The 57671-nt window shown below is 46.7% G+C and carries 51 protein-coding genes, 2 tRNA genes and 1 pseudogene (2 of these 54 running past the window's edge); 21 read left to right on the top strand and 33 right to left on the bottom strand.

Translation table 11 applies throughout. From position 1 onward, the window contains the following. Both C2757_RS05840 and C2757_RS05845 read left to right on the top strand, forming a co-directional pair. On the top strand, nucleotides 1–626 hold the 3' portion of the coding sequence (locus C2757_RS05840) for a DnaJ C-terminal domain-containing protein (protein ID WP_215373454.1). The gene continues 355 nt to the left of window position 1, outside the view; 626 of the gene's 981 nt are visible here — the last part of the coding sequence; its start codon lies off the left edge, out of view; the stop codon is at nucleotides 624–626. A 4-nt stretch (nucleotides 627–630) separates the two neighbouring features. Next, a complete protein-coding gene (locus C2757_RS05845; RefSeq protein WP_215373456.1) occupies nucleotides 631–942 on the top strand; it encodes a chaperone modulator CbpM in 312 nt (103 codons plus the stop codon). Here the strand turns inward: C2757_RS05845 and C2757_RS05850 are convergent. The 4 genes from C2757_RS05850 to C2757_RS05865 all read right to left on the bottom strand — a co-directional run bounded on the left by C2757_RS05850 (nucleotide 939) and on the right by C2757_RS05865 (nucleotide 6829). Further along, a complete protein-coding gene (locus C2757_RS05850) occupies nucleotides 939–2855 on the bottom strand; it encodes an ATP-binding cassette domain-containing protein (RefSeq protein WP_215373458.1) in 1917 nt (638 codons plus the stop codon). The genes C2757_RS05845 and C2757_RS05850 overlap by 4 nt on opposite strands. A gap of 103 nt (nucleotides 2856–2958) precedes the next feature. Continuing rightward, complete coding sequence (locus C2757_RS05855) at nucleotides 2959–3600, bottom strand: OmpW family protein (protein ID WP_215373460.1); 642 nt, start codon at nucleotides 3598–3600, stop codon at nucleotides 2959–2961. A gap of 181 nt (nucleotides 3601–3781) precedes the next feature. Further along, on the bottom strand, nucleotides 3782–5155 hold the full coding sequence (gene hemN / locus C2757_RS05860; RefSeq protein ID WP_251366721.1) for an oxygen-independent coproporphyrinogen III oxidase: 1374 nt from the start codon (nucleotides 5153–5155) through the stop codon (nucleotides 3782–3784). A gap of 60 nt (nucleotides 5156–5215) precedes the next feature. After that, on the bottom strand, nucleotides 5216–6829 hold the full coding sequence (locus C2757_RS05865; protein WP_215373463.1) for an NAD(P)/FAD-dependent oxidoreductase: 1614 nt from the start codon (nucleotides 6827–6829) through the stop codon (nucleotides 5216–5218). A 123-nt stretch (nucleotides 6830–6952) separates the two neighbouring features. Between C2757_RS05865 and C2757_RS05870 the strand changes: the two genes are divergently transcribed. Genes C2757_RS05870 through C2757_RS05890 form a run of 5 tightly spaced genes read left to right on the top strand, consistent with a single transcriptional unit; the run spans nucleotide 6953 to nucleotide 8777 of the window. Next, nucleotides 6953–7501: a YaeQ family protein gene (locus C2757_RS05870; protein ID WP_215373465.1), complete on the top strand. Its 549-nt coding sequence runs from the start codon at nucleotides 6953–6955 to the stop codon at nucleotides 7499–7501. 14 nt (nucleotides 7502–7515) lie between these two features. Further along, nucleotides 7516–7941: a putative toxin-antitoxin system toxin component, PIN family gene (locus C2757_RS05875; RefSeq protein ID WP_215373467.1), complete on the top strand. Its 426-nt coding sequence runs from the start codon at nucleotides 7516–7518 to the stop codon at nucleotides 7939–7941. Further along, nucleotides 7938–8159 carry a hypothetical protein gene (locus tag C2757_RS05880; RefSeq protein ID WP_215373468.1) on the top strand — a complete coding sequence of 74 codons (222 nt, stop codon included), beginning with the start codon at nucleotides 7938–7940 and terminating at the stop codon, nucleotides 8157–8159. Before C2757_RS05875 ends, C2757_RS05880 begins: the two co-directional genes overlap by 4 nt. Before the next feature lie 14 nt (nucleotides 8160–8173). Beyond that, entirely contained in the window at nucleotides 8174–8368 is a 195-nt protein-coding gene (locus C2757_RS05885) for a SlyX family protein (protein WP_215373470.1), read from the top strand. A 58-nt stretch (nucleotides 8369–8426) separates the two neighbouring features. Beyond that, nucleotides 8427–8777, top strand: coding sequence for a phage holin family protein (locus C2757_RS05890; protein ID WP_215376975.1), 351 nt, complete (start codon nucleotides 8427–8429; stop codon nucleotides 8775–8777). 8 nt (nucleotides 8778–8785) lie between these two features. Here C2757_RS05890 and C2757_RS05895 read toward each other — a convergent pair whose 3' ends face one another. After that, on the bottom strand, nucleotides 8786–10588 hold the full coding sequence (locus C2757_RS05895; protein WP_215373472.1) for an AsmA family protein: 1803 nt from the start codon (nucleotides 10586–10588) through the stop codon (nucleotides 8786–8788). Between the two features lie 49 nt (nucleotides 10589–10637). Here C2757_RS05895 and C2757_RS05900 point away from each other — a divergent pair, with 49 nt between their 5' ends. Then, a complete protein-coding gene (locus C2757_RS05900; RefSeq protein WP_251366722.1) occupies nucleotides 10638–10982 on the top strand; it encodes a zinc ribbon domain-containing protein YjdM in 345 nt (114 codons plus the stop codon). Here the strand turns inward: C2757_RS05900 and C2757_RS05905 are convergent. After that, a complete protein-coding gene (locus tag C2757_RS05905; protein ID WP_215373474.1) occupies nucleotides 10979–11209 on the bottom strand; it encodes a YdcH family protein in 231 nt (76 codons plus the stop codon). The genes C2757_RS05900 and C2757_RS05905 overlap by 4 nt on opposite strands. A 215-nt stretch (nucleotides 11210–11424) precedes the next feature. Between C2757_RS05905 and C2757_RS05910 the strand changes: the two genes are divergently transcribed. Beyond that, nucleotides 11425–12219 carry a hypothetical protein gene (locus tag C2757_RS05910; RefSeq protein WP_215373476.1) on the top strand — a complete coding sequence of 265 codons (795 nt, stop codon included), beginning with the start codon at nucleotides 11425–11427 and terminating at the stop codon, nucleotides 12217–12219. An 18-nt stretch (nucleotides 12220–12237) separates the two neighbouring features. On the opposite strand, the gene C2757_RS05915 is transcribed toward C2757_RS05910, so the two are convergent. From C2757_RS05915 to C2757_RS05935, 5 genes are all read right to left on the bottom strand, one after another. Next, nucleotides 12238–12501, bottom strand: a complete 264-nt coding sequence (locus C2757_RS05915; protein ID WP_215373478.1) for a hypothetical protein — start codon at nucleotides 12499–12501, stop codon at nucleotides 12238–12240. A 30-nt stretch (nucleotides 12502–12531) separates the two neighbouring features. Further along, nucleotides 12532–12621 (bottom strand) — tRNA-Ser (locus C2757_RS05920). Between the two features lie 40 nt (nucleotides 12622–12661). Next, entirely contained in the window at nucleotides 12662–13972 is a 1311-nt protein-coding gene (gene serS / locus C2757_RS05925; RefSeq protein ID WP_215373480.1) for a serine--tRNA ligase, read from the bottom strand. Between the two features lie 40 nt (nucleotides 13973–14012). Further along, the gene (locus C2757_RS05930; protein ID WP_215373482.1) at nucleotides 14013–14696 is read right to left on the bottom strand and encodes an outer membrane lipoprotein carrier protein LolA; all 684 of its coding nucleotides are present in this window, start codon (nucleotides 14694–14696) and stop codon (nucleotides 14013–14015) included. Nucleotides 14697–14702: 6 nt separating this feature from the next. After that, on the bottom strand, nucleotides 14703–16979 hold the full coding sequence (locus C2757_RS05935; RefSeq protein WP_215376981.1) for a DNA translocase FtsK: 2277 nt from the start codon (nucleotides 16977–16979) through the stop codon (nucleotides 14703–14705). 75 nt (nucleotides 16980–17054) lie between these two features. Here C2757_RS05935 and trxB point away from each other — a divergent pair, with 75 nt between their 5' ends. Then, entirely contained in the window at nucleotides 17055–18011 is a 957-nt protein-coding gene (gene trxB, locus C2757_RS05940) for a thioredoxin-disulfide reductase (protein WP_215373483.1), read from the top strand. Nucleotides 18012–18098: 87 nt separating this feature from the next. Here the strand turns inward: trxB and C2757_RS05945 are convergent, their stop codons facing one another. Beyond that, the gene (locus C2757_RS05945) at nucleotides 18099–20159 is read right to left on the bottom strand and encodes a sodium-translocating pyrophosphatase (protein WP_215373485.1); all 2061 of its coding nucleotides are present in this window, start codon (nucleotides 20157–20159) and stop codon (nucleotides 18099–18101) included. Between the two features lie 172 nt (nucleotides 20160–20331). Here C2757_RS05945 and ppa point away from each other — a divergent pair, with 172 nt between their 5' ends. The 3 genes from ppa (at nucleotide 20332) to C2757_RS05960 (ending at nucleotide 22936) form a co-directional block, all read left to right on the top strand. Continuing rightward, entirely contained in the window at nucleotides 20332–20868 is a 537-nt protein-coding gene (gene ppa, locus C2757_RS05950) for an inorganic diphosphatase (protein WP_215373487.1), read from the top strand. A gap of 36 nt (nucleotides 20869–20904) precedes the next feature. Then, entirely contained in the window at nucleotides 20905–22524 is a 1620-nt protein-coding gene (locus C2757_RS05955; protein ID WP_215373489.1) for an NAD+ synthase, read from the top strand. 73 nt (nucleotides 22525–22597) lie between these two features. After that, complete coding sequence (locus tag C2757_RS05960) at nucleotides 22598–22936, top strand: P-II family nitrogen regulator (RefSeq protein WP_215373490.1); 339 nt, start codon at nucleotides 22598–22600, stop codon at nucleotides 22934–22936. 1 nt (nucleotide 22937) lies between these two features. On the opposite strand, the gene C2757_RS05965 is transcribed toward C2757_RS05960, so the two are convergent. Beyond that, on the bottom strand, nucleotides 22938–23900 hold the full coding sequence (locus C2757_RS05965; protein ID WP_215373492.1) for a RodZ family helix-turn-helix domain-containing protein: 963 nt from the start codon (nucleotides 23898–23900) through the stop codon (nucleotides 22938–22940). A 230-nt stretch (nucleotides 23901–24130) separates the two neighbouring features. Here C2757_RS05965 and ilvD point away from each other — a divergent pair, with 230 nt between their 5' ends. Further along, nucleotides 24131–25825, top strand: coding sequence for a dihydroxy-acid dehydratase (ilvD, locus tag C2757_RS05970; RefSeq protein ID WP_215373493.1), 1695 nt, complete (start codon nucleotides 24131–24133; stop codon nucleotides 25823–25825). Nucleotides 25826–25895: 70 nt separating this feature from the next. Here the strand turns inward: ilvD and C2757_RS05975 are convergent, their stop codons facing one another. The 9 genes from C2757_RS05975 to C2757_RS06015 all read right to left on the bottom strand — a co-directional run bounded on the left by C2757_RS05975 (nucleotide 25896) and on the right by C2757_RS06015 (nucleotide 35586). Next, a complete protein-coding gene (locus tag C2757_RS05975) occupies nucleotides 25896–26363 on the bottom strand; it encodes a copper chaperone PCu(A)C (RefSeq protein WP_215373495.1) in 468 nt (155 codons plus the stop codon). Between the two features lie 12 nt (nucleotides 26364–26375). After that, the gene (locus C2757_RS05980; protein ID WP_215373496.1) at nucleotides 26376–26864 is read right to left on the bottom strand and encodes a TlpA disulfide reductase family protein; all 489 of its coding nucleotides are present in this window, start codon (nucleotides 26862–26864) and stop codon (nucleotides 26376–26378) included. Beyond that, nucleotides 26861–28024: a sialidase family protein gene (locus tag C2757_RS05985; protein ID WP_215373498.1), complete on the bottom strand. Its 1164-nt coding sequence runs from the start codon at nucleotides 28022–28024 to the stop codon at nucleotides 26861–26863. Before C2757_RS05985 ends, C2757_RS05980 begins: the two co-directional genes overlap by 4 nt. Before the next feature lie 98 nt (nucleotides 28025–28122). Next, nucleotides 28123–30327, bottom strand: a complete 2205-nt coding sequence (locus C2757_RS05990) for a TonB-dependent receptor (RefSeq protein WP_215373499.1) — start codon at nucleotides 30325–30327, stop codon at nucleotides 28123–28125. 69 nt (nucleotides 30328–30396) lie between these two features. After that, nucleotides 30397–30768, bottom strand: a complete 372-nt coding sequence (locus C2757_RS05995; protein WP_215373501.1) for a DUF2946 family protein — start codon at nucleotides 30766–30768, stop codon at nucleotides 30397–30399. Between the two features lie 91 nt (nucleotides 30769–30859). Next, complete coding sequence (gene oxlT, locus C2757_RS06000; RefSeq protein ID WP_215373503.1) at nucleotides 30860–32122, bottom strand: oxalate/formate MFS antiporter; 1263 nt, start codon at nucleotides 32120–32122, stop codon at nucleotides 30860–30862. Between the two features lie 535 nt (nucleotides 32123–32657). Further along, nucleotides 32658–32733 (bottom strand) — tRNA-Thr (locus C2757_RS06005). A 19-nt stretch (nucleotides 32734–32752) separates the two neighbouring features. After that, entirely contained in the window at nucleotides 32753–33232 is a 480-nt protein-coding gene (locus tag C2757_RS06010; protein ID WP_215373504.1) for a DUF1854 domain-containing protein, read from the bottom strand. Then, nucleotides 33229–35586 (bottom strand): ABC transporter ATP-binding protein, encoded by a 2358-nt coding sequence (locus C2757_RS06015; protein ID WP_215373506.1) that lies wholly within the window; start codon nucleotides 35584–35586, stop codon nucleotides 33229–33231. Before C2757_RS06015 ends, C2757_RS06010 begins: the two co-directional genes overlap by 4 nt. 203 nt (nucleotides 35587–35789) lie before the next feature. On the opposite strand from C2757_RS06015, the pseudogene cphA (C2757_RS06020) reads away from it, so the two are divergent. Both cphA (C2757_RS06020) and cphA (C2757_RS06025) read left to right on the top strand, forming a co-directional pair. Further along, nucleotides 35790–37970: pseudogene (gene cphA, locus C2757_RS06020) on the top strand (cyanophycin synthetase); the annotation flags it as partial. A gap of 12 nt (nucleotides 37971–37982) precedes the next feature. Further along, nucleotides 37983–40553: a cyanophycin synthetase gene (cphA, locus tag C2757_RS06025; RefSeq protein ID WP_215373509.1), complete on the top strand. Its 2571-nt coding sequence runs from the start codon at nucleotides 37983–37985 to the stop codon at nucleotides 40551–40553. 20 nt (nucleotides 40554–40573) lie between these two features. Here cphA (C2757_RS06025) and C2757_RS06030 read toward each other — a convergent pair whose 3' ends face one another. The 6 genes from C2757_RS06030 to C2757_RS06055 all read right to left on the bottom strand — a co-directional run bounded on the left by C2757_RS06030 (nucleotide 40574) and on the right by C2757_RS06055 (nucleotide 48489). Further along, a complete protein-coding gene (locus C2757_RS06030; protein ID WP_215373511.1) occupies nucleotides 40574–41572 on the bottom strand; it encodes a class 1 fructose-bisphosphatase in 999 nt (332 codons plus the stop codon). A 64-nt stretch (nucleotides 41573–41636) separates the two neighbouring features. Next, the gene (gene pepN / locus C2757_RS06035) at nucleotides 41637–44246 is read right to left on the bottom strand and encodes an aminopeptidase N (protein ID WP_215373513.1); all 2610 of its coding nucleotides are present in this window, start codon (nucleotides 44244–44246) and stop codon (nucleotides 41637–41639) included. A 38-nt stretch (nucleotides 44247–44284) separates the two neighbouring features. After that, nucleotides 44285–44860, bottom strand: coding sequence for a TMEM165/GDT1 family protein (locus C2757_RS06040; RefSeq protein ID WP_215376984.1), 576 nt, complete (start codon nucleotides 44858–44860; stop codon nucleotides 44285–44287). 116 nt (nucleotides 44861–44976) lie between these two features. Then, the gene (ald, locus tag C2757_RS06045; protein WP_215373514.1) at nucleotides 44977–46095 is read right to left on the bottom strand and encodes an alanine dehydrogenase; all 1119 of its coding nucleotides are present in this window, start codon (nucleotides 46093–46095) and stop codon (nucleotides 44977–44979) included. Nucleotides 46096–46107: 12 nt separating this feature from the next. Further along, entirely contained in the window at nucleotides 46108–47490 is a 1383-nt protein-coding gene (locus C2757_RS06050; protein ID WP_215373516.1) for an amino acid permease, read from the bottom strand. A 225-nt stretch (nucleotides 47491–47715) separates the two neighbouring features. Further along, a complete protein-coding gene (locus C2757_RS06055; protein WP_215373517.1) occupies nucleotides 47716–48489 on the bottom strand; it encodes a ThiF family adenylyltransferase in 774 nt (257 codons plus the stop codon). Nucleotides 48490–48511: 22 nt separating this feature from the next. On the opposite strand from C2757_RS06055, the gene pdxH reads away from it, so the two are divergent. Next, entirely contained in the window at nucleotides 48512–49147 is a 636-nt protein-coding gene (gene pdxH / locus C2757_RS06060) for a pyridoxamine 5'-phosphate oxidase (RefSeq protein WP_215373519.1), read from the top strand. A gap of 4 nt (nucleotides 49148–49151) precedes the next feature. Here pdxH and msrA read toward each other — a convergent pair whose 3' ends face one another. Further along, entirely contained in the window at nucleotides 49152–49724 is a 573-nt protein-coding gene (msrA, locus tag C2757_RS06065) for a peptide-methionine (S)-S-oxide reductase MsrA (protein WP_215373521.1), read from the bottom strand. Between the two features lie 49 nt (nucleotides 49725–49773). Between msrA and C2757_RS06070 the strand changes: the two genes are divergently transcribed. The 3 genes from C2757_RS06070 (at nucleotide 49774) to C2757_RS06080 (ending at nucleotide 53512) form a co-directional block, all read left to right on the top strand. Beyond that, a complete protein-coding gene (locus C2757_RS06070) occupies nucleotides 49774–51171 on the top strand; it encodes a coniferyl aldehyde dehydrogenase (protein WP_215373523.1) in 1398 nt (465 codons plus the stop codon). Nucleotides 51172–51410: 239 nt separating this feature from the next. Next, nucleotides 51411–52937: a DEAD/DEAH box helicase gene (locus C2757_RS06075; protein ID WP_215373524.1), complete on the top strand. Its 1527-nt coding sequence runs from the start codon at nucleotides 51411–51413 to the stop codon at nucleotides 52935–52937. Between the two features lie 2 nt (nucleotides 52938–52939). Next, nucleotides 52940–53512 carry a chorismate lyase gene (locus C2757_RS06080; protein WP_215373526.1) on the top strand — a complete coding sequence of 191 codons (573 nt, stop codon included), beginning with the start codon at nucleotides 52940–52942 and terminating at the stop codon, nucleotides 53510–53512. Here C2757_RS06080 and C2757_RS06085 read toward each other — a convergent pair. Together C2757_RS06085 and hemC are read right to left on the bottom strand one after the other, a co-directional pair. Then, complete coding sequence (locus C2757_RS06085; protein WP_215373527.1) at nucleotides 53509–54333, bottom strand: uroporphyrinogen-III synthase; 825 nt, start codon at nucleotides 54331–54333, stop codon at nucleotides 53509–53511. The genes C2757_RS06080 and C2757_RS06085 overlap by 4 nt on opposite strands. A gap of 16 nt (nucleotides 54334–54349) precedes the next feature. Next, entirely contained in the window at nucleotides 54350–55327 is a 978-nt protein-coding gene (gene hemC / locus C2757_RS06090; RefSeq protein ID WP_215373529.1) for a hydroxymethylbilane synthase, read from the bottom strand. A gap of 43 nt (nucleotides 55328–55370) precedes the next feature. Between hemC and argH the strand changes: the two genes are divergently transcribed. After that, a complete protein-coding gene (gene argH / locus C2757_RS06095) occupies nucleotides 55371–56789 on the top strand; it encodes an argininosuccinate lyase (protein ID WP_215373531.1) in 1419 nt (472 codons plus the stop codon). On the opposite strand, the gene panD is transcribed toward argH, so the two are convergent. Together panD and C2757_RS06105 are read right to left on the bottom strand one after the other, a co-directional pair. Next, on the bottom strand, nucleotides 56786–57148 hold the full coding sequence (panD, locus tag C2757_RS06100) for an aspartate 1-decarboxylase (protein WP_215373532.1): 363 nt from the start codon (nucleotides 57146–57148) through the stop codon (nucleotides 56786–56788). The two genes, argH and panD, sit on opposite strands and share 4 nt — an antisense overlap. A gap of 16 nt (nucleotides 57149–57164) precedes the next feature. Beyond that, a protein-coding gene (locus C2757_RS06105) for an arginine/lysine/ornithine decarboxylase (protein ID WP_215373534.1) crosses the window boundary here: on the bottom strand, nucleotides 57165–57671 show its end. 1761 nt of this gene lie beyond the right edge of the window; the window shows 507 of its 2268 coding nt (coding positions 1762–2268); its start codon lies beyond the right edge, outside the window; the stop codon is at nucleotides 57165–57167.

Consider the following 57671-nt stretch of genomic DNA (forward strand, 5'->3'; position numbering starts at 1 on the left):
GTAGAGGTAATCACCGTCAAGGTGGTCGTGGCGGTCAATCACGCCAGGGAATGAACTTCAAGGGTCAAGATCATCACGCCAAAATTTTGGTTGATTTAGCTGATGCGTATAACGGCGCAAAGCGCACAATTGCTTTGCATATGCCAGCGCTTGATGCCAATGGTCATGTCAGCACCCAAGAGCGTAAATTAGATGTCAGCATTCCAAAAGGAATTAAAGCGGGACAAAATCTTCGCCTTGCTGGGCAAGGTGGACCTGGTGTCGGACAAGGCCCTGCAGGTGATCTCTATTTAGAAATCGACTTTCATCCAAATCCACTCTATCGCATTGATGGCAAAGATATTTTTATCGACATTCCATTGGCGCCATGGGAAGCGGCATTAGGTACGACTGTCCATGTTCCAACGCCCGCTGGATCTACTCTAGAACTCAAGATTCCGGCAGGTACGGTTGCTGGACGCAAGATGCGCCTCAAAGGCAAAGGCATTCCTAGCGCAGAACCTGGTGATTTGTATGTGGTTCCAACGATTGCTTTGCCACCAGCGAGCACGGATAGCCAAAAAGAAGCTTATGAGAACTTTAGTAAAGCTTTTGATTTCAACCCCAGATCCCACTTGAAGGGATGATGAAATGACACAGATGAATACCACCTGGATTGAAGCAAGTGTTGTTGAAAATGAAGTGCACATGAGTATCGTAGAACTCTCTCATGCCGCTCGCACCCCCCAAGAACTCATCATGTCTTGGGTTTCTGAAGGTGTTCTGAGCCCTCTTGGTTCTTCACCAGAAGACTGGCGCTTTAGTGGTGACTCTCTGAGAAGAGCCAAAACTGCGGCACACCTTACACATGATCTAGAGCTCAATGTTCCTGGTGTTGCTCTGGCGCTTGATCTCTTGGACGAAATCGCTCAACTGCGCTCTCGCTTACTGCGCGAGTCTTAAGACTCAGAGCGACTGAGTAGAAATTCCCAGCGTTGCAGATTTTTCTCTAGCGCTTCAGTAATTTCACTTAAACGGGCTTGCATACTCGCGGCTAGCTCCGGTTCGTTTTTATAAAGATCTGGGTTACTCATCGCAATACCGATATCAGCCTGCTCGGTTTCGAGTTGCTCGATCTGCAGCGGCAAAGATTCCAACTCTTGACGCTCCTTGCTATTGAGTTTTTGCACGCTAGTCTTAGCAACAGGCTTGATTTCTGCCTTCGGTTCAGACTTAGACTCGACCTTAGCCCCTGGTTTAGCAGCAGAGTTATTGGCACGAATTTTATCTGAGCGGGCTTTTTGGATCTTCCAATCCTCATAACCCCCTTCATACTCGCGCCAAAATCCATCACCCTCGTTCGCAATGATGCTGGTCACTACGTTATCCAAGAAGTAACGATCATGACTGACCAAGAAAACGGTGCCCTTATAGTCTTGGAGTAATTGCTCAAGCAAATCCAAGGTATCAATATCTAAATCATTAGTAGGCTCGTCTAGAACCAATACGTTTGCCGGTCTTGCAAACAAGCGTGCCAACAAAAGGCGATTGCGCTCGCCACCCGACAAAGTGCTCACCGGAGAATTAGTACGCCCGGGTGCGAATAAGAAATCACTTAAATAGCTCTTGACATGCTTTTTGTTACCGTTGATTTCAATCCATTCGCTACCAGGGCTAATATAGTCTTCAAGCGATGCATTGAGATCAAGACCCTCACGCATTTGATCAAAGTAAGCCACCTCAATCCGGGTGCCCATTGTTGCAGTCCCTGAGTCGGGGGCAATCGTTCCTAAAATCAATTTCAGTAAGGTTGTTTTACCAGCGCCATTTGGCCCAAGTAAGCCCACTTTATCGCCGCGTAGAATTGTTGCCGTGAAGTCTTGCACAATCGGTCTGTCATAGGACTTACTGACGTTTTGTAAATCAGCCACAATCTTGCCACTGCGATCACCCGCTGAAACTGCAAGCTTGACCTGTCCCATCGCGTCTCTGCGCTCAGCACGACTGCTTCGTAATTTTTCAAGACGGGCAATGCGCGCCACACTGCGAGTGCGGCGTGCCTCGACACCTTTACGAATCCAGACCTCTTCTTGAGCCAGCAATTTATCTGCCCTAGCATTAGCCAAAGATTCTGCATTAAGCTCTTGGTCCTTGAGCACCTCATACTGAGTGAAGTTACCTGGATAGCTTCGCAAAATACCGCGATCGAGCTCCACAATTTGAGTGCAGACATTATCCAAAAAAGCACGATCATGGGTAATCAGAATCACAGAGCCTTGATATTCCTTCAAAAGCTCTTCCAACCAAGCAATAGAATCCAGATCCAAATGGTTGGTTGGCTCATCCAGCAGTAAGACATCAGGCATTTCTACTAGAGCACGCGCCAAGGCAACTCGCTTCTTGGTTCCGCCCGATAAGGTGCTGATTTTGACGTCTGCCTCTAAATGCAACCGATCTAATGTTTCATGAACGCGTTGCTCCCAATTCCAACCACTCAAGGCCTCTAATTGCGATTGCACTTCATCGAGGCGATGGTGAGAGGCATCATCCCAATCACCTACGCTAAGCGCCTCATATTCTTCACGTAGGGCTTTAGCTTGAGCAACCCCTTTAGAAACAGCATCAAAGACTGTTTCTTCTGCCTCGAAAATAGGTTCTTGCGGAACATAAGCTATACGTAGACCTTGCTGGTACTGCAGAAGTCCGTCATCCATCTTCTCGATCCCGGCCAGAATCTTCAACAAAGAGGATTTGCCTGTGCCATTACGGCCAATTAAGCCGACACGCTCACCAGATTCGAGAGAAAAAGCAGTGTTTGCGAGGAGGTCTACGTGGCCGAAAGCCAGTTTTGCATCAGTGAGTACGATTAAAGCCATGGCGACATTATCGCCACTTCTCAAAAAGAAGATGGATTTTGACGAAGTCTAAAAAAAATAGGGCCCCTGAAGGGCCCTACTCCAAGTGCTAAGAACTGAATTCTTAGAACTTATAGGTCACACCAACTGCAGGCATCCAAGGGTTCAGAGTTAATTTGCCTGTTCCCAAAGTAGGAGCAGCACTATTTGCATTAGTCACAGTAGACATAGTTGCATATTTCAAGTCAACGTTTAAGCCCCAGTTTCTATCAAACATGTAGTCGGCACCAACCTGACCAACTGCGCCAAAGCTGGTATTTGAAACTGTTAGCCCATTACCCAGTTGTGGGAAATTGGATCGATTGCCGAAAATTGTGTAGTTCACACCGGCACCAACATAAGGCTTAAGAGCGCCCAATTCTGTGAAATGGTACTGAAGCAATAAAGACGGTGGCAACGCAGTAATTGATCCTGTTGTTCCAGGAACCGCATTAGAAACAATATTCACCTTTTGTGGGTAGGTAAGCACCAACTCTGCAGCGATATTTTTAGTAAAAAAGTAGCTCACATCAAACTCAGGCAGCCATTGGTTCTGCGCTTTTATATCGTAGGTTGAGGCATTGCCAGACTGGCCATTTTGCCAAATTGCGGAAACAGCACGCACGCGAACCATCCATGGATTTTCTTCAGCAGATTGTGCTTGTGAAGCCATTGGAGCTAAAGATGCTACGGTAGCCATTGCTACTACTAGTGATTTAAGACGCATGATGATCCCTCTTTCTGTTTTCAATTTCGATGAAACCATTTTCGAATTGACGCTATGAGGGCTATTTGATGTAAATCAAATGCAATGAGTCTCTGAGTTTTTTATTGGCTTAAAAGCAACGCTGTTTTAAGTTTCTTTTGATCCAGATCAAATAGGTACGGATTTACCCTGATGCGCTCGTTTAAAGAACCTTAGAGTAACTACCTTTTGCCTGAGATTCTCTAAGGTGGCGATCAAACGTCATGGCTACTCGTCTAGCCAAGAGCCTGCCTTTGATGGGAACCTGCATATCTTGTCCGTGCCATTCGAGTAAGCCAGCATCCTCTAGACCTTTGAGTTCCTCTAATTCTGTTTTGAAGTAATCAGAAAAATCAATATGGTGGGTCTGAGCAAATACTTGGGTGTTCAACCTAAATTGGCACATCAACTCACCGATTAATTCACGGCGTAATAAATCATCTGCATCTAAGCGCATTCCCCTAAGCATTGGCAAATGGCTGCGATCTAAAGAGTCGTAATACTCATCTAATGTGCGTACGTTTTGTGAGTAACAGTCATCTACCTTACCAATAGAAGAAATTCCAAAGGCTAGAAGATCACACTCTGCTTGGGTTGAGTAGCCTTGAAAGTTTCGATGCAACTTTCCCTTTTTTTGTGCAATCGCTAATTCATCATCAGGCTTAGCAAAGTGATCCATACCAATAAATACATAACCCGCCTCAACCAAGCGCGCAATTGTATTGGAAAGAATGTTTAACTTATCCGCTGCAAGAGGCAGATCAGATTCAGCAATACGGCGTTGTGGCTTAAAGATATGTGGCAAATGGGCATAGTTATAAACTGATAGCCGGTCTGGATTCATTTTCAAAACCGCATCGACTGTTTCTTTAAAGGTTTCTGGAGTTTGCTTAGGCAAGCCATAGATTAAATCCACGCTTCTAGACTTAAATCCATATTTTCTAGACCAGTCCATGACAGCTTGTGTCTCTTCGATCGTTTGCACCCGATGCACGGCCTCTTGTACCGCGAGATTAAAGTCCTGAACACCAAGGCTAATTCGGTTAAAGCCTAACTCTGCTAGCAGAGCAATATCGCTTTCTGTCACCCTTCTGGGGTCGATTTCGATTGAGTATTCACCACCAGGCAATAATTCAAAATACTCACGGGTGTGATGCATCAACTCAATCATCTCTTCATGGGATAGAAAGGTGGGAGTACCACCACCCCAGTGCAACTGAGTAATCGGAATCTTCTTCTGCGCACCCATGGCATTGCATACCATCGCCATTTCTTTGGCGAGGTACTTAATATATTTAGCGCTACGGCCATGATCTTTAGTGATGATCTTGTTACATCCGCAGTAATAGCAAATATTGGGGCAAAACGGCAAATGAAAATATAGTGACAAAGGTTCATTCATGGTTGCAACCCGCTGCAAGGCACCCAAATAATCCGCTTCCGAAAAATCTTGATGAAAACGGTCGGCACTCGGATAAGAGGTGTAGCGCGGCCCATTGATATCAAACTTTTGCAGCAGCTCTGGATGAAAAAGCACTTCTCTCTCTTCAGAGGGGCATAAGTTTGTTACTGGGTTCATAAATAATCGAAGGGCTGTCTACTTTGATAAGTAATCTAGTGCTAGTGCTTCTGCTACTTTAATCCCATCCACCCCAGCAGACAAGATTCCACCTGCGTACCCTGCCCCCTCGCCTGCGGGATACAGTCCTCTGATATTCAAACTTTGAAAATCAGTGCCGCGCGTAATGCGCAAAGGAGAAGAGGTTCTGGTCTCTACACCCGTTAAGACAGCATCCTTCATTGAAAAGCCTTTAATTTGCTTTTCAAATGCCGGAAGCGCTTCACGAATTGCCTCAATAGCATAGTCAGGCAAACTCAAGGCTAAGTCTGTTAGGCGCACACCGGGCTTGTAAGAAGGCAAGACACTACCAAACTCCGTTGAGGGCTTACCCTCTAGAAAATCTCCAACCAACTGCCCTGGGGCTTCATAGGTTCCGCCGCCAAGTTCAAAGGCTTTAGATTCGATTGCACGCTGAAACGCGATGCCTGCAAGTGGGCCGCCTGGATAATCATCAGGTGTAATACCCACCACAATTCCGGCATTGGCATTTCGTTCATTGCGAGAATATTGACTCATCCCATTGGTCACGACGCGATTAGGCTCTGAAGTTGCTGCCACCACTGTGCCACCGGGGCACATACAAAAACTGTAGACTGAGCGGCCGTTCTTAGCATGGTGAACCAATTTGTAATCTGCGGCACCAATTAATTCATTTCCAGCATGTGGGCCTAAGCGTGCCCTATCAATCAGCGATTGCGGATGCTCAATACGGAAACCTACTGAAAATGGTTTGGCTTCCATATAAACACCGGCATCATGCAAGGCCTGAAAAGTATCACGTGCACTGTGGCCCAGCGCAAGCAATACGTGGCTAGCAGGTAGATCGTCATGTCCTTCAATTTTGACACCCGCAATGTGTCCATTTTCAATATCAAAGCCAATCACTTTTTGTGAGAAGCGAATCTCACCACCAAGATCAATGATCTCTTGGCGCATTTTCTCAACCACACCCACCAAACGGAAGGTACCTATATGGGGTTTAGCAACATACAGAATTTCTGAGGGCGCTCCTGCCTTCACAAATTCCTGAATGACTTTGCGGCCGTAAAACTTGGGGTCTTTAATTTGACTGTAAAGCTTGCCATCTGAAAAGGTGCCCGCCCCACCCTCACCAAATTGCACATTGGATTCTGGATTGAGTACATTTTTGCGCCACAGACCCCAAGTGTCTTGAGTGCGCTCTCTTACCTTTTTGCCGCGCTCTAAAACAATGGGTTTGAAACCCATTTGCGCTAACAGAAGTGCAGCAAATATGCCGCAAGGGCCAAAGCCAATGACAACCGGTCGCAATGATTTACCGCTGGCAATAGACTCTGGAGCCTTAGCCTTAAAGTGATAACTCGTATCTGGTGATGGCCTTACATGAATATCTCCATCAAACTTTTTCAGGATGGCTTCTTCGTTTTTTACCGAGAGGTCTACCGTATAAATAAAAGATAGGGCTACATTTTTACGAGCGTCGTAACTGCGCTTAAATATATCGAACCGAATCAAATCTTGCGGAGACACATTGAGACGCTTCAGGATCGCTGCTTCCACAGCTTCTGGCGCATGGTCAATGGGTAGACGGAGTTCAGTAATACGAATCATGGGTTTTTACAATACTCGGTAATGAGGTGCTCTTAGCTCGCTATATTCAGTCTCTAGAAGTAAATAATACTGGTTAAATCCTCACTTCTAAGAGATGGTAGCCGGCACAGGCGATAATGCCTCATGGCTCTACGCGCAACTATCCACAAAGCCGACCTTCACGTCGCAGACTCAGACCGTCACTATTACGGCAGTCACTCCCTCACTATTGCTAAGCATCCATCCGAAACAGATGAGCGGATGATGGTCAGGATCATTGCTTTTGCACTGCAAGCCAATGAGGATTTGGTCTTTACAAAGGGTCTAAGCGATACCGATGAACCCGATCTTTGGATCAAAGACCTCACTGATGCCATCAAACTTTGGATAGAAATTGGGCAGCCTGACGAACGGCGTATTTTGAAGGCCTGCGGTAGATCTGATCAAGTCATTGTGTATTGCTATGGTGGACAAACTAGCAAGATTTGGTGGGATGGCATTGCTAATAAATTGACTCGCGCCCGCAATCTGCAAATTATCTCGATTCCTGCGACACAGGCAAATGATCTCAATAAGCTCGTTGAACGTAGTATGGTGATCCATGTCAATGTGCAAGATGGTGAAGCCTATGTCTCTTCCGACCAAGGTCAAGTGACCATTACACCCGAAGTGTGGCGTAGTAATCAAGAGTAAGTCATTCTATTTCGATGAAAGCGATTGTCTTTGATACCAATGTCTTGCTAGATATTTTTGTCTTTAATGACTTTCGAGCGATTCATCTGAAGCAAGCCCTACTCGATGGAGTACTGGATGCGCTTGCAACCCCCAAAACCTTAGAGGAATTTGCAGATGTGATCGCAAGACCCCTATTTGCCCTGGGACAAACAGATCAAGAGCAGCTTTTACTGCAATGGCAGTCATTAGCTCGCGTAATAGATGATGAAACTCTGATGCCCTCCCCGTGGCGCTGCCAAGACCCAGATGATCAAATCTTTCTGGATTTGGCTTATACAGCCAAGCCGTGTACTCTCTTCAGTAAAGACAATGAGGTCCTCAAGTTTGCGGCGAGCGCGGCAAAAGAGTCTGTCATGATTAGTGCTGATTACGGTGCAATGAGTAAGGAAAACGGATGACTAAACCAAAAATGGCTGATCCTGATGATGGCTTATTTAAACCTGGTAGTAAGCTTAAGCATATTAAGAGCGGTGGGTTTTATAAAGTTCTCCTGCTAGCGAATGTCGAAGCCTCACTAGAGCCAGCCTATGTTTATGAATCGCTGCAGTCTCATGATTTTTGGATTCGCCCAAAAGCAGAGATGGAAGATGGGCGATTCGAACTAATCTCCGAATAAAAGGAAGCCATCACATGACAGATGACCGCATTACCAATCTAGAAATTAAACTCAGTTTTACCGAGGACTTAATCGAAAAGTTGAACGAGACGATTTATAAGCAACAACAGCAAATCGAATTTTTATATCGCGAGCTTAAAGCCATTAAGGAGCAGGCCAGCAGTACTGGTGGCGGAAGCCTCAAAGACGATATTCCGCCCCATTATTGAGTGGCTGATAAGATAGCTTTAGTATTATTTTTATAACATTCTTCAAAAAAGGACGTTCATCATGGGTAACATCACGCTATTTCTAGTTCAGTGGGGATTAACCTCTTTATCTCTTTGGGTAGCCAGCTATATTTTCAGCGGTCTACGCTTTGCCGATGGTGGCTCGCTCTTGATTGCTGCCCTGGTCCTGGGATTTGCTAATGCCGTGGTAAAGCCATTGCTTATTCTCTTTACCTTGCCCCTAACGGTGCTCACGATGGGTCTGTTTTTGCTGGTGGTGAATGCCTTGGTGCTGATGCTGGTCTCTACTTTAGTGAGCGGCTTTACGATCTCTAGCTTCTGGACCGCACTGTTTGCCAGCATCTTTATTTCTTTATTCAGCCTCTTTGTTAGTGGGCTGGTGTTCTAAGAAATCTCTCAATTCGATCCTGGATAGATACTCGCCCAAGGGTGCATTGCCGTTTTACACGGCTGCCTCTTGGTTGTGAGTGATCGGGCATTCTCGGCGGCAATACTGATGCCGCCAGTCAAGATTCCCAGTCCGATTGCGACGGCACTATTTACAACGCCTGCTTTATTCACTCCAGCTCTCGGATTTTCTAAGCTACCCTCGATCTGTACCAGTCCACCCAAGTCGACACCGGTAGTAAGCCCTGTTTTATCTTGAGGGTGAATCTTGAGGTTAATTGCTTCACTTTGCAAATTGACGGTTCCCGATAAAACAATATCTAGCCTATCCGTTTCAACCCCAACGGAATCTTGAATATTGATGAAACCATTGCTGATCGGCAAATAGACCACAGCACACTCCAAAATCGCCTGCTTATTATTTTTGCGCATCGGGTTCACAGCATTCATGACTGTTACCGCAAAGTCGCCAGCGGTATTTAAGAGCTTCGAGTCCAGGCGGGCTTGTCCAACCGTCAGCTGAACAGCGCCATTGGCAGTGCTTGCCATTTGATGCAAGCTATTTCCTCTGCCTGATAGATTCAGGGCAACCTGAGCTTCCCCACCTGTCATCTTTGCACTGGGGTCTCTGCTCACAACAATCTGCTCCAGCGTGAAATTGTTGGCCATGCCCTTTAAGGTGAAATGAGGGCTAGCACTATGAAACTGCGAGAGAGAAATTTGAGCTTGGGCCTGCCCTCTGCCAAGTTCAAATTTCAAATCCTGAATATCAAGCCTCTCACCTTTAAAGGCGACGGTACCCGAGACATTCTTGAAAGGGGCTTGGTCGGGAACACCCAGCTCTGCAATGTTGATCTGAACCTTACCATCAGCGCTCGGTATTGCATCCAATGGCAATATTGCATCACTAAAGAAATATCGACTTTGGGTTGATGGCGATCTCAAAACTCGGGCAGATTTTTGACCAGAGGCAGCAGCCCCTGCAGCTAGTGGGACCAAATCAAATGATTTCGATGTCAACTGAATATCAAACTGAGGCAATCCTTTTGTAGGCTTATCAATTTTTCCGCCAATATCTAAAGATTTTCCATTGAGGGAAAGCGTTAAGTCTAGGTTCATGTGAACAGGACTTTGGCCCCAGTCAATAATGGCCTGACGCAGAGAGCTCATCTTGCCCTTTAAGCCCAGTTGGTAATCAGCGTATTGCGCATCGAGTAAGACCGCAGTCTTTCCACCCTCACCGATTAATGAGAGTTTGGGAATATTGATGACTTTTGGAGGACTGCTACCATTTTGATAACTAATCCTGGCATCAGTTATCTCAACTGTCTCAATAGCGACTAAATTACTCTGGTCAGAGGCGTTATTTGCTGAGTTACTTGCTGTGGGGCTACTGATTGGAGCGCTGCTTGATGAGCTCAAATCCCAATTATCTTGCCCTGCCTTATTGGTTTGCAAATGAGCATCTACGCCCACCAAAGTAATCTTGCTCACTTCAACTCGTTTTGAAAACAAGGGAAACAATTTCACATCGAGCTCGAGATGCTTTACGGATAGCATTTGATCGTCAGATGCCCAACTAGCATTGCTCAATGTCACTTGCTCTGCTTTAACGCCGATTGACGGAAAAATACTCAGGCTAACTGGTCCCGAGATTATTAAATCACGTCCAGTCTCCTCTTTAATCGTTGTGCTCAATAGTTTGGTTAACTTTGCAGGATCAATTGCCGAGGCCGCATACCAAGCTCCTAAGCCGCCCAAGACTAGAGCGGCGACAAAGATGATGAGGCAAAGTTTCAGGGTTTTATTCATGGCTTATTCATTCTATAGGCTTGCTGGGCTGTAGTCTAAAATGTTGCTGATGAATCCAGATCAAATGCCCAAATGCCCTGCCTGCCAGGAAGATATGACTTACCCAGATGGAGTCAATTTTGTTTGTGCGCAATGCGGTCATGAGTGGCCCATGGCAGCAGTAGTAGAAGAGGCCGAAGTAGGTCTCATTGTCAAAGATGCCAACGGCAATCTTTTGGCTGACGGTGACACTGTCACGCTCATTAAGGATCTCAAAGTAAAAGGTTCTTCTACTACCTTAAAAGTGGGTACCAAGATTAAGGGAATTCGCCTGGTCTCGGGAGATCATGAGGTAGATTGCAAAACAGAAGCAGGCAATATGCTACTAAAAGCCTGCTTCCTTAAAAAGGCTTAGCTACCTACCTTTTCCTGACTTGCCTTTTTCAATACCGTATAAATCTGGTCTTTTAAGAGCAATTTTTCTTTCTTCAAGGTTTCAATCTCTTCGTGAGTGCTTGCCTCAATGTGCGCTTCCATGCGTTGAATCTTCTGATCTAGATTGTTGTGCTTATCAAATAAATGAGAAAAGTGACGATCTGTAGTTTTTAACTTGGTAATCAATTCACGGAATTCTGGGAACATAGATCTTCTTTCAGTTAAATATGTGGAAAGGTAAAACTAGCATCTTCAGTTTATCCCTGCTCCACGAGGAGAACAATAGCTCTACCGATATTTAAAAATATCCCCTTGTAATAAGGGGGATAAACCCCATATAGCATGTAGTAATTCTGCAAAGAACTTGCAGTAATATCAGTAAGCAATTAAGCACAATGAAACCAAAAGAAGGGTAATAAACCATGGCTACAAAGAAAGTTCCAGCAAAAAAGAAAGTAGCTACTAAGGTGGTAAAAAAAGCCCCTGCAAAAAAAGTTGCTGCTAAGAAAGTAGTAAAAAAGGTAGTTGCTAAAAAAGCGCCTGCAAAAAAGCCGGTAGCTAAAAAGGCAGTTGCAAAGAAAGTGGCTAAAAAAGCTGTTAAGAAGACTTCTGTCAAATCTCCTAAAGTAGATCAATACGGTCTAGAGCAAGACGATGAGTTCTACGGTTTGTACTTTGCTAAGTCCACTAACAAGGGTTTGGTTGAAGTCAAGCCATGCACTTTCTCGCTGATGTACTGGTGGAAAGGTTTGCTTGGCTACCCTGACATGATTGAAATCTCTAAAGGTAGCAATACTGCGATGCTGCAGTTTGAATCTACATTTGGTGGTGGCGATTCTGGCGAAACCGAATTAACCGAACAAGATGTTCTCGATATTGATCACATCATTGAAGTAGATGAACAAGAGATGCTCATCTCACTCTACTCCTATGTGCCGATCCCTGTTCCTGAGAAATTGATTGGCGCATTAGGTTTAGCGATTCTCAATATCAACCCAGAAACCCGCTACGGTAGCCTTGAGCTCTGCTCTACTGAAAATGAAGAAGGTGAAACAGAGCACTTCTTACGCTATCGCGCAGCAACCTACTTGCGTGGTATTAAGTCTGGGAAAGTAGAAGCGATCGAAAGCATGGTCACCAATGGTTCTGAGTTCTTTGGTCTTGCTTTAGATGCAATGTGTGTCAATAAGTCTATTAAGAAGTGGTTGCTGAGCTAATCAATCAGCTGATTCAACTTATCTACACAAGTAGATATACGTCATAGGAAAGCGGTCATTGACCGTTTTCCTATTTTCCGCAATCACTGCGGTGCGCTTGCCTAGCTTTTGACATTCTGCGATCGCCACATCTTGAGCCTCGTCCTGTTTAGCCCCCTTGGGTGCATGCACACCAATCGCGCCATCGGATTGCTTGTATACCCCGAATTCACTTTCAGGGGTTGAGCAAGCCATCGTGACTACTGCAACACCAGCAATACTCAATACACGGAGTAAGTTCATCAAGAATGCCTTAAAAAAAGAAATTGACTTTGGCGGAGAGGGAGGGATTCGAACCCTCGGTACCTTTGACAGTACGCCTGATTTCGAGTCAGGTACATTCGACCACTCTGCCACCTCTCCGAACTGAAGGGCAATTATAGCTTTGGGGTCGCTTGAAAGCTTAGAGGGACTTTAATACTTCTAGGCCGCCTAGATAGGGTTGCAATGCTTTCGGAATGGCAATGCTGCCATCCACTTGTTGCTTGTTCTCAATTAAGGCTACTAGTGCTCTACCTACCGCTAGACCAGATCCATTTAGGGTGTGAACTAACTCTGGCTTGCCTTGGCCTGCTTTAAATCTGGCTTGCATCCGTCTTGCTTGAAAGTCACCCATGCTTGAGCAAGAGCTAATTTCCCGATAAGCATTTTGAGATGGCACCCATACTTCTAAGTCATAAGTCTTGGTGCTACCAAAGCCCATATCGCCCGTGCAGAGCAATACTTTTCTGTATGGCAGCTCGAGTAACTCTAAGATTCTTTCTGCATGACCTGTTAACTCTTCCAAAGCTTGCATGGAGTCTTCTGGTTTGGCGATTTGCACCAACTCTACTTTGTCAAACTGGTGCTGACGAATCATCCCGCGCACATCACGTCCATAGCTACCTGCTTCAGAGCGGAAGCATGGAGTATGAGCGACAAATTTCAATGGCAGATCATCTGCATTGACGATTTCATCACGAACTAAATTGGTTACTGGAACTTCTGCTGTTGGAATGAGATAGAAATTTTCAGTTCTGGCTTCGCCGCCCTCGCCTTCCCCGCCCATCTGACGGGGGACTTTGAAAAGATCTTCTTCAAACTTGGGCAACTGACCGGTACCACGCATCGATGCAGCATTGACCATATAAGGGGCATAAACCTCTTGATAGCCATGGTGCGTTGCATGTGTATCAATCATGAATTGCGCTAAAGCACGATGCAATCTCGCAATGGGTCCTTTCAGAACCACAAAGCGGGAACCGCTAATCTTAGCGGCTACTTCAAAATCCAAACCTAATGGACCTCCAAGGTCCACGTGATCTTTAATTTCAAAATCAAACATAGGTTTTTCGCCCCAACGCTTGATCTCTTGATTTTCTGTTTCATCTTTACCGGTGGGTACAGACTCATCTGGCAAGTTTGGGATACCCATCAAGAAATCAGATATCTCGGCTTGCAAAATGGCGAGTCTCGCTGCGCCAGATTCCATATCAAGGTTGATCTGACTGGCTTCCGCCATTTCCGCTGAGGCATCGTCGCCCTTGCCTTTTTTCATACCAATCGCTTTCGACAATTGATTGCGTTTAGCTTGCAATTCCTCGGTACGAGTCTGTAAAGATTTGCGCTCGGACTCTAGGGTATTGAACTTCTCGACATCGAGTTGAAATTTGCGAGTTGCTAAGCGCGCCGCGACTGCAGCGATATCTTTACGGAGTAATTGCGGATCAATCATTTAATGCTCTATAGATGAGGAGTACTTTGTTATTGAGGCTCTAGTTTAAGCGTAAGACTTCGGCACCCGCTGGTGGCGTGAAAGTAAAGCGATTTGTAGGCAAAGCCACATTTAATTGGATTTTATCTAGGGTAACTAAGACCACGCTCCCTAGCCCATCCATTAACTCCAGGGCTCTTGGTAAGCCATTGGTCATACCGATCGAGATCTTGGTGTAGGGCAAGTCATTGCCACCTTTTGCATTTGTATCTTTTTTCGGCACCAAGCTAACCCACTTCATGCCTAAGCGCTCTTCACCTTCAATCAAATCAAAATGTTGATCTAAGGAAGTTTCACCAAATAAGATGGCTGCAGGGGTTGAAGCTAGCGCTTGGCCTGCTGGACGAAAGGTCGCTTGATTTAAATCCTTGTCCCACAAAATGAGTTGATTGCCATTAGCAATCAGCTTTTGCTCATAGGGCTTTTGGGTGTCCCATACAAAACGGCCTGGACGCTGAAATACAAAATGGCCCTGAGTCTGGCGAATCACTTTCAAACCCTTATCTTGGGGCTCATTTGCTTTGGGTGCGCGTAACTGCTGCTGCACAAAGTCACCCTCTGCAGTTTTAGAGTTACGTACAAATTGGCGCAATTGATCAGCAGCACTTTCGCTTTGAGCAAGCGCTGTACCCGAAAAAAAGATACTTGCAATTGTCAGAATTGCTGCAATGAGAAATCTAGACATGGGCTCTTACTCTGAAGGACGATGCAAAATCTCGCGATTTCCGCCATTGCCCATCTTCGATACGAGCCCTGCTTTTTCCATATCCTCCAGCAAGCGCGCTGCACGGTTGTAACCAATCCGCAAATGGCGCTGCACTAAAGAGATGGATGGGCGTTTGTTTTCAAGAACGATCGCTACTGCTTGATCGTAAAGTGGATCAGCTTCGCCACCACTCTCACCAGTCAGGGCATCTACATTAGATTCATCAGCACCTTCGAGAACGCCATCAATGTAATTGGCTTCGCCCTTCTCTTTGAGCCACTCAACCACACGATGCACTTCATCATCAGATACGAAAGCGCCATGGACGCGCACTGGCAAACCTGTACCTGGGGCCATGTAGAGCATATCGCCCATACCCAGTAATGCTTCTGCGCCCTGCTGATCCAAAATCGTACGACTATCAATCTTGCTGCTGACCTGGAATGAAATTCGGGTAGGTACGTTGGCTTTAATCAAGCCAGTGATGACATCTACGCTAGGACGTTGGGTTGCCAACACCAAATGAATACCTGCAGCTCGGGCTTTTTGTGCAATTCGTGCAATGAGTTCTTCTATCTTCTTGCCAGAGACCATCATCAAATCAGCTAGCTCATCAATCACGATCACGATCACTGGTGCTTTATAAATTGGCTCAGGATCCTCAGGGGTCAAGCTAAATGGATTGGTGAGCTTCTCACCTTTTTCTTCTGCTTCCAGAATCTTCTTATTAAAGCCAGCTAGATTGCGTACGCCAAACTTACTCATGAGTTTGTAACGACGCTCCATCTCATTAACCGCCCAGTTCAGCGCGTTATACGCCTGCTTCATATCGGTTACTACTGGGCAAAGCAGATGAGGAATCTTGTCGTAAATTGCCATCTCCAACATCTTCGGATCAATCATGATCAAACGCACTTCATCAGGCTTCGCTTTAAATAGCAGCGACAGAATCATCGCGTTGATACCAACAGACTTACCAGCACCAGTCGTACCCGCTACCAAACAGTGCGGCATCTTAGCTAAGTCGGCCACCATAGGGCTGCCTGAAATATCTTTACCCAAAGCTAGTGTCAGTAGTGAGTGATTGTCGTTATAGACTTGTGAAGTGAGAATCTCAGACAAGTAAACCGATTGACGCGTTGGATTAGGCAGCTCCAAAGCCATACAAGTTTTACCAGGAATGGTTTCCACAACGCGCATGCTCACCACACCGAGTGAACGAGCAAGATCGCGTGAGAGATTGACAATCTGACTGCCCTTTACACCGATCGCGGGATCAATCTCATACCGCGTAACTACTGGTCCAGGGTAAGCGGCAATTACTGTTACCTGAACATTGAACTCGGCTAGCTTGCGTTCAATTAAGCGGGACGTAAATTCCAGTACATCGGCAGAAATTGTTTCTTTTGCTTCCGGTACGGGATCTAGCAGTGCCAATGGGGGTAATTCTGAATCGGGGATATCCACGAATAATGGCTGTTGCTTCTCGCGTTCAACGCGCGCACTCTTCGGAATCTCTGCTGGCGCACGCACAATTTGTACTGGCGCAGCCACTTCAACACGACCACGAAACTCTTCAACAAATTCTTCACGCTCTTCTGCAGCTACCTCGCCGAGTTTGCGATCTTCTTCGCTATCGCGTCGCTCACGGATGCGATAAAAACTCACCTCCAGAAAGCGCCCTACCTTCTCTGCTACATCGAGCCAGGAAAAATGGAGGAACAGAGACAAGCCAGCACAAAGACCAAAGAGCAGAACTAGGGTTGCTCCAGTAAAGCCCAGGGACATTTGCAAAGGATCACCTATCAGCTCACCCAAAATGCCACCAGGCGGCCTTGGGAGATCCCATGAAAGAGAATGCAAGCGAATGGACTCAAGACCCATACTGCAAATTAAAGTTAGTCCAAAGCCCAACCAACGCACTAGCAGGGACTCTGGCTTGGCATCGGGATCCGGTGGTAGTGGAATACTCCAAAGCTCACGCCAGCCATTGAGAACGCGGCGACCAAAGAGAACCACCCACCAAAAAGCGGATATTCCGAAGATATAGAGCATGAGATCGGCTAAATAGGCACCAAAACGACCGCCCAAGTTGCGAGGAGCCTCAAAACTGGCATGAGACCAAGCTGGGTCCCCTTTTGAATATGTCAGCAAAATGGCAAATAAGCCCAGACATAGGCCCAAGGAAATGAACCAGCGAGCCTCTAGGAGTAGGCGGGGCATCCGCCCTTGCCCGTCCGCATTAGGGGGCTGGGGACTCATCGGAGCCTTGGACTTCGGATATACGGTTCTTGCCATGTTCTACCGATTGTAAACAAGCAAATCTATAATTTGGTTATGACTACAAATACCCCAAAACACTCCAAAGTTCTGATCCTCGGATCTGGCCCTGCTGGCTATACCGCTGCAGTCTATGCCGCCCGAGCCAATTTAAAGCCTACCCTCATTACTGGCTTGGCTCAAGGGGGTCAATTAATGACCACTACCGACGTCGAAAACTGGCCTGCAGATGCTGATGGCGTCCAAGGGCCGGAGCTGATGGAGCGCTTTTTGAAGCATGCCGAGCGCTTTAATACTGAAATTATTTTTGACCATATTCATACGGCAGCCCTTACAGAAAAGCCGATTCGCTTGGTTGGTGACTCGGGAACCTATACCTGCGATGCATTGATTATTTGCACTGGTGCCTCTGCCCAATACATTGGCTTACCAAGTGAAGAAGCATTCATGGGTCGCGGTGTTTCTGGTTGCGCAACGTGTGATGGCTTCTTCTATCGCAATCAAGATGTGTGCGTAGTCGGTGGTGGCAACACTGCCGTGGAAGAAGCGCTCTACCTCACTGGCATTGCTAAGAAAGTGACTGTGATTCATCGTCGCGATAAATTCCGTGCTGAACCGATTCTGAATGATCGCTTAATGGCTAAAGTTGCCGAAGGCAAAGTTGAACTCAAACTCAATACAACACTGGATGAAGTGCTTGGCGATGACAAAGGTGTCACTGGTGTACGCATCAAGAAGCAAGATGGCAGTACCGAAGACATTGCAGTCACTGGCGCTTTCATCGCGATTGGCCACAAGCCAAACACTGAACTCTTTGTTGGCCAACTAGACATGAATAATGGCTACATTAAGACTCACTCAGGTCTAGAGGGTAATGCTACTGCTACCAATATCCCTGGCGTCTTTGCTGCTGGCGATGTCCAAGACCACATCTACCGCCAAGCCATTACGAGTGCAGGCACTGGCTGTATGGCTGCATTAGATGCGCAACGCTATTTAGAAACCTTGGATTAAGTTCCTCGCATTAAATTATTGGGTAATAAAAAACGCCTAGCAATGCTAGGCGTTTTGTTTGTTACTTAAGTGACCTTACTTACTGCGTTAGCGCCCCATGATTGGCAACAATGGCACGATCAGTAATGCCACGATGTTGATGATCTTGATGAGTGGATTCACAGCAGGTCCTGCGGTGTCTTTGTAGGGGTCGCCTACAGTGTCACCAGTCACAGCAGCTTTATGGGCCTCAGAACCTTTACCGCCGAAGTTTCCTTCTTCGATATATTTCTTCGCGTTATCCCAGGCGCCACCACCAGTACACATCGAGATAGCAACAAACAAACCAGTCACGATCGTACCCATGAGTAAACCACCTAAAGCAGCAGGTCCCAATAAGAGTCCAACAATGATTGGGGCAACAACTGGCAATAGAGAAGGAATAATCATTTCTTTAATGGCAGCTGAGGTCAGCATATCGACAGCTTTGCCGTACTCTGGCTTTGCGGTGCCCTCCATGATTCCAGGAATATCCCGGAATTGGCGACGCACTTCTTCTACCACCGCACCAGCACAGCGACCTACCGCTTCCATCGCCATCGCACCAAACAAGTAAGGAATCATGCCGCCAATGAAGAGGCCAATGATCACCATATGGTTAGAAAGATCAAAGGAAACTTGTTGGCCAATGGCCTCTAGTGCATGCGTATAGTCAGCAAATAGTACTAATGAGGCTAAGCCTGCTGAACCAATTGCATAGCCCTTGGTAACAGCTTTAGTGGTGTTGCCTACTGCATCCAATGGGTCAGTAATATCACGCACTGCTTGTGGCAAACCCGCCATCTCAGCAATACCACCAGCGTTATCGGTAATCGGTCCATATGCATCTAGAGCAACGACGATACCCGCCATTGACAACATCGCAGTTGCTGCAATTGCGATGCCGTACAAACCGGCTAGCCAATACGCTGCAAAAATCGCTGCACAAACAAATAGCACTGGATAAGCAGTGGACTTCATGGAGATACCGAGACCTGCAATGATGTTGGTGCCATGACCTTTGGTTGAAGCTTCTGCAATATGCTGTACTGGCTTGAACTGGGTACCGGTGTAGTACTCAGTAATCCAAACTAAGCCTGCTGTAAGTAATAGACCAACCACGGTTGAACCAAACAAACGCCATTGGCTGCCTGGAATACCCAATGCATCATCAGGCATGATGAAGTTGGTCACGAAGTAGAAGGCGATTAATGACAAACCGCCAGCAATGATCAAGCCCTTATACAAAGCAGGCATCACATTCTTCATACCGGGTGTAGCTTTTACAAATGAGCAGCCAATGATTGAAGCAATAATCGATACGCCACCGAGCACCAATGGATAAATGATGGCTGCTACTGGAGCACCAGCCACCATCAGAGAACCGAGCACCATTGTTGCAATCAGTGTCACAGCATAGGTCTCAAATAAGTCCGCAGCCATACCTGCGCAGTCGCCAACGTTATCGCCTACGTTATCTGCAATCACTGCAGGATTGCGAGGATCATCCTCTGGAATACCTGCCTCAACCTTACCAACCAAGTCAGCACCAACGTCGGCACCTTTGGTAAAAATGCCGCCGCCCAAACGCGCGAAGATGGAAATCAGGGATGAACCAAATGCCAAACCAATCAGGGGATGCAAGACAGAAGACAGGTCTTGTCCTGCACCAATCGATACCAGGAACATGAAAAAGAGACCAACGCCCAAGAGGCCAAGGCCAACTACGAGCATGCCAGTAATGGCGCCGCCCTTAAAAGCCACATTGAGAGCCTCATTCATGCCCTTGGTTGCTGCTTCTGCAGTACGCACGTTTGCACGTACTGAAACGTTCATGCCAATAAATCCGCAAGCACCAGAGAGAACTGCCCCCACCACAAAACCAATAGCAGTTGCAAAATCTAAGAAGAGTGCCATCAGAATGGTCAGCACCACTCCAACCACGGCAATCGTTTTGTATTGCCGCGATAAATAAGCGGCTGCACCCTGCTGAATCGCCTCTGCAATCTCTTGCATTTTGGCGTTACCGGTACTTTGCTTCAAAATCCAGCTGCGCATCACAAAACCGTAAACCACGGCCAGGACACCGCACGCCAAGGCAAAATACAAGCCTAAAGTGATATTACTCATGCTTGAACTCCCTAAAGTTAATCTTTATTGTTTTGTCTATCTAGCGCTTAGGTCGACCAGGTTTTGGAAAGCTTTAAACTAGGGTCTTTAAGCTGTATCAGTATGTAGCAGAATCACCCCTGCGGCCCTTCGCTGGAATCAGGGTATTTACTAATCACTATTCGGAGTATTTATGAGTCTCGACAACGTCAAGCCAGGCAAAAAGATCCCTGAGAGCTTCAATGTCATTATTGAAATCCCAATGAATGCAGATCCTATCAAGTATGAAGTGGATAAGGAAAGTGGCGCAATTTTCGTTGACCGATTTATGGGTACTGCAATGCACTATCCATGTAACTATGGTTACATCAATAAAACGATTGCTGGTGATGGCGACCCTGTTGACGTACTCGTGATTACTCCATTCCCTCTCATTCCTGGTGTTGTCGTCAGTTGCCGTGCGATTGGCATCTTGAAAATGGAAGATGAAGCTGGTCAAGACGCTAAATTATTAGCCGTTCCAGAAGATAAGATTTTGCCGATCTATACCCACTGGCAAAAACCAGAAGATATGAATCCATTACGCCTAAATCAAATCCAACACTTTTTCGAGCACTATAAAGATCTCGAAAAAGGGAAATGGGTAAAAGTAAAAGGTTGGGGTGGTGTTGCTGATGCCCATCAAGAAATTCTTGAGGGTATTGAGCGTTATAACAAAGAGCACGCTTAATTGTTTTCAATATCAGCATAGGCTTTGTGATTCGGAGTGAGCGCACAAAAAATTGCCCTAGCCCAAATGAACCCATTACTGGGTGATCTGGCTGGCAATGCGCAACTGATTCACAAGGCCGCTCTGGCTGCCCTTCAACAAGGCGTCAATCTGGTAGTCACTCCCGAGCTTTCGCTCACCGGCTACCCCCCAGAAGACCTATTGCTGCGCCCTGCATTTATTGAAGCGGCGCATGCGCAGCTCGATTTCTTGATGAAAGAGCTGGCTCAATATCCTGGGCTCACTGTTGTTGTAGGTCACCCTAAAAGAACTGCTGCTGGCCTCCAAAACTTTGCTTCTGTTTTACAAGATGGCAAAGTGATTGCAGGCTATGCCAAACAAGAATTACCCAATCATGAAGTCTTTGATGAAGTGCGCTACTTTGTGCCAGGCAATGAAGCCTGTGTATTTACTTGCGATGGCATTCAGTATGGCTTGATCTTGTGTGAAGATGCCTGGCATGCTGGCCCCGCCAAACAAGCCTATGCTGCAGGCGCTCAAGTATTGCTAGTCCCCAATGCCTCCCCTTATCACCTCAAAAAAGAATCTTTACGCATTGAAGTGCTACGCGGACACATTGCTCAAACCCATATGCCCTTGGTTTATGTCAATGCGGTGGGCGGTCAAGATGAATTGGTTTTTGATGGTGGGTCATTTGCATTAAATAGTCAAGGTGCTGTTGTCATGTCTATGCCCCAGTTTGAGGCTGGTCTAGGTATCGTTAGCATCAACTCTGCAGGCGAGCTGGAAGAAGGTCTCATTTGTCCGCCGCAAAGTGTTGAAGCTCAGGCCTATCAAGCTCTAGTGCTGGGCGTACGTGACTACGTTCATAAGAACCGCTTCCCAGGTGTGATTATTGGTTTATCGGGCGGCGTAGATTCAGCTTTGGTATTAGCAATTGCAGCAGATGCCTTAGGTGCTGACAAAGTACGTGCAGTGATGATGGCCTCACGCTATACCGCAGATATTTCTTGGATAGATGCTCGTGAGCTCGCCAAAAATCTAGGCGTTCAATACGATGAGATACCCATCAGTGGTCCAGTTGATGCTCTAGAAGAATCCCTGGCCTCACAATTTAAGGGACTCAAAGCGGACGCCACTGAAGAAAATATTCAAGCGCGCGTGCGTGGCACCCTCCTTATGGCGCTATCGAATAAAACAGGTCGCCTGGTTCTCACAACCGGCAATAAAAGTGAAATGGCGGTTGGCTATTGCACCTTGTACGGAGATATGGCGGGTGGCTTTGCAGTCATCAAGGATATTGCTAAAACCTTGGTATATCGCCTATGCGCCTTCCGCAACAGCATCAGTCCAGTAATTCCCGAGCGTATTTTGACCCGCGCCCCTTCTGCTGAATTACGCCCTGATCAAACTGACCAAGACAGCCTGCCCTCTTATGAGGTGCTGGACGGCATTGTGGAGCGCTATATGGAGCAGAACCAGTCCATTGAGCAAATCATTGGGGCTGGCTTTGATGCTGAGAGCGTAGAAAAGGTAACACGCCTCATTAAATTAAATGAATATAAGCGTCGCCAAGCCCCTCCGGGGGTGCGTGTTACCACCAGAGCATTTGGACGCGACTGGCGCTACCCCATTACTTCATCATTTAGAGCCTAAAAACCCAACAACGTATCTCTTTCTTGGAGATATTTGGCAGTTCTAGGTATGATTGCTGCATTAGGGGGAACAAATGAAATTAATTACATCAATCATCAAACCATTCAAGCTCGATGAAGTTCGCGAAGCATTGGCTGAGGTCGGTGTTACCGGCCTAACTGTCACAGAAGTGAAAGGCTTTGGCCGTCAAAAGGGCCATACCGAACTCTATCGTGGCGCTGAGTACGTGGTCGACTTTTTGCCTAAAGTAAAGGTAGAGGCTGTGGTTCCGTCTGATCGTCTTGAAGCTGCACTGGAAGCGATCACCAAAGCTGCGCATACTGGCAAGATTGGTGATGGAAAGATTTTTGTGACCGCCGTTGAACATGTCATTCGGATTCGCACAGGCGAAACCAACGAATCCGCTGTTTGATTTAGCGCGTCTGGGATTCTGCTGGAACCACCAGTTGACTGAGTTCAGCTGGCTCTAGAATAATCGTCCTACCAGCAGAATTAGCAGTGCGTACCTTAAAGCCCTGGAAGTAAATATCCACTTGATTTAGGCCTTGTGTCAGCACCTTAAACGGTGGCTTGCCATAAACACTGACCCCGACTCCAGCCTCCAAAGCCTTACTTTGGGTCTTACCTGTGGCATCAATCACACATACATTTTGTGCAGTCTTAGCCTGTACGTAAACCATATCGCCGGGTTTTCTAGGAGAATCAGGCGTATAGCTGATAGCTGCGGAATCTGCAGAAGGGCAATCTATAGATACTAATGCGGTAGCGGGCGCCAAGGATTGCGTTGCTGATGAAGGTGCTGGAGCTGGGATCGTAGCAGCAGACTTTTCTTCCTCTACAGGTGTGTTTACTACCGGGGCGTCTTGTACAACTTCTTCAACTATCACTAACTCTTCTTTGGGTGGCTCAGGAAAAAACACTGGGCGTAAGTTAACCGCTGCAAATACTCCTACGGCAACAACAATAGCCATTGCTATTAATGGCTTTTTTTTGGAATAGTGGTAGCTATTTTTTTCATTAGCTCCAATAGACACTGCAGGCTTTGGAGCATTGACTGCTATAACTTTTTCCGATTCAGGCTGGATTTCTGGCGCAGAAATGACTTCCTCAGCAGCTCGCTCTCTTGCTGGGGCGCTATTACCGAAATCAAAGGCTTCTGATTCTGCTAACTTGAGTAGGTTGGCAACTTTTTTGGCAGCGGTAACTTTAACTTGGGGACTGTAAAAACTCGTTATCTGGCCATTTTCAATTTGCTCAATCTGACGCACAGAGAGACATGCCATGCCAGACAAATCTTTCATAGTTAAGCCAAGACTCTCTCTGGCGGTAGTGAAAACTTCTTTGCGAATTTCGGGAAGTTTTGCGGTCTTGTTCACGGCTGGGATGCCTATCAAAAAAAGAATAAGTGATTGATCTTAATACAAAATCAATACAATTCCATTACAAAATTGATTGTCCATCATGTGAACAATGAAACTCAAAAAAAATATATAGTTGATTTGTACTACACTGCAACGAATTAGTACAAGAGTGCAAAATCTCAAGTTTCAGCCTAGCCACGGCACAATAGAGCCTTTCAATATCAACCTTTTCTGGAGTAATAAGCATGAAACGCCTTAATGAACGCTCGCGCATGGTCACCGAAGGGGTTGCTCGCGCACCTAACCGTTCGATGTATTACGCAATGAGATACGAAGAAAAGGATTTCTCAAAGCCTATGGTTGGCGTAGCCAATGGCCACTCGACTATTACACCTTGCAACAGTGGCTTACAAAAATTGGCCGATGCAGCAGTTGAAGCCCTGGAAGGTGCGGGTGCAAAAGCGCAAATGTTTGGCACCCCTACTGTCTCTGATGGCATTGGTATGGGTACCGAGGGCATGAAATATTCTCTCGTCTCACGCGAAGTGATTGCTGACAGTATTGAAGTGTGTGTCAATGGTCTTTGGCAAGATGGTGTGGTGGTAATTGGTGGTTGCGACAAAAATATGCCAGGTGGCATGATGGCGATTGCACGCACCAATGTGCCAGCAATCTATGTCTATGGCGGAACAATTAAGCCGGGTCATTACAAAGGTAAAGACCTCAACATTGTTTCTGCGTTTGAGGCAGTAGGTGAGTTTACCTCTGGCAGATTGAGTGAAGAGGATCTCAAAGGTGTTGAGCAGCATGCTTGTCCAGGTAGTGGCTCTTGTGGTGGCATGTATACCGCCAATACCATGAGCTCTTCCTTTGAGGCGCTTGGCATGAGCCTACCCTACTCTTCCACCATGGCAAACGTGGATGCTGAAAAAGTTGCCAGCGCAGCTGACTCTGCACGGGTTTTAGTGGAAGCCATTAAAAATAATTTACGACCACGCGACATCATTACCAAGAAATCCATTGAGAATGCTGTCAGCGTGATCATGGCAGTAGGCGGCTCAACGAATGCGGTCTTGCATTTCCTGGCCATCACGAGTGCCGCTGAAATTGATTGGACCATTGATGACTTTGAGCGCATTCGTCAACGAGTACCAGTCATCGTCGATATGAAGCCATCAGGCACTTATCTTGCAACTGACTTGCACCAAGCTGGTGGCATCCCCCAAGTGATGAAGATTTTGTTAGATGGTGGACTGCTGCATGGCGATTGCATGACCATTACCGGTAAAACGATCGCTGAAGTATTGAAAGACGTGCCATCTATCCCACGTGCAGATCAAAAAGTAATTCGTACTTTAGATAATCCTTTGTACAAACAAGGTCACTTAGCAATCTTGAAGGGCAATATTTCTCCAGAAGGTTGCGTCGCCAAGATTACCGGCCTCAAGAACCCTTCGATTACCGGCCCCGCCCGAGTGTTTGATTCTGAAGATGATGCAATGGCTGCCATCATGGCGCAAAAAATCAAAGATGGTGACATCGTAGTGATTCGCTATGAGGGCCCTAAAGGTGGTCCTGGCATGCGCGAGATGCTTGCCCCAACCTCTGCCCTGGTTGGCCAAGGTTTAGGCGAGTCTGTAGGCCTCATAACCGATGGTCGCTTCTCTGGTGGCACCTGGGGCATGGTAGTCGGCCACGTTGCTCCTGAAGCTTATGTTGGCGGCACAATCGCTCTCATCAATGAAGGCGACTCCGTCACAATCGATGCGCACAAATTGCTCATTCAGCTCAATGTAGATGAAGCAGAAATTGCGAAGCGCAGAGCAGCTTGGAAGCAACCTAAGCCACGCTATACCCGTGGTCTCTTGGCAAAGTATGCAAGCCTAGCAAGTAGCGCTAGCAAAGGTGCTGTAACTGATCTGAATTTAGATCTAACTTAATCATCTCGTCTGCAAAGCAAAAGCCCCTAGGTAATTACTAGGGGCTTTTTATTTCAAGAGTGAATATTGCTTAGTGACTCATCGATCCTGAATTAGCTACTGGATTTACTGGAATCTTTAATTCCATATCGCCCGCCTTAGCAAACTTGAGTTTTACCGGAATGGTTTGACCTGTTACAAAAGGCCCCTTTAAATTCATAAACATGAGGTGGTAGCCGCCTGGTTTTAATTCCACAATGCCACCAGCCGGCACCGGAATATCTTTTACCTGACGCATTTTCATAACATTACCGTCCATGGCCATTTCATGTAATTGCACTTCGCCTGCAGCTGGGGAGCTAGCGCCTAAGAGTTGATCGGCATTACCTTTGTTATCAATCTTCAAAAAACCGACTGCCGCCTGCTGCCCAGGGGCAGTTGCGCGAGTGTAAGCATTTTCAATTTTGATGTTGGTAAATGCAGGATTCTGCGCTAACGCGGAACCACCAAAGGCAATACCCATTACGGCATATATTGTTACTAACACTGTTGATTTCATATCTACACCCTCCTATTTATTTAATGGTACGCCTGCATTCAAGAAGCTTTTTAACTTCTGAAAATCGATTAAACCAGTTTGTCTAGTAGCTTTTCCTTTTTGATCAATGAAGATTGTAGTTGGCGTCTCGCCATACCACTTCGGATCAATTTCATAACGTAAGCGCTCATCAAAGGAGCCAGCAATGTAGTAGTTATTGGCCTTATCCAAACCCGCTTTTGCCAGCATCTTTTGCATACTCTCAATTGATACATCATCCACTTGGATGAAAATCACCTTTGCGTTAGGCTGCCCTTTTAAAAAGCTGCCCCAGAGTGGCATCTCTTTGACGCATGCTGGGCAAGTTACACCCCAAAAATGAATGGCAATGGGTGAACCGTTGGCAGATTTCACCAGCGTTGACCAATCACCCATTTGGTAGGACTTTAGACCAGGCTTATCTGCATATGCAAGACTCATCAATCCAGCTGCAAGGACAAAAGCTAGTAAATATTTTTTCATTGTTTTTGACCAACTTGATGTAACTGGTAACCATCTGCTCTAGTAAGCCAGGATAAGAAAACGGTGTCCTGCTGGCTTACCAATAAAGGATGATCACTATACCCACTGGTTTTGGCGATCATCTTTGGTGCTAACCATGTTTTACCATCATCTGAAGACTGCTTGAGGTATACCGAAGAATCATTTCCATCAAACTCTTTCCATACCATCCACACTTGCTGACCTAATGCCAAGAGATAGGGTCTGGAAACATTAGCGCCCTCTGCCCCAATGCGGACTGGCTTTGAGTAACTTAATCCTTGGTTGTTGGAATTCGCATAGAAAACTCCAGATCGCTTACTACCTTGGGTATACCAAGCCACATGAAATGTTCCAGATTCAGAAACCGCAATCGATGGACCATGGTGCGGGCAGGCATCCGTTTTCCAGCCATCATCGGAGACCCTACGAATAGCTTGAGCACCTTTAGCGGAAATTACCTGAGTTGCCTGATCCCGAATGCCTCCAGGAAAAATTGCCCGATAGGCAATGACAGGTTGTCTCTGCCTATCTAAACTAGCTCCAATACGACAACACTCACAACTATTCTCATTCGCAAATTGCTCTGGCTGAAAAGTGTTACCGCCATCATTTGAGAACGAATAGGCAATAGATCCGCCTAAGCGTTTAGCACCACCCTGCTTTGCGGCAGCAACGAGCCGCTTATCAATCCAGGCAATGAAAATAGAGTGATCAGGTCTGATTAAGACTGAGGGAAAGCGTTGGCTTGAGCTATCTTGCACTAAGGATGAGGGGGTGCTGAAAGTATTACCGCCATCGGTAGATCTAACAGTATTAATTTGCGCATTCCAATGAGAGTCTTTGAAGAATGCATAAGCCAAAAAGACATTTCCTTGATGATCAGCAGCAATTTGTGGACGCGCATCAGCGCCAGTATCTAAGGACTTACCATGCTCTGCGATCTTGACCGCTGGTGTAAAGGTTTTACCTAAATCATGAGAGCGAGCTACTGAGACTACGCCATTTGCAGTCCATGAAAGCAGCAACTCACCGTTAGGCAATAAAAATGGCGTAGCAGCATTTGCACACTCGAGCCCTGAACCAACACAGCCAGCAGCCCCACTTGTCGATCCAGCCATCATATGGGATGTATGATCCATTTGCGACGAAGCCAAAGGTGCAATACCAGCAAGCACCAAAGCAAAAAGTGTAGCTGTCAGTATTCTGATCGAGGGGATCTGGAGTCGCAGGTTCATCATCAAAATACTACACGAGCCCCAACGGTAATAGTCTGTGGTTGGCCAATGATGTAGCTTGTCTGACTAGTGGCAGCCGCATAAGAAATATAGTTGCGATTCAAGAGATTTACCGCACTCAAAAATACCGTTGTTCCAGGCGTTACCTCATGATTAATCCGAGCACCAACAGTGGCATACGCAGGGACTGGCAATTGATGCTGAGTATCCATCCAAGAATTCCCTACATATCGAACATTCGCGTTTAGAGAAGTCTTATTAAATGGCACGTAGGTAATGCCTGCACTACCCATATTTTGTGGAACTCCGCCGATCTGACTATTAAGCGGATTGGTTACGCTACTGACCCCCGCCCCTGTCCACGTCAAGATAGTATTGGTATGGGTATAAGTTGCATCCATTGCCCACTTGGTATCGAAATCATAGCGACCCTGAAACTCTAAACCCCGACTTTGAAGTGATTGATTGTTTCCATAGATGCTACCTGCGGTACAAGTTGAACAGTAAGCCTGAATTTGGGCCTGTGTTGCAGTGGCAGCATAAATGGCATTACTAAGATTTGCATTAAAGCCCGTAACCTGAACAAAGCCAGAGTTCCACCGGTAGTCAGTGCCGATTTCATAGCCGGTCATATTTTCTGGTGTTAGATTGGGGTTTGCGGCATTAAAAGACGTTACCGTTCCATAACTTCGTATTTGATTGTTTAAGCCTGGTGCATGAAATCCCTGATATGCAGCTGCACGAAAATCCAACTCTTTAGTTGCGTTATATAGCAAACCTAAATTTGGGCTAAATTTATAGACTGTCTGGTTAGGGGCGTTTGTATAGGTAGGATTCGCTCCGTTTGCACCCGCAACGTAATAAGTGGGTATTTGACTATTCCATTGATCAAGTCGAGCCGATAGAGTGGTTTGCAAAGGAATATCAACTGCCTTTGACTTCAATTGCCCCATTAATCCGTAAAACTGCTGCGAGCCCTGTGCATAAGCTACGCCTGTATTGGCACCAGTTGTTGAGAGTTGGTTAGTTAAGTTTGAAGCAGCAACCTGTCTGCCATCAACACTAGCTATAAATTGATCTATTGCAAAATCTTTAATATTTTTGCTGTATTGAGCTGAGGCCCCAATAGTGCTATACGGATTGTTATAGTTAGCACTGATATATGGGGTACCCACTGTAACGACGCTATTAGCGCCGTAGCTTGGGTTTTGACTCACGTTTTGCTGCCATAAACTTGTCCACTCGTAGTAAGCATTGGCTTGCAACTTTTCATCTGCATTTAACTTACTCACTACACCAGCAGAGAAGGTTGTCTCTTCGCTTGTTTTACTTGCAATGTTATATCCGCCTTGTGGCAAATTTTGCATAGTGTGATAGCCAAGATTAAAAAATGCTGCTGTATCTGCACTGAATTTAAGGTCGCCTTGCATTCGAACATTAGAACTATTGGCTGCTTCGGGCCCCATACCAGGCTGCAGGGGTGCTGCCTGTGCTTTCGTGGCACCTTGCAATGTTTTGCCTTGAGGATAGACAGTGGCAGGAGAAATCGTTGCTTGCTGTACATACCCATCGGTATTAAAGGCATCTGCTGAAATGCGGAGCTTCAGCACTTCATTGACGGCAAACTCTTTAGATGCGGCGATATTGCTCGTATTCCAGGTGCCGTAACTTCCAGAGATCTCACCCTTGTTATCCGAGATCCCCTTTGTAGTGATATTGATAACACCCCCCATACCCATATTGCCGTAGAGATTAGAGACCCCACCACGAATTAACTCAACATCTTCAACTGCAGAAAGTGGCACTAAGTTCCATTGAACAGTTCCATACATTGCATCATTTGCAGGAACGCCATCAATCAAAACTAAGGTTCTTGCATTACCTAGACCACGGACATTAAGACTCTGACCCGTAGGGTCTTTCAAGTAATAGGGTTGATCATTTAAAAAAACACTAGATTGATTTTTTAAGATCTGGTCTACCGTTTGATTTGGTGAATTTGCAATATCTTCAGATGTGATCACTGAAGTATTTTGAGTCATATCCCTTAACTCAGTGCCCGAACGACTTGCACTAACAACAACATCACCAATTTTCTGGCCATAATCGGAGGGGAGCGCAATTTGTGCTTGCACTCCAGTACTCAGCAGGATTGAACTGAAGAATAAGCCAATAGATACGCTAATTTTCTTTTTCTGCAACAACATTTACTTCTCCACACAACATGACGGCAACTGGGTTGCCAACTCCATAGCTAGGCTATGGCCCAAATAGATTTAGGCTTGTGTGGGAGGTGCTGCTGAAGGAGGCGTTACCCAAACTACAAGGAGTTTGGGTGATTGATAGAAGAGCTTGGGAAGTAAGGCAAAAGAGATTGGTGCTTCAAATGTGAGTATGGTGTTAAAAGCTGGAGTGATACTACTTTGTGCCACACAATAAGGACATGGTTGAATTTGATCTGCAACTTCTTGTTCATCACCCTGCACGTCAATTTGCATCTTGCCGCCATTAGCAGAGCAAATCTCCATTGAAAAACCTTGGCCATGCTTCGCGAGCGATACCGCTTGAGATGCAGCCGGCGCAAGTGCACTCATCGCAATGGCTGCGGCTGCAATCCAGTGAACGAAGCGGTTTTTGTGGAAATTCATGATGGAGGAATTTTATCCGATTCCCCTGCTGCCTTGCTCTAGGCAAATAAAAAGGGGTCCGAAGACCCCTTTTCTAGGCTTTTGACCTTGATTACATTGAAGCAGAACGCTCGATGAGTTTGCGACGCATTGGGCGCAATACAAACCAAGCCAAGATTGCCGCTGTACCGTTCAAGATACTAGCAACCCAGAAAACCGCTTCCCAACCACCGGTAGTAGCAACCAATACGCTAGACAAAGGTACTAGCAATGAAGCAGTTCCTTTTGCTGTATAGAGTAGGCCTGCATTACCTGCGGCATAGGTTGAACCGAATGTATCCGCATTGGTTGATGGGAACAAGCTATAGATCTCACCCCATGCAAAGAACACTAAACCAGTTAACAGAACAAACATCACTGGATCACGACCGAGGTAGTACAAACCCAGAATACCCAAGCACTCGAATGTGAAGCACAGAGTCATCGTTTGTTCACGACCAATTTTGTCAGATACCCATCCAAAGAAAGGACGGGTCAAACCGTTCAATACTCGGTCGACTGTCAATGCGAATGTCAACGCAGGCAATGCTAATCCCATCAAGCTCACTGTTACACCAGCGATTTGGAAGTCCTTAGCAATTGGGCCTAATTGTGCAGTTGCCATCAAGCCACCAGCAGCAACCATCACAAACATAAGGTACATGATCCAGAACACAGGTTGCTTAACCATCTCCATTGGACGGAAGTCTTTACGAGTCTGAACAACAGCAGCCTTAACAGTAGTGATTGCGCTCTTAATAGGTTTGGAGAGCAACAAGCTCAAGACCACCACGATGGCGCCCTGCCAAATACCAAAGTACCAGAAAGCCTCTTGATAGCCTTGATTTGCAATCATGTTAGCAATTGGAATGACAGTCAATGCAGAACCCGCACCGAAACCAGCTGCAGTCATACCAGCTGCTAAACCACGACGATCTGGGAACCACTTAAGCGCGTTACCTACGCAAGTACCATACACAGCACCAGCACCAACACCACTCACAGCAGCGGCTGTATAGAGCATTGCCAAGGTATCTGCATGGGAATTCATGATCCAGCCAATACCGCACAAGATACCGCCAAAGAAAACAACTGGGCGTGGCCCAAATTTATCAACGAGGTATCCCTCGATTGGAACTAACCAAGTTTCGGTCAACACGAAAATGGTGAATGCCACTTGAATCGCTGCACGTCCCCATCCAAACTTCGCATCGATTGGGTTTACGAATAAAGTCCAACCATATTGCAAGTTTGCAATCATCGACATACAGATAATGCCGATTAGTAGCTGAAACCAACGACCTCCTAAAGGTCCTGCAGTTTTCTCGCCGCTCATACTCAATCTCCTAATTTTGCTTTTATCTTTTATAAATACTTATCAGACCGATAAATCGGTATCAGATTGTTAAGGATTTATGTCAGTGAAGTCTTGACAGTAATCAAGAAACTCTTAAAACCCCACTAGTGATTACCCTTGCTATAACCTTCTGATTTCTGTGGGTTTATTCAACATTCAAGAGTTTTGATTGCATGGTTTGGAGATTAATTTTCAGAAAAAGAAAAAGCCACCCGAAGGTGGCTTTGTCATGTTGTCATTTTTTAAATTACATGCCGCGATAAGCGCCGTCAAAATCATAGTGACGAGCAGCCTGCTCTTGGCTAGTTTTGCTTTCAGAAAAAAGCTGATTAATCATATTCAATAAAACAGTCATTTGAATCTCCTTAAGGGTTAGTACCTAGATTATAACCCTAATACTTCTTACGATACAAAAAGTGATTCCGTATTATGAAAATATCAACCCAATTCCAAATGCCTCTTTTTAGGCCCTAAATAGGCCAAAAACGGTATTTAGACTGTTTATTAGGGGGGTTGGTGCCGCTTGCCGGAATCGAACTGGCGACCTTTTCATTACGAATGAACTGCTCTACCAACTGAGCTAAAGCGGCTTTTGCTTTTTCGTAAATTCTAGCGGAAGCGGTCTAAGAGTTTCTTGCTGACTTTATCGAGTTGGGTCGAGTCTTTGATCAGAAATTGCAGACCATTGGAATCTGCAATGAGTAAAGTATTGCCAGCTATTCTGCGAATATCTTCCTCGCCTTTGAGGCGAATACGTGTTGGCCCACGATCGGTCTCAATATCCCAAATGCTTGGGGTTGCGAATGTAGAGACCTTGCTAATCTTTTCAATCACCGGCATAAATTCACGGGCGGCTAATTCTTCTTCGATTAATTGAAGCTCTGGTTTTGCAATGGCTGCAACTTCTGAATACCAAAATACTTCTTTGCCTGACTGATCCATGATCGCAACACCCGCTGTAGGCGCAGTAATCGGGAATGCTCTGACCGGATAAACACCAACATGCTGATTACCATCTGCGTCAATAAACACGAGTCGCCCTAAGGAATCTCGAATGAGTTGGTTTGCAGCTTGATACGCTTGCGTCATACCCCGCCCCCAATATTCTTTGCAATTACTTCGAGTCTTTCTTCTCGCTTTTCTTCTTGCTGCTCTTTTGGTGATTCTTCGAGACTCTCTCCAATCGCCCCGCCCTCAACCAGCTCAGCAGCATGGCGTAGTTGTGCTTGGTACAGGGTGTAGTAAGCGCCCTGCGCCTCCATTAATTGCTCGTGTGAGCCAATCTCCACAATCTCACCCTTGTCCAGAACCACCAGGCGATCAGCCTTTCTGAGGGTAGATAGACGGTGTGCAATCGCTATAGTGGTACGGCCTTTTACTAGATTATCCAAAGCCCGCTGAATTTCTTTTTCAGTTGTGGTGTCAACAGATGAGGTTGCTTCATCCAAGATCAAGATACTTGGGTTAATCAGCAGCGCACGCGCAATCGAAATCCGTTGACGCTCACCACCGGATAATGATTGACCACGCTCTCCGACTAAGGAGTCATAGCCTAACGGTAGTCTGAGAATAAATTCATGGGCATGTGCTGCACGTGCTGCTTCAATAATTTCTTCACGACTAGCATCAGGCTTACCATAGGCAATATTCTCAGCAATCGTGCCAAAGAACAAGAAAGGCTCTTGCAGAACTAAGCCAATACATTTGCGATAGTCAGCAATCCCAATACTACGAATGTCACGACCATCTAAAGAGATCGAGCCCGAGCTCACGTCGTAGAAACGGCAAATTAAGTTCACTAAAGTGCTCTTGCCTGAACCGCTATGCCCTACTAGACCAATCATCTCGCCTGGGGCAATATCGAGATCTATCCCTTTTGATACTGCCCTGTTGCCATAGCGGAAACCGACACCACGCAAGGAGATGCGGCCTTCAACCTTACCTAATGGTGCAGGATTGATGGGCTCAGGAACGCTGGATACATGGTCAAGAATGTCGAAGATGCGTTTGGCACCAGCAGCTGCTTTTTGTGTATGCGAAACAATACGACTCATTGAATCTAAGCGAATATAGAAACGTCCGATATACGCTAAGAAGGCGATCAATACGCCCACAGTCACTTTTTGATGGGCAACCTGCCAAATACCAAAGCCCCAGACGACTAACAAACCCGTCTCTGTGAGCAATGTCACTGTTGGAGAGAACAATCCCCAAACACGATTCACCCGATCATTAATCTGCAGATTATGTTTGTTCGAGTCAACAAAACGTTTGAGCTCGCGATCTTCTTGTGCGAACGCTTTAACTACACGAATTCCTGGAATGGTATCAGCCAAGATATTGGTCACTTCAGACCAAATACGATCGATCTTTTCAAAACCAAAACGTAAACGATCACGCACTACATGGATCATCCAAACGATAAAGGGCAATGGCGCCAGCGTCACTAAAGCCAATAGAGGATCAATCGAGACCAAGATGGCAGCAGTCATCGTGATCATCAAGACATCGGTAGCAAAGTCTAGGGCATACAAGGATAGGAAAACACAAATGCGATCAGTCTCTGCGCCAATGCGGGCAATCAAGTCGCCTGTGCGCTTGCCACCAAAATATTCTAAGGAGAGTTTGAGTAAATGTTCAAACGTGGTGTTACGCAAATCAGCGCCGATGCGTTCGCTGACTAATGCCAATAAGTAGGTCTTCCACCAGCCTAAGCCCCACGCAACAATGGAAGCGCCGAACAAGGCCAACAAATACATACTCGCCAAATGAAAATCAATTGGGTTACCACGCTCATACGGAATCAAGACATGGTCCATCAAAGGCATCGTGAGGTATGGCGGGATGAGTGTTGCTCCAGTCGATAGCAAGGTCAACACAAAACCCAATGCGAGTTGTTTCTTATAGGGACGAGCAAAACGCCACAACTTAAATAAAGTCCAAGTCGATGGTGGTGCGTCTTCCTCGGGATCGCAGGTCGGACAAACATCAGAATTGGCTGGCTTAGGACTCAAGCAGATTGGGCAAACTTGCTTGTCGTATTCAGTTACTTCGGCTTGGTGCTGCTCCTCACCTTTCATCAACTGCTTGTAGCTAGATTGCAGGCGCAGGACTTGGGGATTTACCGCTAAAGTGAAATACCAAGTTCGTAGCAGTTGATCGGCAGTTTCTAGCCTTAAATGACCTACCCCGGCATGATCACCATGAATCAGATGAGCTCCAGAAGTGATTGGCCAGGATTCAAATTGCTGGCCATCGGTCCAAAACAGGCCCGACTCACTCAGTAAGAGCAGGCTTTTTTCAAAGCGCAGATCGGCATCTAAATCGAGCTCAACCCATGCCAGCAGGGCATCCAGGCTAGGGATAGAGGCGTTTTTACCCTCCAAAATAGCCAGCCAATCGCTTGGCAAAGCAGGGGCAAAAGGTAGGATTTCTGGCTTCATTGACCTTAAAAGTATAGTGGAGCTAGATTTTTAAGATTTATAGTTCTTGTCAACTTTAGGGGCAAGAAGATCGTTAGATTCTTTACCAAGGCTTTTTTATGTATTTTTGCTATTTTTGTGAGCTTTAACTAAAACTAGAAATCGAGAGACTGTCTGACGCATCATCGCCAAACTCTGGCGCCTGCCCTCGCAATACCCCACACATGCCCCAATTACTAGATAAATCCATTGAGATCCTGAGCGTTAAGCATCTCCGTGGCCCCAATATGTGGACTTACCATCCCGTAATCGAGGTTTGGGTAGATATTGGCGACTTAGAGGACTATCCCTCAAACCTGATTCCTGGCTTTTATGAGCGTTTAGTAAAGGCGGTGCCTAGCCTGGTTGAGCATCGTTGCAGCTATGGCGAAACCGGTGGATTTCTGAAAAGGGTTGAAGAAGGCACATGGCCCGCTCATATCCTAGAGCACCTTACTCTTGAATTACAAAACTTAGCCGGTATTCCCGGGGGGTTTGGTAAAGCCCGCGATGGTGATCGTCGGGGTGTTTACAAAGTGATGGTGAGCGCCATCAATGAAGAAGTCACACTCACTGCCCTCAAATATGCGCGCGATCTCTATCTCGCTTTAGCGCAAGACAATAAAGATTGTGTGGCTGAGGTCCAAAACATTATTGAGAGCTTGCGAGATCTCGGTGATGATCTTTTGCTTGGCCCCAGCACCGCATGCATTGTGAACGCTGCTGAAGAACGTGGCATTCCTTCGATTCGTTTATCTGAAGGCAACTTAGTACAACTCGGCTATGGTGCCAAACAACGCCGCATCTGGACAGCTGAGACTGATCAGACTAGCGCGATTGCAGAAACTATTTCTCGCGATAAAGATTTAACCAAGAGTTTACTGCGCAGTGCCGGCGTACCTACCCCAGAAGGTCGCACTGTCACAAGCCCTGACGACGCTTGGGAAGCTGCTCAAGATATTGGCTTACCAGTAGTTGTGAAACCCATTGATGGTAATCACGGTCGCGGTGTCTTTATTAATCTTTACACCCAACAAGAAATTGAAGCTGCTTATGCGGTAGCGATTGATGAAGGCAGTGAAGTGCTGGTTGAAAGACACATTGTTGGTGATGAACATCGCTTACTCGTTGTGGGCAATAAAGTAGTTGCTGCTGCCAAAGGTGAAACTGTTTGGGTTACTGGTGATGGCAAACATACTGTTCGTGAGCTCATTCAGATTCAAATTAATTCTGATCCACGCCGTGGCACTGCCGAAGAGCATCCACTGAATCCAGTGCGGATTGATTCTGCAGTTGAATTAGAGCTGGCGCGCCAAAAATTGACTGGCGATAGCATCCCTGCCCTAGATCACAAAGTACTGATACAAAGTAATGGCAACGTGGCCTTTGATGTGACCGACTTGATTCATCCAGACGTTGCCAGCCAAGTAGCTTTGGCCGCTCGCGTCGTTGGGTTAGAGATAGCTGGTGTCGATTTGGTAGCGCAAGACATCAGTCGCCCTCTCGCAGAACAAAATGCTGCCATCGTTGAAGTCAATGCAGGACCTGGTCTGCTGATGCACCTAAAACCGGCTAGTGGTAAACCGCAACCGGTTGGTAAAGAAATTGCCAATCACCTTTTCCCTCCAGGGACAAACTTCCGAATTCCTGTAGTCGGCGTTTGTGGTGAGCATGGCAAAACTCCTGTTGCTGAGATGATTGCGCACTTCTTGCGCTTAACCAACGTGTATGTTGGTCTGTCTTGTAGCAAAGGTTTATATTTTGGCAATCGAGCTATTCCGAATACCAACGCATCCAATTGGGAAAATGCCCGTCGCACTTTATTGAATCGTGCAGTGGAAGCCGTTGTGATTGAAAATAATCACCTCTCGATGCTCATTGAAGGTCTAGCTTATGACCGCTGCCAAGTTGGCGTAGTACTGAACGTTGACCCTAAAGCCAATTTCCCGCAATACGCTATTTACGATGAAGAGCAAGTCTTTAGCATTGTCCGTACCCAAATTGATGTCGTTCTGCCCACAGGTGTGGGAGTCCTCAATGCGGATGATCCGCTGTGTGTGCAAATGGCTGAACTTTGCGATGGGCAAGTTATTTACTTTAGTGAGAATCCAAATTCTGAGGTAGTAAAGACCCATTTGCAAAATGGCGGCCGAGTAGTCATGGTTGGCAAGCAGCAAATTACGCTCAAGTCAGGCAAGCTTGATCAAAAAGCCATTCCAATACCGCGTCACTCTGAATCTGACAACACTTCCCCATGGAAGGCAATGAACCTTGGCGCTGCTATTTCAGCCGCTTGGGCTTTGGATATCCCATTTAATGTCATTGAAGCTGGCGTAGAAACTTTTGTGCCAGATCTCACTACCGCAACAGGGGCTTAATTGGAAATCACCCGTATTCGTATGTTGCGCGGCCCCAATTTATGGAGTCGCCACACCGCTTTAGAAGCCATTGTTGCTTGCGATGAGTCAGAACGCTCCATCGATTCCATTCCTCAGTTTGAAACGAAGATTCGTGAGCGCTTTCCGCAGCTTGGCAGCATGCGTCGCGGTGGCCCCAATGAAAAACTCTCTTTAACCCATGCCTTAGAATACGCAGCCCTTGGCTTGCAAGCACAAGCAGGCTGCCCTGTCACCTTTAGTCGCACAGTGCAAACCGTAGATGATGGCGTATATCAAGTCGTTGTGGAATACACCGAGGAAGTGGTTGGTCGCATGGCGTTTGATTTTGGCTTTGCACTCATCCAGGCTACATTGAACGATGCACCTTTTGATCTTGGGGCAGCTCTTTCTGAATTAGAGGCTCTTTATGAAGATGTGCGTCTAGGCCCAAGCACTGGCTCTATTGTGGATGCCGCTATTCAGCGCAATATCCCTTACCGCCGCATGACTGAAGGCAGCATGGTGCAGTTTGGCTGGGGTAGCAAACAGAAACGCATTCAAGCAGCAGAAACAAGTGACACAAGTGCGATTGCCGAAGCGATTGCACAAGATAAAGAGCTTACTAAAAACTTATTAGCGGCTGCTGGTGTATCAGTACCTATTGGTGAAGTAGTCACTAATGCTGACGATGCTTGGCGTGCAGCCCAAAAAATTGGTGGTCCAGTCGTTCTCAAACCCAAAGATGGCAACCAAGGTAAAGGTGTTGTCGCTAACATTCAGACTGAAGAAGAAGTCCGTGCGGGTTTTGAAGTCACCCAACACTTTGGACGCGAGACCATTGTGGAGCGCTATCTTCCTGGCGCAGACTACCGTCTTTTAGTCGTTGGCAACCGTTTGTCGGCTGCTGCCCGTCGCGAACCCGCTCAAGTAGTGGGTGATGGCAAACACACTGTGGCAGAGCTCGTTGAATTAGAAAACAAAAATCCACTACGGGGTGATGGTCACGCTACAGCACTGACCAAGATTCGCTTTGATGATATTGCGCTGGCGCATTTAGCAAACTCTGGTTTAACTCCGCAATACGTACCCAAAACTGGTGAACGCGTTTTGTTACGTAACAACGCCAATCTCAGTACCGGTGGAACTGCCACCGATGTGACTGACGATGTACATCCTGATGTCGCTGCTAGCGCTGTAGCTGCAGCTCAAATGATTGGTTTAGATATCGCTGGTGTGGATATCCTCTGTGAATCCATTTACAAGCCTTTGGAACAGCAAGGTGGTGGCATTGTAGAAGTCAATGCGGCACCGGGCTTACGCATGCATCTCAAGCCCTCCTACGGTAAAGGTCGTCCGGTAGGCGAAGACATTATCAATATGATGTTCCCGCCTGGTGAGGACGGCCGCATTCCAGTAGTTGCTGTTACCGGTACAAATGGCAAAACCACTACTGTGCGTCTCATTGCTCACCTCTTAAGTGAAACGGGTTTACGGGTTGGCATGACTGGCACTGATGGGGTCTATATCAATCATCGCCTCATTGATACTGGTGATTGCAGCGGCCCTAAGAGTGCCCGTAACGTGTTAATGCACCCCGATGTAGATGCAGCCGTTCTTGAAACTGCTCGAGGTGGAATGCTGCGAGAAGGTCTGGGCTTTGACCGCTGTGAAGTGGCTGTTGTCACCAATATTGGTGAGGGTGATCATTTAGGCTTGAACTACATCACTAGCGTGGAAGATTTAGCCATTCTGAAGCGCGTGATTGTGCAAAACGTTGAACCTACTGGCGCGGCAGTATTGAATGCAGCCGACCCTATGGTTGCTAAGATGGGTGATAAATGTTCTGGCAGAGTGATTTTCTTTGCCCAGAATCAACACCATCCCGTCATTGCTGCGCATCGCGCCAAGAATAAAAAAGTGATTTACTTTGATGGCACTTACATTGTTGCCTCTAAAGGCTCACGTGTGATGTATCGCTTCCCTGTAAGCGAAATTCCTCTAACCAAAAATGGCGTATTAGGCTTTCAAATTGAAAATGCAATGGCTGCCATTGGTGCTGCTTGGGCACTAGGCCTTGACGCCGAGAAAATTGCTCGTGGTCTTCACAGCTTTGAGAGTGATGCGAACTCCGTACCAGGACGCTTTAATCAATTCCAGCACAACGGCGCTACTGTCATTGCTGACTATGGCCACAACCCTGATGCAATGCGTGCACTAGCCAGTGCGATTGAGGCCATGAAGCCCAAAAAGAGTCATGTTGTGGTTAGTGGTGCTGGCGATCGACGCGATGAAGATATTCGCGATCTCACTCGCATCCTGGGAAATTCGTTTGATAACATCATCCTCTATCAAGATGCCTGTCAACGTGGCCGCGAAGATGGTGAAGTACTGAAACTTCTACAAGAAGGCTTGGTAGGCGCCACCAAAGCAAAGCAAGTTAAGGAAATCCATGGCGAATTCAAAGCGATCGATACCGCCTTGAGTGATGTCTCCCCAGGAGATATTTGTCTAATCCTGATTGACCAAGTAGAAGAATCACTCGCCTACCTAAAAGAAAAAGTCAGACCGTAATCTGACAATATCTAAAGCCCTTACGCGTGGTATTGCTGTAAGCGCTCGATCTCTTCTTTGGACCCCAGCATCACTGAAACACGCTCGTGCAGCCCAGTAGGCTGTAAATCCAGAATGTTTTGAGTGCCATTGATAGATGCACCTCCAGCCTGCTCTACCAAGAAGCTCATGGGATTTGCTTCATACATCAAGCGCAATTTACCAGCCTTGTGTGGCTCGCGCTGATCCCAAGGGTACATAAAAATACCTCCGCGCGATAAAACACGATGCACGTCAGCAACCATAGATGCAATCCAGCGCATATTGAAGTCTTTATTGCGAGGTCCAGTAGTACCGGCTAAACACTCTTCAACATAACGGCGCACTGGTTCAGCCCAGTGACGCATATTAGACATATTGATTGCAAATTCTTTTGCAGCTGGTGCGATCGTCACAGCATCTTTAATGAGTAGAAACTCACCAGTCTCTTTGTTTAAGGTAAACATCACCACACCATCACCCAAGGTCAAGGCCATGGTAGTTTGCGGGCCATACACTACATACCCTGCAGCGGCTTGGTGACGACCTGACAACAGAAAATCGGTAGTCTGCAGCGGAGCATTTGGATCCTGCTTCTTCAATATAGAAAAAATAGTGCCAATGGATACGTTGACATCAATATTAGAAGAGCCATCGAGCGGATCAAATAAGAGTAGATAGTCACCAACCCCCTGTACAGGCACAGGCAGCTCCATCTCTTCTGATGCAAGACCAGCCAAAGATTTGCACCCCTTCACGCCCTCAATCAATTGATCATTGGCGATGATGTCGAGCTTTTGTTGGACTTCACCTTGAATGTTGCCACTGCCAGCAGAGCCCAACAAGCCAATTAATGCGCCCTGCGCCACTTCATGACTCAGGGTCGAGCAGGTATTCACTACTGCGAGCAATAACTCTTGAAGACCAGTAGGGATAGCCGCACCCTTTGGTTGAGCGCTGACAAGATATTGCTTGAAATTGGTGTTATCACTTGAGGACAAAGGTATTTCTCCGATTATTGGTGCCAATGACTATAGGCTCTATTTTGCCCTGTTATACAAGGTGCTAGCTACCTAAAGCTTTGTTAATGACTTCCCTGGTATCGAGCGACAGTGTTTTGCAGGCAGCCACACGCTCTAAAGCAGCTTTCATATGGTCTTGGTAAGGTTGGGCAAACAAGCGCCAACGATCCAAGGCTCTGGCCAAGCGGGCTGCAACTTGAGGGTTAATGGGATCTAAGGCTAAAACACTATCAGCCCAGAATTCATAACCACTGCCATCAGCCTGATGAAAACTCGCTGGATTGTTTGAGCAAAAGGCATGAATGACGCTGCGCACCCGATTGGGATTGTTCATTTTGAAGGCAGGATGCTCGCGTAATTGACGCACATCACTCAGTGTAGATTGAAGACCATCGACTGGTGGACGACTCGATTGCAAACCAAACCACTTATCAATCACGAGGGGATCATTCTCAAATCGCTTGAAGAAATCCGCGAGGCACTCTTTGGCTTGTTTGGCGCCATGCACTACTAATGCCGCTAATGCAGCATAGCGGTCAGTCATATTGTCAGCAATCTCATACTGGTGTGCTGCCATGGGTGCCCATACACCTGGATTGGCTTCGAGCAACATACTCAATGCCAGATTTTTAAGGGCCCGCTTTCCGGAATCTACGGCATCGGACTTGAAGGGTCCGGGTGTTTGCATTTGTTGGTAGAGTGCCGCCCACTCCAGTTGCAGTTGCTTAGCTATTTCTCTTCGGAAAGCGCGGCGTGCTGTAAAGATTTTTTGAGGATCGACAGAGGCGCACTGCTCATAAAGGTAAGACTCGGCAGGCAAAGTTAGAGCAAGCTCCTTGAAGGCAGGATCGAGCTTAGGATCCATCAGGAGATTGCGATAAGCATCAAGCAACTTTGCATCCGGCAAACGATTATTCAAAATCATCTGCATAGCCAGCTTCTGGCCTGCTTCCCAGCGATTAAATGGATCATCATCACTTGATAATAGGGTCAGAAGATCCGCTTCGCTTTGCTCAAAATCTAAATTAACCGGCGCAGAAAAATTCCGATTAATCGACAGTACTGGACGCTCAGCAATATTGTCAAAAGTCCAAGTTTGGCTAGGCTGCGTCAACTCCAGTAATTGCTCTGCTTGATCATTGCTCTTGGTAATCAAGCGTATCTTCAAGGGAATATGAAATGGTTTTTTCTCGGGCTGACCAGGGCTAGGAGGGCAACTTTGAGTTAAGGTAAGTTGATATTGTTTTTTTGCGGCATCGTAATGCTCTTGCACTTTTACCTTTGGAGTGCCGGCCTGGCTATACCAATTTCTGAACTGAGTGAGATCTTTGCCGTTCGCATCCGCCATCGCCGCCAAGAAATCATCGCAAGTCACAGCATGGCCATCATGGCGCTTGAAATACAAATCCATCCCTTTGCGGAAACCCTCCTTACCTAGCAGGGTTTGATACATCCGCACAACCTCGGAGCCCTTCTCGTAGACCGTGACGGTATAAAAGTTACTGATTTCTTGATATTCATCTGGACGAATGGGATGGGCCATCGGACCTGCATCCTCCGGGAACTGGAGTTGGCGCAGTAAACGCACATCCTCAATTCGTTTGACCGCTCGGCCAGATTCACTACCCATTTGATCGGCAGAGAACTCTTGATCCCTAAAGACTGTTAAGCCTTCTTTAAGTGAAAGCTGAAACCAATCCTGACAAGTGACTCGATTACCAGTCCAGTTATGGAAATATTCGTGAGCGACGACACTCTCAATATTGGCAAAGTCAGCATCCGTTGCCGTTTCTGGCTGAGCTAAGACGAACTTCGTATTGAAGATATTCAGCCCCTTATTCTCCATCGCCCCCATATTAAAATCGCCCACCGCCACAATCATGAAGCGCTCTAGATCAAGCTCTAATCCAAACCGTTTCTCATCCCAGTGAATAGCTGCAATCAGAGAATCCATGGCATGCCGGGTCTTTTTGAGATCGTGAGGCTCAACCCAGATCTGTAATAACTTCTTAGCACCGCTACTGGTAGTAATCGTTTCTTCGATACATTCCAACTTACCTGCTACCAAAGCAAATAAATACGAAGGCTTTGGAAATGGGTCTTCCCAAATAGCGCTATGCCAACCATTGGGTAGTTTTTCGGTCTTCAGTAAATTACCGTTAGATAGCAAGACTGGGCACTCTGCTTCGCGGGCACGTAAAGTCACACGGTAGCGGGCCATCACATCAGGGCGATCTAAGAAGTAGGTGATTTTTCTGAAGCCTTCTGCTTCACATTGGGTAAAGAAGTTGCCATTCGAAACATACAGGCCCATGAGGGATGTATTTTTTTCAGGGACACAAACACAGATGATCTCTACGATGAATTTGTCTTTACCTTCGTTTGGCAATGAATGGATGTTGAGGGTCTCAGGGGTTAACTCAAAATGACGGTGCGCTTCTCCATTGATGCGCAAGCTCACAAACTCTAATGCTTGACCGACTAAGGTCAATGGCGCGCCTGCTTCAAAACTTTCGCCTGGTAACACCTCAATTCGACTCTTAACGATGGTCCTTGCTGGATCTAATGCAATATCGAGCTCGACTTGATCGAAGGTGTAAACGGGAGGACGGTATTCGAGCCGACGAAAGCTCTGTGGCAGATCAGTTTTCATAGCCTCATTTTAAGCTTTTGCCAGGAATGTTGTACCGGCTAAGCCCAAACCAAAGTAGCAATCCCAATAGCGATGAAGGTCACTGCAGCTACTGCGTGCACCCACTTGATTGGCATCCGTTGGGTAAATTTTTGACCTACCCAGACTGCCGGCGCATTTGCCAGCATCATCCCCAAAGTAGTACCAACCGTGACCGAGAAAACATCTTGATATCTTGCACCCAGAGCAATAGTTGCAATTTGAGTTTTATCCCCCATCTCTGCCAAGAAGAATAAGCCAACAGTCAGCAAAAATACTTGCCATGCACGATCAGCCACTTTAGATCCAGCGGCATCATCAATATGATCTGGCACTAAAAGCCAAAGACCAATTCCCAAAAAGCTCAAGCCCAAGATCCAACGCATGACATCGGGAGAAACCATGGTGGTTAACCAATGGCCTAGTAGCGCAGCGCATGCATGGTTAGCAATAGTGGCAATGAAGATGCCAGCAATAATAGCGATGGCTTGCTTGGGATAGCGAGCCGCCAACATTAAAGAAAGTAGTTGAGTTTTGTCACCCATCTCCGCCAAAGCAACAACGCCAGCAGAGAGGGTGAGAGCAGAAAAATCAATCAATTGGATGATCCTAGTAAGGGAGTGAATAATTTGTCAGGAAAGTGCGCTAAGGCTAGTTTAAATCCTCTAAGGCGCTATTCACTCAACTCACTTACTAGGTATACGGAGTAAGGCTAAGCCATGATTAACTCCTCAGCGTGAGCAAATTCCAGACCCTGTGCTTGTGCTACAGGCTTCGAGGTCAATACCCCCTTATGCACACTCAAGCCATTACGCAGATGATGATCTATTGATAAGGCTTTCATCACACCGCGATTAGCCAAAGCCTCTACAAATGGATAAGTCGCATTAGTTAGGGCAAAGGTGGAAGTTCTGGCAACTGCTCCGGGCATGTTCGCTACACAATAGTGCAACACACCATCCACTAAGTAGGTGGGATCTGCATGGGTGGTTGGCTTTGAGGTTTCAAAACAGCCACCTTGATCAATTGCCACATCCACAACTACAGAGCCTGGCTTCATCTTTCGAATCATGTCATGGCTAACGAGTTTTGGTGCAGCTCCCCCAGGAAGAAGCACAGCCCCAATCACCACATCCGCTTCACTGACTTCTTGCTCAATTAATAAGCTATCCGAGTAAAAGGTGCGCACCCGATTGCCATAGAGCATGTCAATTTGACGTAAACGATCAATGTCTCGATCAAAGATGCATACATCAGCTCCCATACCTACCGCCATCTGCAGTGCATTGCGCCCGACGACCCCAGCACCCAGAATGACAATCTTCGCTGGGGATACGCCAGGCACTCCCGCCATGAGAACGCCCAGGCCACCATGGGTTTTCTCTAAATGTGAGGCAGCCGCCTGAATTGACATGCGCCCTGCTACCTCACTCATTGGTGCGAGTAGCGGTAATGCACCATTCATTGCAGTGACAGTTTCATAGGCAATACAAGTTGCTCCAGAATGTAGAAGCGCTTGTGTCTGTTTCGGATCTGGAGCTAAATGAAGATAGGTAAACAAAATTTGATCCTCACGCAACATTGCACATTCCTGTGCTTGTGGCTCTTTCACCTTCACAATCATTTCTGCTTTATGAAAAACCTCTGCAGCGCTATTAATCAGGGTAGCACCAGCAATGCGATAAGCCTCATCTGTTAAGCCGATCTGCTCACCCGCGCCGCGCTGCACTAATACTGAATGTCCTTGCTTGCAAAGGCCGCTGACATTTCCAGGTGTCAAACCCACCCGAAACTCATTGTTTTTTACTTCCTGAGGTACGCCAATAATCATTTCGATCTCCTTTTATTTAAATTCACGACGATTTTTTGTTTTATGGTGTAAACCAACAATGAAGAACATTGCTAGATACACCGCCAATAAACACGGACCCAATATCAAAGCAATCCGTGCATCCTCATGAAAGCCCATCAGCACTACTACCAGGGCAATAAATGCTAGAGCGAACCATGAGGAATAGGGATGCCAAGGAGTGCGATAAGCCAATTGGGCTACTTGGTCTTTCGTCAGTGAACGACGGAACTGGAGTTGCGTAAAGAGAATGGCGATCCAAACCATCAGACCGACAAAGGTGACTGCTGCCATGATGTATTGAAAGGCTTTTTCTGGAACAAAGTAATTCAGTACAACCCCCGTCATACACACTGCAACGGTTGCCATCACCGCGCGATGTGGAACACCATACTTCGAGAGCTTTGCAAATCTTGCGGGCGCATAACCATTGTTTGCTAGCGAATAAAGAAGGCGACCGCCACTAAAGATGCCAGCATTGCAGGATGAAAGTGCTGCAGTAATCACCACAAAATTGATTAAGCCTGCTGCCTCACGCAAACCAATGCGCTCAAACATCACTACAAAGGGACTGCCCTGCTGACCGACTTCATTCCAAGGGAAGATGGCCAGAATGACTAAGATGGCACCCATATAGAAAATGAGGATGCGCCATGCCAACGAATCAATGGCCATGGGTATGGTCTTCTTGGGATTCTCAGCTTCGCCTGCCGATAAGCCAATCATCTCGATACCCACATAGGCAAACAAGACCATTTGCAGTGAAAGCAACATGCCGCTGATTCCATTCGGAAAGAAGCCGCCGTGCTGCCATAAATTACTTAAGCCAATTGGTTGCCAATCATTGGTAAAACCAAACAAGATTACTGAGCCACCAAGGGTAATCATGGCAACAATAGCCACCACCTTGATGAGCGCAAACCAAAACTCAAACTCTCCAAAGACTTTGACCGCAATGAGATTAATTAAACCCATCAAGACGATGGAAGACAGCGCCCAAATCCATTGAGGTGTTTCTGGAAACCAGATTCCCATGTAGATACCCACTGCAGTAACTTCAGCAATGCCCACCACAATCCAATAGGTCCAGTAGCCCCAACCCACCATATAACCGGCGAGTGGACCAACATAACTATTGGCATAGGCAGCAAAAGAACCCGCTACTGGCTCATGCACAGCCATTTCACCCAGAGTTCGCAGCACAATGAAGGCAACAATCCCTGCTAACAAGTAGCCCAAAAGAATGGATGGGCCCGCAATTTGAATAGCGCTTGCCGACCCAAGAAATAATCCAACGCCAATTGTTGACCCTAAGGCCATCAAACGAATGTGTCTTACTTTGAGATGGCGTTTTAAGCCAGTGTGTTCAGTCTGCAAAAGAGACCTCCTTTCGATTTGTCATTGGCTGATTTACCAACGAAGCAAAGTCTAGGGAGTGCTTGGCAGATGCACTAGAGGATAAAAATACCTAAAGTACTTAAACCAATTAAAAGTAAAGTATCTAAGAGTGGAATGTCTTTGAAATCAAGCCAGATAGATATCCAGAAATATTTCTGACTACAAAAGAATCAAACATTTCTTACAGGGAATGCCCTGAGGGATTTATTGCTCAATTACGCTTGCCGAAGAATTAGCAGAAATCAGATTCAAAATCTCTGCAGCTGCAGCCAAGCCGCAGGCTGCCGTCACCATGACCGTAGATCCGTAGCCGGAGCATGCTAGACCGCCACTAGCAGCGCCAGCTCTGGGTTCGTGGGAATAAATGGCACGGATACCAATTTTTCTCTTGAGATTTCTAGAGAAGCCATGATCCTGCCTGAGACCTTGTCGTACCTTTGCTAGCAAAGCATCTTGCTCGGTACGCGAGAGATCATCACAGCGCACGGAAGTCGGATCGGTTTTTCCGCCAGCAGCACCACACATCACAAGCGCTCGCTGATTTTGATTAGCCCACACTGATAAAGCAATTTTGGTTTGCACCGAATCCGTAGCATCTAATACGTATGCATCTTTTGGAATCAGTACATCTAAATTTTCTGGCGTCAGAAATTCATCGCAAGGTGTCAGCTTGATTTCAGGATTGATTTGCAAAACGCGCTGAGTCATGGCTTCCACCTTAGCTTTGCCATACTGACCTTCTAAAGCGTGCAATTGACGATTGGTATTACTTTCTGCAATGTGATCAAAATCGACCAAGACGAGGTGTCCAATACCAGTGCGCGCCAATGCTTCAGCTGCCCAAGAGCCAACACCACCCAAGCCAGCCACCACCACCGTCGCTTCACGAAAGCGCTCGCGCAGCTCTGGCCCATAGAGTCTGGAGACCCCGCCAAAACGACGATCTTCTAAGCTTTCTTCTACCTTGTCTTCTGCCATAGCTTCTCTTTATACTGAATAAATGGACTCTATTGCTCAACTTCGCAAAAACTATACCTTCGGTCAGCTGTCTGAAACCGACGTTCCTGCCGCACCTTTTCCACTGTTTCAGCTTTGGTTTGACCAAGCTGTCAGAGCAGAGTGTCCCGAACCCAATTCCATGACCTTAGCAACTGCTGATAAAGCCGGTAACCCATCAGCTCGTATTGTCTTACTAAAAGGCGCGGATCAAAACGGCTTTACCTTTTTCACTAACTACGAAAGCCAAAAAGGCAAGGATTTGGCAGTTAGACCCCAGGCTGCCCTACTGTTTCATTGGCATGAGCTTGAGCGTCAAGTTCGTATTCAAGGGATCGTCGAGCGCGTGAGCTCTGTCGAAAGCGATGAATATTTTCACTCCCGCCCGCCAGCTTCACGTATCGGTGCCTGGGCATCCCCTCAAAGTGCAGCCATACCTAACCGTGAGTTTCTAGAAGAAGCAGAAAAACGCTTTAAAGCAGAATTTGGTGATGCGCCACCGCGCCCTGAGCATTGGGGTGGATACCGTCTGCGCCCAACAGAAATAGAGTTCTGGCAAGGACGACCTTCCCGTTTACATGATCGTATTCACTACAAGCTAGTGGGCTCTGAGTGGCATGTTAATCGCCTGGCTCCTTAAAGACTCAGGAATACTGTGGCGCAATGAGCGCTTTAAATTTCGCTCTGAACTTTGCTAACTTTGGTGCTACTACTGCCATGCAGTAACCTTGATTAGGATGTTGCACAAAGTAGTTCTGGTGATAGTCTTCTGCTGGGAAAATTGTTGGAGCCGCTTCAATCTGGGTGACTACTGGGCTCGAATAGATTCTAGAATCCCCTAACTCTTTCACTACTTCATGGGCAATCTGAGCCTGCTCGTCACTGTGCGTGAAGATCACTGAACGATATTGGGTACCATGATCATTGCCTTGATAGTTCAAGGTAGTAGGATCATGAATCACAAAGAAGATTTCTAAAAGATCTCTAAATGAAACAATTTGCGGGTCAAATAGGATGTCCACAATCTCGGCATGTCCTGTCACACCAGTGCAAACTGCTTCATAAGTTGGGTTCGGTCTAGCGCCCCCAGCATATCCAGAAACTACGGATTTCACCCCAGAAATTTGCTGGTAAACAGCCTCTAGGCACCAAAAGCATCCGCCGCCTAAGGTGGCCTGCTCTAGAGGGGCATGGTTTTCAAGAATAGTTTGGGTCATGGCTTTATCCTAATGCCTTATTCCAATGTCTGCCAACTATTAATTCCCTATGAATCGCTTCACTATCCAGCTCGAAGAAATCCAGGCGGCCTATGCTGCTGAACCAAATCCCAGTCTTGACGTGAGGTTAGAGCGCATTGGTCGAATTGAAAAAATGATTCAAGCCAACGAAGAGAAAATCTGTAAAGCGCTCGTTGCTGATTTTGGAGTGAGAGATTCTATCGAAACGCGCCTGGTTGAGTTTCAAGGACTCTACCAAGCTTGCCGGTACACCCGCAAACATCTCAAGGAGTGGATGAAACCCACTCAAGTAGAGATTCCTGCTTACTTAGGTGCTTCTGAAGCTTGGATTGAACATCAATCGATGGGGGTGGTTGGCATCATGAGCCCCTGGAATTACCCAGTAAGACTGGCTTTATTACCAGCCATTGCTGCGTTTGCAGCAGGTAACCGTGTTTGGCTTAAACCCTCAGAGCGCAGCTCTCGTACCTCTGGCTTTTTAGCCAACCTCATTCAAGAGTATTTTCACCCGAGTGAGTTTTGTGTCACTACCGGCGGCGTAGATGTTGCTGAACAATTTGCCGCCCTACCGTTTGCCCACCTTTTCTTCACTGGCTCTGAGGCAATAGGCAAAAAAGTGATGCGTGCAGCCGCAGAAAACCTTACCCCTATGACCTTAGAGCTTGGCGGTAAATCTCCAGCGGTGATTGATTCATCCGCTAAGCTGAAAGATGCTGCCGGATCAATCGCCTACGGCAAGCTTCTCAATAGCGGTCAAACCTGCATTGTGCCCGACTACGTTCTCATCGAGCAAAGCTTGCAAGAAGCATTTATTCAAGAACTGCAATCTGCGGCAACAAAACAATTTAGCAACCCCAAAGAATTCACTGGACCAATTGATGATGATCAATTGCAGTACTGGCAGCATCTCCTGAGTGATGCCCTGGATCGTGGTGCCACAGCGATACCCCTAATTAATGATTCCTCCGCTGGCACCAGACAATTTGAACCTGTAGCACTGATTAATGTTCCTCAGGATGCGCGAGTACTGCATGAAGAAATCTTCGGTCCAATTCTGCCGATACTCCCTGCAGCCAATACTGCTGCAGCGATTGCGTACATCAATAGCAAGCCCCATCCATTGGCGCTCTATTGGTTTGGTAAGGACAAGAAAAATTTACAGCAAGTGCTAGATCAGACTCGTTCTGGTGGCGTCACCATCAATGACGTCTTCTTGCATGCCGCTGTTGAGACCCTACCGTTCGGCGGTGTTGGTCCTAGCGGCATGGGCAAGTATCACGGCAAAGCCGGCTTTGATACCTTCAGCTATCAAAAGTCGATTCTTGAAGTCAAAGGTATTTTCGGTACGAATCTTTTAAAGGGAACAAAACCTGCTCATCCTCCTTATGGGAAAAGGATTGAAGGCATATTGCGCCGACTTAAATGAATTATTCCGGGAAAACCCTTGTAATCGGTCCCTCAAACTGCGATAATTAGAGGCTTTTTAAAGCAATTTGATTCATCGCCCCCCAGCTATATTTCAGCGTACCGTTTAGAAGTTATAAACACCGAAGTCACAAAACGCGCTGCCGCCTGTCTGATGGTCGATGCCTTTGACCATCGCACCCTATAAAAAACCATGGGTGCAACATACGGAGACATCCCTTAAAGGGGATGTGTAATAGCATGACTTTTTCTAAAGAAACAAAACACGAGTCCAAAGACGCAAGTCACGACTCAAAAAGCACTGGAACTGAGTTTCAGAATTTTGCCTTAGCGGCATCACTCCTTAAAAACGTTGCTGAACTGGGTTATACCCAAGCCACTTCCGTGCAAGCTCAGGTTATCCCTGCAGCCCTAGCTGGCGGTGACTTATTGGTCAGCAGCCAAACCGGTAGCGGTAAAACTGCAGCCTTTTTGTTGCCTTTAATTAATCAACTGATTGAAAGCAACCCAAACAATTCACCTGTACCAGGTCGTGCACAACCTAAAGTGTTAGTACTCTGCCCTACTCGTGAATTAGCTCAACAGGTTTCCGCCGATGCAGTGAACTTAGTTCGCGGCATGAAAGGTATCCGCATTGCTACTGTGATGGGTGGCATGCCTTACGGTAAACAAATCCAAGCATTGAAAGGTGCATTGTTAGTTGTTGCAACTCCAGGTCGTTTGCTCGACTTATGCGATAGCAAAGCAATTCGCTTAGATGATGTTAAACAACTCGTTATCGACGAAGCCGATCGCATGCTTGACATGGGATTTGCCGAAGATCTCGAAGCCATTGATAAACGTTGCGCTAGTCGCGACCAAACCTTGATGTTCTCTGCAACCTTTGCACCAAAGATTATGTCTTTAGCAAATGAGTTGACTACAGATGCCAAGCGTATTGAACTTGCTCACGCAGGTGAAAAGCACGCCAACATTGAGCAGAAGTTGCACTGGGCTGACAGCATGTCACACAAGCATAAGCTTCTTGAGCACATTTTGGCTGATGCCTCTTTGGATCAAGCAGTCGTGTTTGCAAGTACCCAAGTTGAAAGCGAAAAGATCGCTGACACATTGCGTGCGAATGGTTACGAAGCGACTGCCCTTCACGGTGCAATGCCTCAAGCTGTACGTATGCGTCGCCTAGAGTCTTTACGTAAGGGTCATACCAAGATTTTGGTAGCAACAGACGTAGCGGCTCGCGGTATTGATGTGCCACGTATTAGCCACGTGATTAACTTTGGCTTGCCAATGAAACCAGAAGACTATACGCACCGCATTGGTCGTACAGGTCGTGCTGGTCGCAATGGTGTAGCAATCACTTTGGTTGAACATCGCGATCGCGCCAAGATTCGCAATATCGAGCGCTTTACACAGCAAGATATCGTTGCCTCTGTCATCGCTGGTCTAGAGCCACAAGCCAAGCCTAGCTTTGGTGGTGGTGGCGGTCGCCCTGGTGGCCGCTCTGGTGGTGGCTTCGGCGGCAATCGCTCTGGCGGTGGTGGCGGTCGTTATGGTTCAGGCGCACGCTCTGAGTCTCGCTTTGGTGGTGGCGGTGGCAATGCTGGTGGAAATCGTTCTGGCGAATCTCGTTCAGCTGATTCACGCCCAGCACGTTCTGCCGACTCACGCCCTGCGCGCTCTGCTGACTCACGTCCAGCGCGACCAGCAGGTCCACGCTTTGCTAAACCAAAGTCTGGCGGTCAACGTCGGAACTTTAGCGGTAGCTAAAAATGTTTCACCGTAATCGTCTCCGTTCTGCATGGAATCGAGTCGGTTCCGGTGAAATTCATCGGGCTCCGCGTCAGTGGCAAGCCTGGCTAAGTGATACTGGGTCACTCACCCAAAAAATTGAGAAGGCAATTGGTCAAAAACTGGAAGTGCAGGTTTTGCGCGATTGCCCACAAACCTTAAATAGCGACGAGAGTCGCTATTTTCATTTCAGGATTAGACGCTGCCGAGTCCGGGAAGTACTACTCTGTGCAAATGGCATCCCTTTGGTCATGGCCCATAGCGTGATCCCAACCTTCAGCTCTAGCGGTAGCAATCATGCGGTTCTGCGCTTAGGCAAGAAACCCCTAGGAGCGGTGTTATTTGCCAAAACACGTAAACACTCCAAGGCTAAACCACCACGAGATATTGCACGCCTAGACAAAAACAGTGCGTTATGGAAAAGATGTTTTAAAAATCATCCTAAGATAACTTCACCTTTATGGGCACGACGTACCCTCTATCGTTTAAAGGGTCATCCAATACTGGTGAATGAAATTTTTTTGCCGGCTCTATTGCAACAAACAAAAGCCTAAAGGCGTAACCAAGCAAGACTGGCTTTAATCAAAGCCTCATCACCTGGCTCAGTAGTAAATACTTCTCCAAACCCAATGATTTCTGCTGCATCAGCAATTTGGTAATGCGGACACAATGCACTTGCGCTATCTAAACTTTGGGGAAATTGATCCTGGGCCACTTGCCCCAGATAACGCACTGCCTCAGACGAAGTGAGCAGCCAAAGGGATCTAGCAAAATCGATCTCCCGAATCAAATCCCAAGCGGGATTATCCAAATCCAATGGCACTCGGCTATAGGTTGATATGGCCTCAACTACTGCGCCTTCATGCTTTAGAGTCTCGGCCAACCACTCTCGGCCACCCTCACCCTTAAAGATCACCACCTTCTTATTATTCCAATTCCAGCCTAGGGTTTGAAGCTCTTGCCATAAGCCTTCTGAATCCCACTGCTCATTGTTCTTTGGCATCAGGATTGGGGTAGCACAATCCTCCCGACCAATACCATGATTTTGTAAGGCAGACTTGCTGCTACCCCCCATTACCCCAATGGGAATAATCTTCTGAGAAAAGTCTTGCCAATTACATTCCAGTAAACGCATCACGCACTCAATCGCATTGGGGCTCACAAAGATGGCTAGGTCTGCATCTTGTAAAACATTGCCGATATGTTCAGCCAATTGCTCATCGCTCTTCGGAATAATGGTGAGTAGCGGCAAAGAGATAATCTCTGGCACATTCCATTTAGAGATGCCACCTCTTTCAATACTGCTAGAAAGTGCCTCGACCAATTGACGTGCTTGACCACCGGGCCTAGTCACGACAATGGTTTTAGTACTCATGATGAATGGTGCTTTTTTATTTGGGGAGCTGCGGAATTAAATCTGCTGCACCCTGTGCTAGCAAATCATTCGCAACAGTTAGTCCTAGCGCCTCAGCATCTTCGATCGACTGCACTGTTGCAGCGCCACTAGCAAGACAGATCGCTTTGCCATCCACACTTGCTACAAAAGAACGAATCTGCATTTGGTTCTGATCCCATACAGCGTAAGCCGCTAAGGGCACTTCGCAAGAACCGCCCAATTGACGAGAAACCATACGCTCAGCCGAAACCGCATATAAAGTTGCCAAGTCATTTAAGGGCGCAAGCCATTGCTTAATGTTTGGATGAGAGCTCAGCGTCTCAATGCCGAGCGCTCCCTGCCCTGCGGCCGGAGTATAAGGGTCGTATGGCAGGTATGCACGAATACGACTCTCTAGTCCTAAGCGTTTTAAGCCTGCTGCAGCTAAGATGATCGCTTGATACTCGCCACGATCCAGCTTACTCATGCGTGTGTCTAAATTACCGCGCAGTGGCGCGATTTCTAAATGGGGAAACTTGGCTCGTAACACTGACTCACGACGCAAGCTCGAAGTTCCAACAACAGCCCCTGTTGGCAAATCTTCCAAACGGGCAAAGTCATTAGAAACAAATGCATCGCGTGCATCCTCTCTGGCCATCACGCAGGCGAGCTCAAATCCTTCTGGCATCACCATAGGCACATCTTTAAGGGAGTGAACAGCTAAATCTGCGCGCCCATCCTCTAAGGCCGTTTCGAGCTCTTTCACAAAAAGACCTTTACCACCCACTTTAGATAGTGCTCTGTCCAAAATCTGGTCCCCACGGGTAGTCATTCCTAAAATCTGGACGTCGCACTCGGGATACAGCTTTTTGAGGCAATCTCGGACGTGTTCAGCCTGCCACATGGCTAGCCGACTCTCACGGGATGCAATGACCAGGCGCTTGGGAGCAGCCAAATGGGCGGATGCTGAGGAAGAATTCAGGGTTTGGGACATAACATTTAAAATAATCAAAGACCTACACCAATATACTGTGTTTATGAGCTCATCCAAAAATTCCTTAGCCAACAAAGCCCAAGCGTGGTCAGCCCGCTTTAATGAACCCGTTGACGAACTTGTGCAGCGTTATACGACCTCCATTGGCTTTGATCAACGCTTTGCTATGGTCGATATTGCTGGCTCATTAGCCCATGCCCAAATGTTGGCCAATCAGAAGATTATCAGCGCCCAAGATTTGGCGGACATTCAAAAAGGAATGGCCCAGATTCAGGGAGAAATTGAAGCCGGTCAATTTGAGTGGCAGCTGGCATTGGAAGATGTGCATCTCAATATTGAAGCTCGCCTCACTGAACTTGTGGGTGATGCAGGCAAGCGTTTACATACTGGTCGCTCACGTAATGACCAGGTAGCTACTGACTTGCGTCTATGGCTGCGCGGTAGTGTTGATGAAATTTCAGAAACACTGAAAACCTTACGTGTTGCACTTCTAGATCTAGCTGAGAGGCATGCTGCCACCATCATGCCTGGGCACACCCATCTACAAGTTGCACAACCAATTACCTTTGGTCATCATTTGATGGCTTATTTTGAAATGTTTAGTCGTGATGCCAGTCGTTTGGCAGATTTACGCTCACGCTTTAATCGTCTGCCATTAGGAGCTGCTGCTTTAGCGGGCACGACCTATCCGATTGATCGTGAGCAAGTAGCTAAAGCACTTGGATTTGATGGTATTTGTAAGAATTCTCTAGATGCCGTTTCAGACCGGGATTTTGCTATTGAATTCTGCGCCTTTGCATCGATCTTGATGATGCACGTATCCCGCCTATCTGAAGAGCTTGTCCTGTGGTTAAGCCCACGCTTTGGCTTCATCGATCTGCCAGATCGCTTTTGCACTGGCAGCTCCATCATGCCGCAGAAGAAAAATCCCGATGTCCCTGAATTGGCACGTGGGAAGACTGGCCGTGTTTACGGTGACCTCATGTCTTTGCTAACACTGATGAAGAGTCAACCTCTGGCATACAACAAAGATAACCAAGAAGATAAAGAGCCTTTATTTGATGCCGTTGATACCGTACAAGATACCCTGCGCATTTTTGCTGATATGGTGCCCCATATTGAAGTCAAGGCAGCCGTTATGAAAGCAGCTGCTGAAGAAGGTTTTGCAACTGCAACCGACTTAGCTGACTACTTGGTCAAAAAAGGTTTGGCATTCCGTGATGCTCACGAAGCAGTAGCGCACGCCGTTAAAGCCTGCGTCGGCAGAAATTGCATGCTGACCGACTTAAGTCTTTCTGAATTACGCTTTGCTTGTGGCTTAGATAGTCGCCCTGAACTGATTGGCGATGATGTCTTTGCGCTACTGACTGTAGATGGCTCTGTCCAATCTCGCCAGCACGCTGGTGGGACTGCCCCAGCCCAGGTGCTTGCAGCGATTGCACAGGGTCGTGCAGATCTTTAGTGCTTCTTGATTTCTTTGATGCTGTTATCGTCATTCACGATAACAATTCTAGGAATATGAGAGGCAACTTCACTCTCAGGTACTGAACCGTAAGTACAGATAATCAAATGATCACCAACATGTGCTTTTCTGGCGGCAGCCCCGTTTAGGGAGATGATGCCAGAGCCGCGTGCCGCTTTAATAATGTAAGTCGAGAAACGATTACCGTTATTAATGTTGTACAACTCGATCTTTTCAAATTCACGCATATTGGCTGCATCTAAAAGATCTTCATCAATTCCACATGAACCTTCATAGTGAAGATCAGCTTCAGTCACCGTAGCACGGTGAATCTTGGCCAGCAACATAATTCTATTCATCTCTATTTCCTAACAATTACAGACTGATATCGCGTTCTTGTCTTACGCAATCAACATAGTACTCGCTATGTCCATTGACTTCCGCTTTCACCAAACCATGAATATCTGTTTCAAAGCCAGGGAACTTCTCGTTAAAGTCTCTTGCAAAGTAGAGATAGTCAATGATGCGCTTATTAAAACGCTCCCCTGGAATCAACAGTGGAATACCTGGAGGATACGGAGTAACCAACATCGCCGTCACGCGCCCCTCTAGTTTATCCAAAGGTACCCGATCGACTTCTTTATGAGCCATCTTTGCCCATGCCTCTGAAGGCATCATGGCTGGAACCATATCCGAGGTGTACATCTCAGTGGTCATACGCGCTACATCACGGCTCTTATAGAACTCATGAATCTGTTGGCAGATATCCTTCAAACCAACACGCTCATATCGAGGATGCTTGGCAACAAACTCTGGCAGAACCTTCCAGAGCGGCTGATTCTTATCAAAGTGATCTTTAAATTGCTGCAACTCCGTTACCAA

It is taken from the genome of Polynucleobacter sp. MWH-Svant-W18 (assembly GCF_018687495.1).
Taxonomy (GTDB): domain Bacteria; phylum Pseudomonadota; class Gammaproteobacteria; order Burkholderiales; family Burkholderiaceae; genus Polynucleobacter.

Excerpts from the sequence above, each read along its gene's own strand:
- C2757_RS05845 (WP_215373456.1), top strand. The coding sequence starts at position 631 with ATGACACAGATGAATACCACCTGGATTGAAGCAAGTGTTGTTGAAAAT.
- C2757_RS05850 (WP_215373458.1), bottom strand. The coding sequence starts at position 2,855 with ATGGCTTTAATCGTACTCACTGATGCAAAACTGGCTTTCGGCCACGTA.
- C2757_RS05855 (WP_215373460.1), bottom strand. The coding sequence starts at position 3,600 with ATGCGTCTTAAATCACTAGTAGTAGCAATGGCTACCGTAGCATCTTTA.
- C2757_RS05865 (WP_215373463.1), bottom strand. The coding sequence starts at position 6,829 with ATGATTCGTATTACTGAACTCCGTCTACCCATTGACCATGCGCCAGAA.
- C2757_RS05870 (WP_215373465.1), top strand. The coding sequence starts at position 6,953 with ATGGCTCTACGCGCAACTATCCACAAAGCCGACCTTCACGTCGCAGAC.
- C2757_RS05875 (WP_215373467.1), top strand. The coding sequence starts at position 7,516 with ATGAAAGCGATTGTCTTTGATACCAATGTCTTGCTAGATATTTTTGTC.
- C2757_RS05880 (WP_215373468.1), top strand. The coding sequence starts at position 7,938 with ATGACTAAACCAAAAATGGCTGATCCTGATGATGGCTTATTTAAACCT.
- C2757_RS05885 (WP_215373470.1), top strand. The coding sequence starts at position 8,174 with ATGACAGATGACCGCATTACCAATCTAGAAATTAAACTCAGTTTTACC.
- C2757_RS05895 (WP_215373472.1), bottom strand. The coding sequence starts at position 10,588 with ATGAATAAAACCCTGAAACTTTGCCTCATCATCTTTGTCGCCGCTCTA.
- C2757_RS05900 (WP_251366722.1), top strand. The coding sequence starts at position 10,638 with ATGAATCCAGATCAAATGCCCAAATGCCCTGCCTGCCAGGAAGATATG.
- C2757_RS05905 (WP_215373474.1), bottom strand. The coding sequence starts at position 11,209 with ATGTTCCCAGAATTCCGTGAATTGATTACCAAGTTAAAAACTACAGAT.
- C2757_RS05910 (WP_215373476.1), top strand. The coding sequence starts at position 11,425 with ATGGCTACAAAGAAAGTTCCAGCAAAAAAGAAAGTAGCTACTAAGGTG.
- C2757_RS05915 (WP_215373478.1), bottom strand. The coding sequence starts at position 12,501 with ATGAACTTACTCCGTGTATTGAGTATTGCTGGTGTTGCAGTAGTCACG.
- serS (WP_215373480.1), bottom strand. The coding sequence starts at position 13,972 with ATGATTGATCCGCAATTACTCCGTAAAGATATCGCTGCAGTCGCGGCG.
- C2757_RS05930 (WP_215373482.1), bottom strand. The coding sequence starts at position 14,696 with ATGTCTAGATTTCTCATTGCAGCAATTCTGACAATTGCAAGTATCTTT.
- C2757_RS05935 (WP_215376981.1), bottom strand. The coding sequence starts at position 16,979 with ATGAGTCCCCAGCCCCCTAATGCGGACGGGCAAGGGCGGATGCCCCGC.
- trxB (WP_215373483.1), top strand. The coding sequence starts at position 17,055 with ATGACTACAAATACCCCAAAACACTCCAAAGTTCTGATCCTCGGATCT.
- C2757_RS05945 (WP_215373485.1), bottom strand. The coding sequence starts at position 20,159 with ATGAGTAATATCACTTTAGGCTTGTATTTTGCCTTGGCGTGCGGTGTC.
- ppa (WP_215373487.1), top strand. The coding sequence starts at position 20,332 with ATGAGTCTCGACAACGTCAAGCCAGGCAAAAAGATCCCTGAGAGCTTC.
- C2757_RS05960 (WP_215373490.1), top strand. The coding sequence starts at position 22,598 with ATGAAATTAATTACATCAATCATCAAACCATTCAAGCTCGATGAAGTT.
- ilvD (WP_215373493.1), top strand. The coding sequence starts at position 24,131 with ATGAAACGCCTTAATGAACGCTCGCGCATGGTCACCGAAGGGGTTGCT.
- C2757_RS05975 (WP_215373495.1), bottom strand. The coding sequence starts at position 26,363 with ATGAAATCAACAGTGTTAGTAACAATATATGCCGTAATGGGTATTGCC.
- C2757_RS05980 (WP_215373496.1), bottom strand. The coding sequence starts at position 26,864 with ATGAAAAAATATTTACTAGCTTTTGTCCTTGCAGCTGGATTGATGAGT.
- C2757_RS05985 (WP_215373498.1), bottom strand. The coding sequence starts at position 28,024 with ATGGATCATACATCCCATATGATGGCTGGATCGACAAGTGGGGCTGCT.
- C2757_RS05990 (WP_215373499.1), bottom strand. The coding sequence starts at position 30,327 with ATGTTGTTGCAGAAAAAGAAAATTAGCGTATCTATTGGCTTATTCTTC.
- C2757_RS05995 (WP_215373501.1), bottom strand. The coding sequence starts at position 30,768 with ATGAATTTCCACAAAAACCGCTTCGTTCACTGGATTGCAGCCGCAGCC.
- oxlT (WP_215373503.1), bottom strand. The coding sequence starts at position 32,122 with ATGAGCGGCGAGAAAACTGCAGGACCTTTAGGAGGTCGTTGGTTTCAG.
- C2757_RS06010 (WP_215373504.1), bottom strand. The coding sequence starts at position 33,232 with ATGACGCAAGCGTATCAAGCTGCAAACCAACTCATTCGAGATTCCTTA.
- C2757_RS06015 (WP_215373506.1), bottom strand. The coding sequence starts at position 35,586 with ATGAAGCCAGAAATCCTACCTTTTGCCCCTGCTTTGCCAAGCGATTGG.
- pepN (WP_215373513.1), bottom strand. The coding sequence starts at position 44,246 with ATGAAAACTGATCTGCCACAGAGCTTTCGTCGGCTCGAATACCGTCCT.
- ald (WP_215373514.1), bottom strand. The coding sequence starts at position 46,095 with ATGATTATTGGCGTACCTCAGGAAGTAAAAAACAATGAGTTTCGGGTG.
- C2757_RS06055 (WP_215373517.1), bottom strand. The coding sequence starts at position 48,489 with ATGGCAGAAGACAAGGTAGAAGAAAGCTTAGAAGATCGTCGTTTTGGC.
- pdxH (WP_215373519.1), top strand. The coding sequence starts at position 48,512 with ATGGACTCTATTGCTCAACTTCGCAAAAACTATACCTTCGGTCAGCTG.
- msrA (WP_215373521.1), bottom strand. The coding sequence starts at position 49,724 with ATGACCCAAACTATTCTTGAAAACCATGCCCCTCTAGAGCAGGCCACC.
- C2757_RS06070 (WP_215373523.1), top strand. The coding sequence starts at position 49,774 with ATGAATCGCTTCACTATCCAGCTCGAAGAAATCCAGGCGGCCTATGCT.
- C2757_RS06075 (WP_215373524.1), top strand. The coding sequence starts at position 51,411 with ATGACTTTTTCTAAAGAAACAAAACACGAGTCCAAAGACGCAAGTCAC.
- C2757_RS06080 (WP_215373526.1), top strand. The coding sequence starts at position 52,940 with ATGTTTCACCGTAATCGTCTCCGTTCTGCATGGAATCGAGTCGGTTCC.
- C2757_RS06085 (WP_215373527.1), bottom strand. The coding sequence starts at position 54,333 with ATGAGTACTAAAACCATTGTCGTGACTAGGCCCGGTGGTCAAGCACGT.
- hemC (WP_215373529.1), bottom strand. The coding sequence starts at position 55,327 with ATGTCCCAAACCCTGAATTCTTCCTCAGCATCCGCCCATTTGGCTGCT.
- argH (WP_215373531.1), top strand. The coding sequence starts at position 55,371 with ATGAGCTCATCCAAAAATTCCTTAGCCAACAAAGCCCAAGCGTGGTCA.
- panD (WP_215373532.1), bottom strand. The coding sequence starts at position 57,148 with ATGAATAGAATTATGTTGCTGGCCAAGATTCACCGTGCTACGGTGACT.